The organism is Neorhizobium fuzhouense (genome assembly GCF_042611105.1).
In the GTDB taxonomy this organism is placed as follows: Bacteria; Pseudomonadota; Alphaproteobacteria; order Rhizobiales; family Rhizobiaceae; genus Neorhizobium; species Neorhizobium galegae_A.
The window spans coordinates 304,473-359,433 of the sequence record NZ_JBHFFP010000002.1; the positions used below are offsets into that span (position 1 = coordinate 304,473).

At 61.6% G+C, this 54,961-nt stretch carries 58 protein-coding genes (1 of these 58 running past the window's edge); 35 read left to right on the forward strand and 23 right to left on the reverse strand.

Translation table 11 applies throughout. The annotated features are described in order from the left end of the window. Window positions 1–168: 168 nt before the first annotated feature. Window positions 169–1,077 carry a KPN_02809 family neutral zinc metallopeptidase gene (gene ypfJ, locus ACEXP3_RS05215; RefSeq protein WP_377296318.1) on the reverse strand — a complete coding sequence of 303 codons (909 nt, stop codon included), beginning with the start codon at window positions 1,075–1,077 and terminating at the stop codon, window positions 169–171. A 349-nt stretch (window positions 1,078–1,426) separates the two neighbouring features. Between ypfJ and carB the strand changes: the two genes are divergently transcribed. Beyond that, on the forward strand, window positions 1,427–4,912 hold the full coding sequence (carB, locus tag ACEXP3_RS05220) for a carbamoyl-phosphate synthase large subunit (RefSeq protein WP_377296319.1): 3,486 nt from the start codon (window positions 1,427–1,429) through the stop codon (window positions 4,910–4,912). Window positions 4,913–5,138: 226 nt separating this feature from the next. Here the strand turns inward: carB and ACEXP3_RS05225 are convergent, their stop codons facing one another. The 3 genes from ACEXP3_RS05225 to ACEXP3_RS05235 form a co-directional block, all read right to left on the reverse strand. Beyond that, the gene (locus ACEXP3_RS05225) at window positions 5,139–5,591 is read right to left on the reverse strand and encodes a DUF1842 domain-containing protein (protein WP_210104477.1); all 453 of its coding nucleotides are present in this window, start codon (window positions 5,589–5,591) and stop codon (window positions 5,139–5,141) included. Between the two features lie 192 nt (window positions 5,592–5,783). Beyond that, window positions 5,784–7,247: a UdgX family uracil-DNA binding protein gene (locus tag ACEXP3_RS05230; RefSeq protein ID WP_377296321.1), complete on the reverse strand. Its 1,464-nt coding sequence runs from the start codon at window positions 7,245–7,247 to the stop codon at window positions 5,784–5,786. Then, window positions 7,247–8,479 (reverse strand): putative DNA modification/repair radical SAM protein, encoded by a 1,233-nt coding sequence (locus ACEXP3_RS05235; protein WP_377296594.1) that lies wholly within the window; start codon window positions 8,477–8,479, stop codon window positions 7,247–7,249. Before ACEXP3_RS05235 ends, ACEXP3_RS05230 begins: the two co-directional genes overlap by 1 nt. Before the next feature lie 227 nt (window positions 8,480–8,706). Here ACEXP3_RS05235 and greA point away from each other — a divergent pair, with 227 nt between their 5' ends. From greA to ACEXP3_RS05250, 3 genes are read left to right on the forward strand one after another with little or no spacing between them, the layout of a single operon-like run. Beyond that, the gene (gene greA / locus ACEXP3_RS05240) at window positions 8,707–9,183 is read left to right on the forward strand and encodes a transcription elongation factor GreA (protein WP_210104475.1); all 477 of its coding nucleotides are present in this window, start codon (window positions 8,707–8,709) and stop codon (window positions 9,181–9,183) included. A 23-nt stretch (window positions 9,184–9,206) separates the two neighbouring features. Next, entirely contained in the window at window positions 9,207–10,265 is a 1,059-nt protein-coding gene (locus ACEXP3_RS05245) for a glycosyltransferase family 4 protein (RefSeq protein ID WP_377296322.1), read from the forward strand. A gap of 12 nt (window positions 10,266–10,277) precedes the next feature. After that, window positions 10,278–11,087 carry a glycosyltransferase family 25 protein gene (locus ACEXP3_RS05250; RefSeq protein WP_377296323.1) on the forward strand — a complete coding sequence of 270 codons (810 nt, stop codon included), beginning with the start codon at window positions 10,278–10,280 and terminating at the stop codon, window positions 11,085–11,087. 26 nt (window positions 11,088–11,113) lie between these two features. Here the strand turns inward: ACEXP3_RS05250 and ACEXP3_RS05255 are convergent, their stop codons facing one another. Beyond that, a complete protein-coding gene (locus ACEXP3_RS05255; protein WP_210104473.1) occupies window positions 11,114–11,581 on the reverse strand; it encodes an Lrp/AsnC family transcriptional regulator in 468 nt (155 codons plus the stop codon). A gap of 248 nt (window positions 11,582–11,829) precedes the next feature. Here ACEXP3_RS05255 and trxB point away from each other — a divergent pair, with 248 nt between their 5' ends. The 4 genes from trxB (at window position 11,830) to ACEXP3_RS05275 (ending at window position 15,741) form a co-directional block, all read left to right on the forward strand. Beyond that, window positions 11,830–12,804 (forward strand): thioredoxin-disulfide reductase, encoded by a 975-nt coding sequence (gene trxB, locus ACEXP3_RS05260; protein WP_377296324.1) that lies wholly within the window; start codon window positions 11,830–11,832, stop codon window positions 12,802–12,804. 8 nt (window positions 12,805–12,812) lie between these two features. Then, window positions 12,813–13,709, forward strand: a complete 897-nt coding sequence (locus ACEXP3_RS05265) for a LysR family transcriptional regulator VtlR (RefSeq protein ID WP_377296595.1) — start codon at window positions 12,813–12,815, stop codon at window positions 13,707–13,709. A 569-nt stretch (window positions 13,710–14,278) separates the two neighbouring features. Further along, window positions 14,279–14,575 carry an ArsR/SmtB family transcription factor gene (locus tag ACEXP3_RS05270; protein ID WP_377296326.1) on the forward strand — a complete coding sequence of 99 codons (297 nt, stop codon included), beginning with the start codon at window positions 14,279–14,281 and terminating at the stop codon, window positions 14,573–14,575. Window positions 14,576–14,619: 44 nt separating this feature from the next. Continuing rightward, on the forward strand, window positions 14,620–15,741 hold the full coding sequence (locus ACEXP3_RS05275; RefSeq protein ID WP_377296327.1) for an alkene reductase: 1,122 nt from the start codon (window positions 14,620–14,622) through the stop codon (window positions 15,739–15,741). 69 nt (window positions 15,742–15,810) lie between these two features. Here ACEXP3_RS05275 and ACEXP3_RS05280 read toward each other — a convergent pair whose 3' ends face one another. Next, the gene (locus ACEXP3_RS05280) at window positions 15,811–16,881 is read right to left on the reverse strand and encodes an NAD-dependent epimerase/dehydratase family protein (RefSeq protein ID WP_377296328.1); all 1,071 of its coding nucleotides are present in this window, start codon (window positions 16,879–16,881) and stop codon (window positions 15,811–15,813) included. 88 nt (window positions 16,882–16,969) lie between these two features. On the opposite strand from ACEXP3_RS05280, the gene ACEXP3_RS05285 reads away from it, so the two are divergent. Continuing rightward, complete coding sequence (locus ACEXP3_RS05285) at window positions 16,970–17,872, forward strand: LysR family transcriptional regulator (protein WP_377296596.1); 903 nt, start codon at window positions 16,970–16,972, stop codon at window positions 17,870–17,872. A gap of 6 nt (window positions 17,873–17,878) precedes the next feature. Here the strand turns inward: ACEXP3_RS05285 and ACEXP3_RS05290 are convergent, their stop codons facing one another. After that, a complete protein-coding gene (locus ACEXP3_RS05290) occupies window positions 17,879–18,145 on the reverse strand; it encodes a DUF2188 domain-containing protein (protein WP_210104466.1) in 267 nt (88 codons plus the stop codon). Window positions 18,146–18,315: 170 nt separating this feature from the next. Between ACEXP3_RS05290 and ACEXP3_RS05295 the strand changes: the two genes are divergently transcribed. Together ACEXP3_RS05295 and ACEXP3_RS05300 are read left to right on the forward strand one after the other, a co-directional pair. After that, window positions 18,316–19,419 (forward strand): calcium:cation antiporter, encoded by a 1,104-nt coding sequence (locus ACEXP3_RS05295; protein ID WP_377296329.1) that lies wholly within the window; start codon window positions 18,316–18,318, stop codon window positions 19,417–19,419. Between the two features lie 248 nt (window positions 19,420–19,667). Continuing rightward, the gene (locus tag ACEXP3_RS05300; RefSeq protein ID WP_377296330.1) at window positions 19,668–20,882 is read left to right on the forward strand and encodes a PQQ-dependent sugar dehydrogenase; all 1,215 of its coding nucleotides are present in this window, start codon (window positions 19,668–19,670) and stop codon (window positions 20,880–20,882) included. Window positions 20,883–20,912: 30 nt separating this feature from the next. On the opposite strand, the gene ACEXP3_RS05305 is transcribed toward ACEXP3_RS05300, so the two are convergent. From ACEXP3_RS05305 to ACEXP3_RS05315, 3 genes are all read right to left on the reverse strand, one after another. Continuing rightward, complete coding sequence (locus tag ACEXP3_RS05305; RefSeq protein ID WP_377296331.1) at window positions 20,913–21,302, reverse strand: type II toxin-antitoxin system VapC family toxin; 390 nt, start codon at window positions 21,300–21,302, stop codon at window positions 20,913–20,915. Beyond that, window positions 21,302–21,562 carry a type II toxin-antitoxin system Phd/YefM family antitoxin gene (locus tag ACEXP3_RS05310; protein ID WP_377296332.1) on the reverse strand — a complete coding sequence of 87 codons (261 nt, stop codon included), beginning with the start codon at window positions 21,560–21,562 and terminating at the stop codon, window positions 21,302–21,304. The genes ACEXP3_RS05305 and ACEXP3_RS05310 overlap by 1 nt, the downstream gene beginning before the upstream one ends. Before the next feature lie 98 nt (window positions 21,563–21,660). Beyond that, on the reverse strand, window positions 21,661–22,863 hold the full coding sequence (locus tag ACEXP3_RS05315; protein ID WP_377296333.1) for a pyridoxal phosphate-dependent aminotransferase: 1,203 nt from the start codon (window positions 22,861–22,863) through the stop codon (window positions 21,661–21,663). 312 nt (window positions 22,864–23,175) lie between these two features. Between ACEXP3_RS05315 and ACEXP3_RS05320 the strand changes: the two genes are divergently transcribed. The 3 genes from ACEXP3_RS05320 to ACEXP3_RS05330 all read left to right on the forward strand — a co-directional run bounded on the left by ACEXP3_RS05320 (window position 23,176) and on the right by ACEXP3_RS05330 (window position 25,162). After that, window positions 23,176–23,508: a hypothetical protein gene (locus ACEXP3_RS05320; protein WP_210104460.1), complete on the forward strand. Its 333-nt coding sequence runs from the start codon at window positions 23,176–23,178 to the stop codon at window positions 23,506–23,508. Between the two features lie 119 nt (window positions 23,509–23,627). Continuing rightward, a complete protein-coding gene (locus tag ACEXP3_RS05325) occupies window positions 23,628–24,536 on the forward strand; it encodes a DMT family transporter (RefSeq protein ID WP_377296334.1) in 909 nt (302 codons plus the stop codon). A 410-nt stretch (window positions 24,537–24,946) separates the two neighbouring features. After that, entirely contained in the window at window positions 24,947–25,162 is a 216-nt protein-coding gene (locus ACEXP3_RS05330) for a cold-shock protein (protein ID WP_003494703.1), read from the forward strand. Between the two features lie 187 nt (window positions 25,163–25,349). On the opposite strand, the gene ACEXP3_RS05335 is transcribed toward ACEXP3_RS05330, so the two are convergent. Further along, window positions 25,350–25,997, reverse strand: a complete 648-nt coding sequence (locus tag ACEXP3_RS05335) for an MBL fold metallo-hydrolase (protein WP_377296335.1) — start codon at window positions 25,995–25,997, stop codon at window positions 25,350–25,352. Between the two features lie 72 nt (window positions 25,998–26,069). Beyond that, the gene (locus ACEXP3_RS05340; RefSeq protein ID WP_377296336.1) at window positions 26,070–26,252 is read right to left on the reverse strand and encodes a hypothetical protein; all 183 of its coding nucleotides are present in this window, start codon (window positions 26,250–26,252) and stop codon (window positions 26,070–26,072) included. Window positions 26,253–26,608: 356 nt separating this feature from the next. Between ACEXP3_RS05340 and ACEXP3_RS05345 the strand changes: the two genes are divergently transcribed. The 3 genes from ACEXP3_RS05345 (at window position 26,609) to ACEXP3_RS05355 (ending at window position 29,233) form a co-directional block, all read left to right on the forward strand. After that, window positions 26,609–27,076, forward strand: coding sequence for a MarR family winged helix-turn-helix transcriptional regulator (locus ACEXP3_RS05345; protein ID WP_210104456.1), 468 nt, complete (start codon window positions 26,609–26,611; stop codon window positions 27,074–27,076). Between the two features lie 2 nt (window positions 27,077–27,078). After that, on the forward strand, window positions 27,079–27,783 hold the full coding sequence (locus ACEXP3_RS05350) for a response regulator (protein WP_210104455.1): 705 nt from the start codon (window positions 27,079–27,081) through the stop codon (window positions 27,781–27,783). 64 nt (window positions 27,784–27,847) lie between these two features. Continuing rightward, window positions 27,848–29,233 (forward strand): ATP-binding protein, encoded by a 1,386-nt coding sequence (locus ACEXP3_RS05355; protein WP_210104454.1) that lies wholly within the window; start codon window positions 27,848–27,850, stop codon window positions 29,231–29,233. Window positions 29,234–29,278: 45 nt separating this feature from the next. On the opposite strand, the gene ACEXP3_RS05360 is transcribed toward ACEXP3_RS05355, so the two are convergent. From ACEXP3_RS05360 to ACEXP3_RS05375, 4 genes are all read right to left on the reverse strand, one after another. After that, a complete protein-coding gene (locus ACEXP3_RS05360; protein WP_377296337.1) occupies window positions 29,279–29,620 on the reverse strand; it encodes a tRNA-binding protein in 342 nt (113 codons plus the stop codon). Window positions 29,621–29,639: 19 nt separating this feature from the next. Further along, window positions 29,640–30,470, reverse strand: a complete 831-nt coding sequence (gene proC, locus ACEXP3_RS05365; protein ID WP_377296338.1) for a pyrroline-5-carboxylate reductase — start codon at window positions 30,468–30,470, stop codon at window positions 29,640–29,642. Next, window positions 30,470–30,970: a type III secretion system chaperone family protein gene (locus ACEXP3_RS05370; RefSeq protein ID WP_210104451.1), complete on the reverse strand. Its 501-nt coding sequence runs from the start codon at window positions 30,968–30,970 to the stop codon at window positions 30,470–30,472. Before ACEXP3_RS05370 ends, proC begins: the two co-directional genes overlap by 1 nt. A 533-nt stretch (window positions 30,971–31,503) precedes the next feature. Next, window positions 31,504–31,764 (reverse strand): accessory factor UbiK family protein, encoded by a 261-nt coding sequence (locus ACEXP3_RS05375; RefSeq protein ID WP_210104450.1) that lies wholly within the window; start codon window positions 31,762–31,764, stop codon window positions 31,504–31,506. 338 nt (window positions 31,765–32,102) lie between these two features. On the opposite strand from ACEXP3_RS05375, the gene lgt reads away from it, so the two are divergent. From lgt to ACEXP3_RS05445, 14 genes are all read left to right on the forward strand, one after another. Beyond that, window positions 32,103–32,945 (forward strand): prolipoprotein diacylglyceryl transferase, encoded by an 843-nt coding sequence (gene lgt / locus ACEXP3_RS05380; protein WP_377296339.1) that lies wholly within the window; start codon window positions 32,103–32,105, stop codon window positions 32,943–32,945. An 18-nt stretch (window positions 32,946–32,963) separates the two neighbouring features. Continuing rightward, window positions 32,964–34,067, forward strand: coding sequence for a class I SAM-dependent methyltransferase (locus ACEXP3_RS05385; RefSeq protein ID WP_377296340.1), 1,104 nt, complete (start codon window positions 32,964–32,966; stop codon window positions 34,065–34,067). Between the two features lie 144 nt (window positions 34,068–34,211). Then, window positions 34,212–34,997, forward strand: coding sequence for a peptidoglycan editing factor PgeF (pgeF, locus tag ACEXP3_RS05390; RefSeq protein WP_377296341.1), 786 nt, complete (start codon window positions 34,212–34,214; stop codon window positions 34,995–34,997). Window position 34,998: 1 nt separating this feature from the next. Then, window positions 34,999–36,150 carry a M24 family metallopeptidase gene (locus ACEXP3_RS05395; protein ID WP_377296342.1) on the forward strand — a complete coding sequence of 384 codons (1,152 nt, stop codon included), beginning with the start codon at window positions 34,999–35,001 and terminating at the stop codon, window positions 36,148–36,150. Window positions 36,151–36,348: 198 nt separating this feature from the next. Beyond that, on the forward strand, window positions 36,349–37,692 hold the full coding sequence (locus ACEXP3_RS05400) for a hypothetical protein (RefSeq protein WP_377296343.1): 1,344 nt from the start codon (window positions 36,349–36,351) through the stop codon (window positions 37,690–37,692). A 128-nt stretch (window positions 37,693–37,820) separates the two neighbouring features. After that, window positions 37,821–38,753 carry a ribose-phosphate pyrophosphokinase gene (locus ACEXP3_RS05405; RefSeq protein WP_210104444.1) on the forward strand — a complete coding sequence of 311 codons (933 nt, stop codon included), beginning with the start codon at window positions 37,821–37,823 and terminating at the stop codon, window positions 38,751–38,753. A gap of 262 nt (window positions 38,754–39,015) precedes the next feature. Then, a complete protein-coding gene (locus tag ACEXP3_RS05410) occupies window positions 39,016–39,615 on the forward strand; it encodes a 50S ribosomal protein L25/general stress protein Ctc (RefSeq protein WP_377296344.1) in 600 nt (199 codons plus the stop codon). Between the two features lie 235 nt (window positions 39,616–39,850). Then, on the forward strand, window positions 39,851–42,226 hold the full coding sequence (locus ACEXP3_RS05415) for an EAL domain-containing protein (protein ID WP_210104442.1): 2,376 nt from the start codon (window positions 39,851–39,853) through the stop codon (window positions 42,224–42,226). Window positions 42,227–42,269: 43 nt separating this feature from the next. Continuing rightward, entirely contained in the window at window positions 42,270–42,989 is a 720-nt protein-coding gene (locus ACEXP3_RS05420) for a substrate-binding periplasmic protein (protein WP_377296345.1), read from the forward strand. Window positions 42,990–43,126: 137 nt separating this feature from the next. Then, window positions 43,127–43,858 carry an aminoacyl-tRNA hydrolase gene (gene pth / locus ACEXP3_RS05425; protein ID WP_377296346.1) on the forward strand — a complete coding sequence of 244 codons (732 nt, stop codon included), beginning with the start codon at window positions 43,127–43,129 and terminating at the stop codon, window positions 43,856–43,858. 321 nt (window positions 43,859–44,179) lie between these two features. Beyond that, window positions 44,180–44,365: a hypothetical protein gene (locus tag ACEXP3_RS05430; RefSeq protein WP_377296347.1), complete on the forward strand. Its 186-nt coding sequence runs from the start codon at window positions 44,180–44,182 to the stop codon at window positions 44,363–44,365. Between the two features lie 74 nt (window positions 44,366–44,439). After that, window positions 44,440–44,682, forward strand: a complete 243-nt coding sequence (locus ACEXP3_RS05435) for a hypothetical protein (protein ID WP_210104439.1) — start codon at window positions 44,440–44,442, stop codon at window positions 44,680–44,682. Between the two features lie 85 nt (window positions 44,683–44,767). After that, window positions 44,768–45,664, forward strand: coding sequence for a transglutaminase family protein (locus ACEXP3_RS05440; RefSeq protein ID WP_377296348.1), 897 nt, complete (start codon window positions 44,768–44,770; stop codon window positions 45,662–45,664). A 74-nt stretch (window positions 45,665–45,738) separates the two neighbouring features. Then, complete coding sequence (locus ACEXP3_RS05445; RefSeq protein WP_377296349.1) at window positions 45,739–46,557, forward strand: transglutaminase-like domain-containing protein; 819 nt, start codon at window positions 45,739–45,741, stop codon at window positions 46,555–46,557. Between the two features lie 60 nt (window positions 46,558–46,617). On the opposite strand, the gene clpS is transcribed toward ACEXP3_RS05445, so the two are convergent. Continuing rightward, on the reverse strand, window positions 46,618–46,920 hold the full coding sequence (gene clpS / locus ACEXP3_RS05450) for an ATP-dependent Clp protease adapter ClpS (protein WP_210104436.1): 303 nt from the start codon (window positions 46,918–46,920) through the stop codon (window positions 46,618–46,620). 237 nt (window positions 46,921–47,157) lie between these two features. Between clpS and ychF the strand changes: the two genes are divergently transcribed. The 3 genes from ychF to ACEXP3_RS05465 all read left to right on the forward strand — a co-directional run bounded on the left by ychF (window position 47,158) and on the right by ACEXP3_RS05465 (window position 49,325). Beyond that, window positions 47,158–48,261 (forward strand): redox-regulated ATPase YchF, encoded by a 1,104-nt coding sequence (ychF, locus tag ACEXP3_RS05455; protein WP_377296350.1) that lies wholly within the window; start codon window positions 47,158–47,160, stop codon window positions 48,259–48,261. A gap of 129 nt (window positions 48,262–48,390) precedes the next feature. Beyond that, on the forward strand, window positions 48,391–48,861 hold the full coding sequence (locus ACEXP3_RS05460) for a MaoC family dehydratase (RefSeq protein WP_377296351.1): 471 nt from the start codon (window positions 48,391–48,393) through the stop codon (window positions 48,859–48,861). Next, the gene (locus ACEXP3_RS05465; protein ID WP_377296352.1) at window positions 48,858–49,325 is read left to right on the forward strand and encodes a MaoC family dehydratase; all 468 of its coding nucleotides are present in this window, start codon (window positions 48,858–48,860) and stop codon (window positions 49,323–49,325) included. Before ACEXP3_RS05460 ends, ACEXP3_RS05465 begins: the two co-directional genes overlap by 4 nt. Before the next feature lie 59 nt (window positions 49,326–49,384). Here the strand turns inward: ACEXP3_RS05465 and ACEXP3_RS05470 are convergent, their stop codons facing one another. The 5 genes from ACEXP3_RS05470 to petA all read right to left on the reverse strand — a co-directional run bounded on the left by ACEXP3_RS05470 (window position 49,385) and on the right by petA (window position 53,515). Continuing rightward, window positions 49,385–49,999, reverse strand: a complete 615-nt coding sequence (locus tag ACEXP3_RS05470) for a LysE family translocator (RefSeq protein WP_377296353.1) — start codon at window positions 49,997–49,999, stop codon at window positions 49,385–49,387. 75 nt (window positions 50,000–50,074) lie between these two features. Beyond that, a complete protein-coding gene (locus ACEXP3_RS05475; RefSeq protein WP_210104431.1) occupies window positions 50,075–50,617 on the reverse strand; it encodes an adenine phosphoribosyltransferase in 543 nt (180 codons plus the stop codon). Between the two features lie 149 nt (window positions 50,618–50,766). Continuing rightward, window positions 50,767–51,627, reverse strand: coding sequence for a cytochrome c1 (locus ACEXP3_RS05480; protein WP_210104430.1), 861 nt, complete (start codon window positions 51,625–51,627; stop codon window positions 50,767–50,769). A gap of 26 nt (window positions 51,628–51,653) precedes the next feature. Next, on the reverse strand, window positions 51,654–52,925 hold the full coding sequence (locus ACEXP3_RS05485) for a cytochrome b (protein ID WP_377296354.1): 1,272 nt from the start codon (window positions 52,923–52,925) through the stop codon (window positions 51,654–51,656). A gap of 11 nt (window positions 52,926–52,936) precedes the next feature. Then, window positions 52,937–53,515 carry a ubiquinol-cytochrome c reductase iron-sulfur subunit gene (gene petA / locus ACEXP3_RS05490; RefSeq protein WP_210104428.1) on the reverse strand — a complete coding sequence of 193 codons (579 nt, stop codon included), beginning with the start codon at window positions 53,513–53,515 and terminating at the stop codon, window positions 52,937–52,939. A gap of 306 nt (window positions 53,516–53,821) precedes the next feature. Between petA and ACEXP3_RS05495 the strand changes: the two genes are divergently transcribed. Then, window positions 53,822–54,790, forward strand: coding sequence for an endonuclease/exonuclease/phosphatase family protein (locus ACEXP3_RS05495; protein WP_377296355.1), 969 nt, complete (start codon window positions 53,822–53,824; stop codon window positions 54,788–54,790). A gap of 11 nt (window positions 54,791–54,801) precedes the next feature. On the opposite strand, the gene ACEXP3_RS05500 is transcribed toward ACEXP3_RS05495, so the two are convergent. Continuing rightward, window positions 54,802–54,961, reverse strand: the end of a protein-coding gene (locus ACEXP3_RS05500; protein WP_377296356.1) for an ABC transporter ATP-binding protein. It continues 1,703 nt past the right edge of the window; the window shows 160 of its 1,863 coding nt (coding positions 1,704–1,863); the start codon falls outside the window, past its right edge — the gene reads right to left on this strand; it ends in the stop codon at window positions 54,802–54,804.

A 54,961-nucleotide genomic window follows, 5' to 3' on the forward strand; every position in this document is an offset into this window, starting at 1 on the left:
TGGGAAGCGAGCAGCACCGGAGTGAGGATGTCGCACGGCAGGCCGAGGAGATCGATATGCGACGTACCGCGAGCGCAACTTTTGCCGAATAGCTGGCTCAAGACCGCACAAGGCAGGGCAGAACAACCTCCGCCCTCGCCCATTTAGACCGCGCGCAGCAAACCGCCGTTACAGCTGATCGTAGCGTGGTGCAAACGTATCGCACGCCTTTATGTCGCCGCTGACAAAGCCTTTGCGGAACCAGGTCACCCGCTGGGCGGATGTGCCGTGATTGAAGGCATCGGGCACGACATATCCCTGCGAGCGCTTTTGCAACGTATCGTCGCCGATCTGTTGTGCGGCGTTCAACGCCTCCTCCAGATCGCCCGCTTCCAGAATGCCACGTTGCTGTGTTGATTTTCCCCAGACGCCGGCAAAGCAGTCTGCCTGAAGCTCCACCCGCACCGACATGCGGTTGGCATCGACCTCGCTCATCGAACCGCGCATCTGGTTGAACTTCGGCAGCACGCCGGTCAGGTTCTGCACGTGATGACCGACCTCATGGGCAATGACATAGGCTTCGGCGAAATCGCCGGACGCACCGTACTGGCCGGACAGCTGTCGGAAAAAGCCCGTGTCGAGATAGACCTTGCGATCGTTCGGGCAGTAGAAGGGTCCCGTCGCCGAAGACGCCGACCCGCAGGCGGAGCGGACGCCGCCGGAAAACAGCACCATGGTCGGTTCCTCATAGGTCTGCCCGGCTCTCTGGAAGATCCCGTTCCATGTGTCTTCCGTCTCGGCCAGAACAGTGCGCACGAAAGCCGTCATTTCATCATTTTGCGCGGACCGGGGCTCAGCCTGCTGCCGGGTCCCCGAGGATCCGCCGTCCATGCCGATATCCCCACCGGACAGCAAGGTCAGCGGATTGATGCCGAGCATGAAGCAGACGATGACGATGAAGATGAGACCACCGATCCCGATGCCGCCGCCGCGCCCGCCACCGATGGGAATTCGGATCCCCCTCCCGCCCAGGGAACTGCCGCCCGCGCCGCGTTGATCCTCGATATTGTCCGATTGACGACGTCCCCGCCATTGCATGGCTTTGTCCCCTGCCTGTGTCTCTGCCGCCAGAACGCAATGATACGGATGCAGGTTCCTTTGCGCTGCGGACGCAACCGAGGGAGTTTTTGGATATGTCGTGAAACCGCGGCGCGCAGGGCCACCTTAAAATGTCAGACGGCCGATTTATGGAGGCTCACCAGGCTCTCCCGATGTGCCATCCTGCGCCGTTGCGGCGACTTCTGTAGATTTCAAAGATTGGGGGTTCCTTCCGCCTCAACATTTCCCTATAAGCCGCTTCTAGCCTGAAAAAACCATTCTTGTGCCCGACCGGTGATCCACTCATCCGGCCGGTTTTTCGCGCAGGAAAAATAAGCGGAAAGACGATATGCCCAAGCGCCAAGACATCAAGTCCATCCTCATCATTGGCGCGGGGCCAATCGTCATCGGCCAGGCGTGCGAATTCGACTATTCCGGCACACAGGCCGTCAAGGCGCTGAAGGAAGAGGGTTACCGGGTCATCCTGGTCAACTCCAACCCGGCAACGATCATGACCGATCCGGGCCTTGCCGACGCGACCTACGTCGAGCCGATCACCCCGGAAGTCGTTGCCAAGATCATCGCCAAGGAGCGCCCGGACGCGCTTCTGCCGACCATGGGCGGGCAGACGGCGCTCAACACGGCGTTGTCCTTGAAGCGCATGGGCGTTCTCGACCGCTACAATGTCGAGATGATCGGTGCAAAGCCGGCGGCCATCGACATGGCCGAAGACCGCGCCCTCTTCCGCGAAGCCATGGCGCGCATCGGCCTTGAAACGCCGAAATCGATGCTGGCCAATGCCACCGACATCAAGGATACCGACCGCAAGAGCCATGAGGCCGAGCGCGCCAAGCTGCGCGAGACGCTCTCGGGCGCCGAACTCGACAAGGCGCTGGACGAGCTGGAAAACCAGTGGAACCTCGGCGAAACCGACCGCAAGCAGCGTTACATGAGCCATGCCATGGCGGTTGCCGCCCAGGCGCTCGATGTCGTCGGCCTCCCCGCCATCATCCGCCCCTCCTTCACCATGGGCGGCACCGGCGGCGGCATTGCCTACAACCGTTCGGAATTCTTCGAGATCATCGGCTCGGGCCTTGATGCCTCGCCGACCACCGAAGTGCTGATCGAGGAATCGGTGCTCGGCTGGAAGGAGTATGAAATGGAGGTCGTCCGCGACAAGGCGGACAACTGCATCATCATCTGCTCCATCGAGAACATCGATCCGATGGGCGTGCACACCGGCGATTCGATCACCGTGGCCCCGGCGCTGACGCTGACGGACAAGGAATACCAGATGATGCGCAACGCCTCGATTGCGGTGCTGCGCGAGATCGGCGTTGAAACCGGCGGCTCGAACGTGCAGTTCGCCGTCAATCCGGCCGATGGCCGCCTCGTCGTCATCGAAATGAACCCGCGCGTGTCGCGCTCGTCGGCTCTTGCATCGAAGGCCACCGGCTTCCCGATTGCCAAGGTCGCCGCCAAGCTTGCCGTCGGCTATACGCTGGACGAACTGGACAACGACATTACCGGCGGCGCAACGCCCGCCTCGTTCGAACCGTCGATCGACTACGTCGTGACGAAGATCCCGCGCTTTGCCTTCGAAAAATTCCCCGGCGCCGAACCGACCCTGACCACCGCCATGAAGTCGGTCGGCGAAGTCATGGCCATCGGCCGCACCTTTGCCGAATCGCTCCAGAAGGCGCTGCGCGGCCTCGAAACCGGCCTCACCGGCCTCGACGAAATCGAGATCCCCGGCATGGAAGCCGGCGAAGGATCGAAGAACGCGATCCGTGCTGCCATCGGCACGCCGACGCCTGATCGCCTGCGCATGGTGGCCCAGGCCCTGCGTCTCGGCATGTCGGAAGCCGAAGTGCATGAAGGCTGCAAGATCGACCCCTGGTTCATCGCCCAGTTCAAGGCGATCGTCGACATGGAAGCGCGCGTGCGCGAACATGGCCTGCCGACGGATGCGGAAAACTTGCGCGCCCTGAAGGCCATGGGCTTTTCGGATGCCCGTCTCGCCTCGCTCTCCGGCAAGCGCCCGAAGGAAGTGGCCGAACTGCGCAACAGCCTGTCCGTCCGCCCGGTCTTCAAGCGCATCGATACCTGCGCGGCCGAATTCGCCTCGCCGACCGCCTACATGTATTCGACCTACGAGACGCCCTTTGTCGGCGCGCTGCGTTCGGAAGCGGAAATCTCCGACCGCAAGAAGGTCGTCATCCTCGGCGGTGGCCCGAACCGTATCGGCCAGGGCATCGAATTCGATTATTGCTGCTGCCATGCCGCCTTCGCGCTGAAGGATGCCGGCTTTGAAGCGATCATGATCAACTGCAACCCGGAAACCGTGTCCACCGACTACGACACCTCCGACCGCCTCTATTTCGAGCCGCTGACGGCCGAAGACGTGATCGAGATCCTGCGCGCGGAACAGGAAAAGGGCGAAGTGGTGGGCGTCATCGTGCAGTTCGGCGGCCAGACGCCGCTGAAGCTTGCCGAAGCGCTGGAAAAGAACGGCATCCCGATCCTCGGCACCGCGCCTGATATGATCGATCTTGCCGAAGACCGTGACCGCTTCCAGAAGCTTCTGATGAAGCTCGACCTCAACCAGCCGAACAACGGCATCGCCTACTCCGTCGAGCAGGCCCGCCTTGTCGCGTCGGAAATCGGCTTCCCGCTCGTCGTGCGCCCCTCCTATGTTCTGGGTGGCCGCGCCATGCAGATCATCCATTCGGAAGGCCAGCTCCAGAGCTACCTGCTCGATACGGTGCCGGGCCTTGTGCCGGAAGACATCAAGCAGCGCTATCCGAACGACAAGACCGGCCAGATCAACACTCTGCTCGGCAAGAACCCTCTTCTGTTCGACAGCTACCTGACGAATGCCGTGGAAGTGGACGTCGATGCCCTTTGCGACGGCGAAAACGTCTTTGTCTCGGGCATCATGGAGCATATCGAAGAAGCCGGCATCCACTCCGGCGACTCGGCCTGCTCGCTGCCGTCGCGCTCGCTGTCAAAAGAAACGCTGGACGAACTGGAGCGCCAGACGGCGGCCATGGCGCGTGCGCTCAACGTCGGCGGCCTGATGAATGTGCAGTATGCCATCAAGGACGGCGTAATCTACGTGCTCGAAGTCAACCCGCGCGCCTCACGCACGGTGCCCTTCGTCGCAAAGACCATCGGCGCGCCGATTGCCAAGATCGCAGCCCGTATCATGACCGGCGAAAAACTGGATGCGGCAATTGCGGCCTATGGCACAAAGCCCGATCCGCGCAATCTGAAGCACATCGCCGTCAAGGAAGCCGTCTTCCCGTTTGCCCGCTTCCCCGGCGTCGATACGCTGCTGGGTCCTGAAATGCGCTCGACCGGCGAAGTCATCGGCCTCGACAGCAACTTTGCGCTCGCCTTTGCCAAGAGCCAGCTCGGCGCCAGCGTCGAGTTGCCGCGCGATGGAACCGTGTTCGTCTCCGTGCGCGACGAGGACAAGGAACGTGTTCTGCCGGCCATCAAGCTGCTGGTCGAGATCGGCTTCAAGGTTCTGGCCACCGGCGGCACGGCGCGCTTCCTTGCCGAAAAGGGTATCGAGGCGACCAAGATCAACAAGGTTCTGGAGGGACGTCCGCATATCGAGGATGCCATCCGCAACCGCCAGGTTCAGCTCGTCATCAACACGACGGATAGCAACAAGGCGATCTCGGATTCCAAGTCGCTGCGCCGCGCAACGCTGATGCAGAAGGTGCCCTATTACACCACCATGGCCGGCGCCCTTGCCGCGGCAGAAGCCATCCAGGCGCTGAAGAAGGGCCAGCTGGAAGTGCGCCCGCTGCAGAGCTATTTCTGAGGACGTCACGCCTGACAGGCATCTGCAAACAAGCAGCAAATTGACGAAGGGCGGCCCTGGCCGCCCTTCCGCGTTTTCGGGATCTTTTTCCAGCACAACGGCCCGCTTCGCTCGCCTCTATCGGGCCCGTCACGTTGCGTGACGCGGACCTTCGTAATCGGCGGTCGGGATGCGCCGAAGACAAGATAGCTTTACCTCGTCATTGGTCCGCCCGGCTGATCAGCCTTCATGCTGCCTTGCTGAGCGGGTCATGGCCAGCCACCGTCTTGGAGATCGGCTGGCGCACCTGGTGCCACTCGCCGGTAAGCCCCGTGCGATACTGGTAGATGATCTCACCGCCCGAAAAATCGGGTTCGAGAAGAAGGATTGCCGAGTAGTTCTCCGGAATGACCGGTCCGATCCCGGCCTCGGGCGGCCACACGATCTCCGGCCAGCCCTTGAGGTCGATCCGGATCTTCGATCCCGGTCCCATCACGGTTTCGTAGATGAGCGGGCCGGAGACATGCGACGACACGCTGAGGGGCGGGTTGACGGCCTGCGTCACCTCCGAATGCCCCGTCACGAGGCTCTTCGGCGTGTAAACCGTCAGATTGAGCGTATTGATCGGGGCGCCCGGCGCGCCTTCCGAGCGCAGCGGCAAATAGAACAGCCCGACCTTCTGAACACTTTCGATAGCCATGAAACGTCCTCCCGTTTGCGATGATTGATGAATCCGACCATTGATCTCCTTAAAAATCAACCATCGGACGCAAACATAATGTCACCACCTGTATAGGATGCAACCGTAAGATTTCACGGACTTTCAGCAGAAAAAGTAAATATTTGCCGACGACGCCAAGAATACTAGGCTATCCGGCAATATTTTTTGCGGCTACATAAAGTATTCTATCACGCCGCGCAGATCATTCTGAAAGAGCTGCCTTTCCCGCCTCTGGACCTCCCCGTCTTGCAAGCGCAGCAGATAGGAGGGATGGACGGTGACGAGCAACCGGCGGTCTTCGCCGATGCTCATCATCTTTCCGCGCACCTCCGACAGAGGTCGCTTTTCGCCCGTCAGCGAGAAATAGGCACTAGCCCCCATCGCCACGACCAGCTTTGGCTGGACCAGGTCAACCTCCTGGCCCAGCCACCAGCGGCAGGCCTCGATCTCGCCCTGGTTCGGCTTCTGGTGGATACGCCGCTTGCCGCGCGGCTCATATTTGAAGTGCTTGACCGCATTGGTGACATAGAGCGCCTGCCGATCGATACCGATTTCAGACAGAACCCCGTCGAACAGCTTCCCGGCCGGGCCGACGAAGGCCCGACCCGCCAGATCCTCCTGATCGCCCGGCTGCTCGCCAACCACCATGATATCGGCCCGATCCGGCCCTTCCCCGAACACCGTCTGCGTTGCCTTGCAATGCAGCGGGCAGCGCGTACAGCATTCCGCCTGCCGACGAAGCCCGGCAAGCGTGGGCGCCGGCGCATTGAGTGGCAGGTCCGACAGCAAAGCCGTGGCGGCACGCTCGCGCAACCGCGCGTGAAACAGCGGCGGCTGGGAGGCGGCCTTTTCAGCCATCTCCTTCACCTTTTCCTCGGCCTGCGCGATGAGGCCGGGAATGAGCGAGGCTTCCGGCAGGTTTTTCCAGTATTTCTTCGGCATTTCCGCCGTCATCGCCTTCACCTTCAACCGGGCGGGATTGAAGATATTGGCGTAATAGACCCGCCAGAGGTCATCGGCGACATCCTGCCGGTCAAGCTTTTCTGCCGGCTGATCTGATACGACCAGGCCTTCAGCATTGAAGGCAGCCGATCCCTTCGGGGTGGCAATCAGCCAGTCCATGTCGGCAAAGCGGCGGGCAAAGAAGGGGGCCGTGCGCGCCACGATGAAATGATCCGGTTCGAACCAGGCGACGAAAGAGCGGCGCGGCCCCTTCTCTCCCGGCACTTCCTTGAAGCGAACGAAGGCCTTCATCTTGTGGCTGTCGCGGCGCACCGATTTTTCAAGCTTCAGCGCCTCGATCACATCGGCATCGGAAACGATTTCCAGAAGCTGCCGCTCATGGCGCAGTCGAAAGAGCAGGCGGTAAAGCAGCGCAAAGCGCGCCGGCTGCGTGTGACAGACGACCGATTGCGCAAGCGCCAGAAAGGCAGCCGGCACCGCAACGGCCTTCCCCGCTGCCGCAACCGATGGCGCCGGCATCGGCTGCGGTTCACCCGCCCCCTCCAGAAGCGTTGCCTCGCCTGCAAGCCGCCAGTCGACGGCCTGCGGCTCGACATCGGCCTGCAGGAGCGCGCGCGCGGCGTCCCGCCATTCGGTAAAATCGCCGCGCCCTTTCAGGAAGACCGTGCGCATCAGAACAGGGCCAGTTGCTGCGGCTGCGGCGCAAACATGCCGCGCAGATCCGTGCGGTCGATCAGCCGGTGCGGCGTCCAGCCGTCTGCAACGATGAAGGCCTGTACCTTGCGCAGCGACACCGAGAGGCGCCCGAGATCCTCCAGCCGCAACCGCCGCTGCCGGCGCGAAGACAGGATCGCGCGCACCGTCTTCGTGCCGAACCCCGGGACACGCAGCAGCATTTCCTTGGGCGCCTTGTTGACGTCGACGGGAAATTTTTCGCGGTTGCCCAAAGCCCAGGCCAGTTTCGGATCGAGATCGAGATCGAGATTGCCGTCGGGTGCCGAAGCGGTAATTTCGCTAATATCGAACCCGTAGAAACGATAGAGCCAGTCGGCCTGGTACAGCCGATGCTCGCGCATCAGCGGCGGCTTGATCAGCGGCAGTTTCGAAGAGGCGTCCGGGATGGGGCTGAAGGCGGAGTAATAGACACGCTTCAGGCCATAGCTGCCGTAAAGCCGGGCGCTGGTGCCCAATATGGTCGCATCGCTTGCGCCATCGGCCCCGACGATCATCTGCGTGCTCTGGCCGGCGGGCACGAAGGTGCGCCGACGCTTCGTCTGCAGCGTCGGCTCGGACGCCTCCTCGATCTTCAACTGCAGATCGCCCATGGCGCGCCGGATGCCGGCGGGCTTCTTTTCCGGTGCAAACTGGCCAATCCCCTGGTCGGTCGGCAATTCTATATTGATCGACAGCCGGTCCGCATAAAGCCCTGCCTCGGCAATGAGGGCCGGAGAGGCATCGGGAATGGTCTTCAGGTGAATATAGCCGCGGAACTGGTGGGTGGTGCGCAGCTCACGCGCCACCCGCACCATCTCCTCCATGGTGTGATCGGAGGAGCGGATGATGCCGGAGGAGAGAAACAGACCCTCGATATAATTGCGCCGGTAGAATTCGAGCGTCAGCCAGATCACCTCATCGGGCGTGAAGCGCGCCCGCTCGACATTGCTCGACGAGCGATTGATGCAATAGGCGCAGTCGAAGATGCAGAAATTCGTGAGCAGGATCTTGAGGAGCGAAATGCAGCGCCCATCCGGGGCATAGGCATGGCAGATGCCGGACCCTTCGGTCGAACCCAGACCGCCACTGCCGCCCGAATGCCGTTTCGTGGTACCGCTCGAGGCACAGGACGCATCGTATTTGGCAGCGTCGGAGAGAATGGCGAGACGTTCTTTCAGCGACTTCTTCATAAGAATGTTCACTATATGTTCTAATCTCTATCGTCAAGCCGGACTGTGAAAGTCTGCCCCCTGTCAAAGCCCGCCCGGCGCCCTATTTCGAATTTACTGGCAATTGACCTAGTGATTCTGCTATGGTTGCCCAAATTAGAGCTTTCACACGGTTCCGGGGACACCCTCCGGGACCTGTTTCTTTTTGTGGCCGCCCGTGGCGGCCATGAGACTGAGGGTTAAGGAAAATGGTTGATAAGGTCCCGATGACTCCGTCCGGTTTCGCCAAGCTGCAGGAAGAACTGCGCTGGCGCCAGCAGGAGGAACGTCCTCGCATCATCGAGGCCATTTCGGAAGCGCGCGCGCATGGCGACCTTTCGGAAAATGCCGAATACCACGCGGCCAAAGAAGCGCAGAGCCACAACGAAGGCCGCGTGACGGAACTGGAAGACCTGACGGCGCGCGCCGAAGTGATCGACCTCAGCAAGATGTCCGGTTCCAAGATCAAGTTCGGCGCCACGGTCAAGCTGGTGGATGAAGACACCGACGAGGAAAAGATCTACCAGATCGTCGGCGACCAGGAAGCCGACGTGAAGGAAGGCCGCATTTCGATTTCCTCGCCGATTGCCCGCGCCATGATCGGCAAGGAAGCTGGCGACAGCATCGAAGTGGTGGCACCCGGTGGCTCCAAGGCCTACGAGATCATCGCCGTCAACTGGGGCTGAAACCCGTCGAGCAGGCGTTCATCGTGCCCCCTTCCCTGCATCAGGTCGAGGTGATTGCCCCGCACTTCAAACGAAGGCTGTCGGGCGTCACCTCCACCATCATCCAGCTCGTTCCGGTCCAGAACCGTCTCGGCCAGAAGGTCGTTACCTTCGGGCCGGGCCTGCCGTCCTTCCTGCCGTCCATGACGGCAGGCGACCTCCTGCGCCTGTGGGCACCGCCCGAGGGCGGCCGTTACCGGGTCTGGCATGCGCGGCGCAATATCGAGATGCTGCCCGGCATTCTCCTGCGCGATGTCTGCCGCATGCCGCTGAAGCTCGTCTTCACCTCCGCCTCGCAGCGCAAGCATTCCGCCTGGACGAAATGGCTGATTTCGCGGATGGACCGGGTAATTTCGGTCTGCCGGAAAACCGCCTCCTATCTCGAGCGGGAGAGCACCGTCATCCTGCACGGCATCGATCTTCAGCGGTTTTCCTCGGCGCCTGACAAGGCTGCCGCCAAGGCGCAGCTCGGGCTCGATCCGCAAAAGCACCATGTCGGCTGTTTCGGCCGCGTGCGCCACCAGAAGGGCACGGATCTCTTCGTCGATGCGATGATCCGGCTCCTGCCGAACCATCCGCAGTGGACCGCCGTGGTCGCCGGGCGCGCGACGCCGAAATACGTCCCCTTCGAGGACGAGCTGAAAGCGCGCGTCAACGCCGCCGGCCTTGCCGATCGCATCCTGTTTGTCGGCGAGCATACCAATATCAACGAGTGGTATCGCGGGCTGGACCTGTTCGTCGCGCCGCAGCGCTGGGAAGGGTTCGGGCTCACCCCGCTCGAAGCCATGGCAAGCGGCATCCCGGTGGTGGCCGCCGATGTCGGCGCCTTTGCCGAACTGATCGTCGATGGAGAAACCGGGCGCATGGTGGAACGCGGGGAACTTGCCAGTTTTGCCAGCGGGATAGAACCCTACCTTGCCTCCCCGTCCCTCTGCATCGCACACGGCACCGCCGCCCATGCCCACGTCACCGAACACTTTTCCGTCGAACGCGAGGCAAAGGCCATCGGCGCCGTGTACCGGGCGCTGCTGGATGCTCGATAAGGCCCTTTTTCCATGACAATCTACGTCATCAACCTTGATCGCGCCTTAGACCGCATGGCCCGCATGCAGGCGCTGCTGACGGAGCGTGGCCTTGCCTTCGAACGCATCGAAGCGGTCGATGGCAAGACGCTTTCGCCGGAGACGCTTGAGACATGGTCGGCGAGCCACGAGGACGGGAGCCTGGTGTTGTCGGTGGGCGAGGTTGGCTGCCTGCTAAGCCACAGGCAGGTCTGGCAAAAGGTCGTTGAGAAAGGCGAACCCGGCGTCGTGCTGGAGGATGATTTGCATATTGCTCCTGCATCATCCGCACTTTTACGATCTTTGGATTGGCTTCCCGCGGAAGCAGACCTTGTGAAGCTCGAGACGACGGGAAAGACCATAGTCGTCTCACGTGCCAAGCGCCCGGTTGCATCTGCCTTCTGTCTCATGCGGCTCGTCGGCGCGCATCTTGGCACTGGCGCCTACATCGTGACACCCAAGGCTGCCAAAATACTGCTTGCCGCAGTGAACAATTCAAGTCAGGCCATTGACCATCTGATGTTCGATCCGATCTCGCCGCTGTTTTCCCGACTGGCGACTTACCAGATCAGCCCGGCCCTTTGTATTCAGGACCAGTTTCTGACGACCGAGCGCGAAGGACTTGACGGCGACATTGTCCGATCCTGGGCGATCCGGAAGCCAAGACTGAAGCCGGTTCAGAAGCTCAAGCGTGAATTGCTGCGTCTGGTCGCCCAGGCAGGGGTCGCTCTTGCAGGCTCCCGACTGAACCCGTTGAGCACGGTTCGCAATGTCAGGATCGCCTTTTCACCCACACAACCGTGATTGCCCGAAAAGGCGTTCGACGCCGCTTAAACCTCCACCAGCCCCAGCTTCTTCACCTGCCGGATGGTGAGCATGGTGCGCACGGTGTCGACATGCTCGTTGGCGGCCAGCACTTCGATGACGAAATCCTGGAAATTGGTGAGGTTTTCGGCCGTACAGCGCAAGAGGAAGTCGCTGTCGCCGGACACCATCCAGGCTTCGCGCACGATGGTCCAGCCCTGCGCGAGCGCGGCAAAGGCCTTCAGGTTGCTTTCCGACTGGTGCTTCAGCCCGACAAGGCAGAAGGCGACGAGATCGTAGCCGAGGCGCGGACCGTTGAGGATCGCCGCATAGCCTTCGATGATGCCCGCCTCTTCCAGCTTGCGTACGCGCCGCAGGCAGGGCGGCGCCGAAATGCCGACGCGCTCGGCAAGCTCGACATTGGTCATGCGACCGTCGCGCTGCAACTCGCGAAGGATTTTGATATCGATGGCATCAAGTTCGGCTTTAAGCACGGAGAACCCCTTGTTTCGGGTTGGTTTTAGCCCAAGACCCGGCGAACGCAAGGATCTGGCGCAAGATTATGTCGCAAGCGCGCATGAATAGTGTGCGTAAATGCCCGCTTGCGCCTCCTCCCGCCCTGCTGCCCTTGAATTGAGGCAGGGAACGTTCATAAATGGGAGCCAAAGGCGAATGGCCCGGGAACCCCCGCAGGGGTTGCGTTCCGCCGTTTGCCGACAGCGACCTCGAAAGGAAAACGTCCATGTCTGCCCGTCACACGCAGGTTCTCATCATCGGCTCCGGGCCTGCCGGCTATACGGCAGCCATTTATGCGGCGCGCGCCATGCTGAAGCCCGTGCTGATTGCCGGCATGGAACAGGGCGGCCAGCTGATGATCACCACGGATGTGGAAAACTATCCGGGCTTTGCCGATCCGATCCAGGGCCCGTTCCTGATGGAACAGATGCTGAAGCAGGCGCAGCATGTCGGCACCGAGATCGTCAACGATCTCGTGACCGAGGTGGACTTGTCCACCCGTCCCTTCGTGGTCAGAACCGATTCCGGCCAGGTGTGGACCGCCGATACGCTGATCATTGCAACCGGCGCCAAGGCGAAATGGCTCGGCATCGACAGCGAACAGCATTTTCAGGGGTTTGGCGTCTCGGCCTGCGCCACCTGCGATGGCTTCTTCTATCGCAACCGTGATGTGATCGTGGTCGGCGGCGGCAATTCGGCGGTCGAAGAGGCGCTCTACCTGTCGAATATCGCCAAATCCGTCACCGTCGTGCACCGCCGCGACAGTTTCCGCTCGGAAAAGATCCTGCGCGAGCGCCTCATGCAGCGCCCGAATGTCGAGGTGTTGTGGAACACGGAAGTGGCGGAAATCACCGGCGAGGCCGCAAAGCCGCCGATGCCGCCCTCGGTCACCGGCGTGAAGCTGCGCAACACGCTCACCGGCGCCATCACCGAACGGCCGATCCATGGCGTCTTCGTCGCCATTGGCCATGCGCCGGCAACGGAACTGTTCAAGGGCAAGGTCAAGCTGAAGGACAACGGCTATATGTGGACCGCGCCGGATTCGACCGCCACCGACGTTCCGGGCGTCTTTGCCGCCGGTGACGTCACGGACGACACTTTCCGGCAGGCGATTACGGCCGCCGGCATGGGCTGCATGGCAGCGCTCGAAGCCGAGCGTTATCTTGCCGGCATCCTGCCGCTTGCCGAAGCGGCGGAATAATCATGGTGGTGCCTCTCGACTGGGACAAATTGCGCATTTTTCACGCGGCAGCGGAAGCCGGATCGTTCACCCATGCCGCCGACAAGCTGCATCTGTCGCAGTCGGCGATCAGCCGGCAGGTCAGCGCCCTGGAACAGGACGTGGGAGTAAAGCTGTTTCACCGCCACGCCCGCGGCCTGATTCTCACCGAACAGGGCGAACTTCTCTACCGGACCGCTCATGACGTGCTGCTGAAGCTCGAAACGGTGAAAATGCAGCTGACGGAGACGACGGAGAAGCCGAGCGGCAAGCTGCGCGTCACCACCACGGTCGGCCTCGGCCAGGGCTGGCTCACCGACAAGGTGCAGGAATTCCTGCAGCTTTATCCGGAAATGGCCATCCAGCTCATCCTCGACAACGAGGAGCTGGACGTCAACATGCGCCATGCCGACTGCGCGATCCGCCTGCGCCAGCCGCAGCAATCCGACCTCATCCAGCGCAAGCTGTTCACCGTGCACATGCATGTCTACGCGGCCCCCTCCTACATCAACCGCTTCGGGGAGCCGCAGACGATCGAGGATCTCGACGATCACCGGATCATCACCTTCGGTGAGCCGGCGCCGAATTACCTGCTCGATGTGAACTGGCTGGAATATGCCGGGCGCAATTCCGACAATCCGCGCCTGCCGCACCTGCAGATCAACAGCCAGACCTCGATCAAGCGCGCCTGCCTGCTCGGAATCGGCATTGCGGTACTCCCCGATTACATCGTCGGGCGCGACCCGGGACTGATTCAGCTGGCGATCAACGCCGACATCCCCTCGTTCGACACCTATTTCTGCTATCCGGACGAGATGAAGAACGCCGCGAAGCTCAAGGTTTTTCGTGATTTCATCGTCGCAAAAGCGCGAAACTGGAACTTCTGACGAGGACGCGGGCAAATAAAGCCCGCTGCAACCGAATGACAAAAGCCATTTTCTTCAAGGATTTGCAGGCAGTTCCTACAATTGACGGCAGCTCGAAGCCGCACCTGTGCGGCAAGCGCATGGCTGTCCTGCACAAAAATGGATTGTTCACTGCACAATAAAGCACCATATCGCACACAGCTGATGCACATGGTGGCTTTTCCTCCCAGTTCCACCGCAGCAGCTGTTCCCCTCTGGAGGTTATTTGACCTTCACACTTTAAAGGGCCCTGGAGAAATCCGGTGGCCCTCTTTTTTTAACTGCGCATTGCCCATGGCAGCGGAAATATCCGCCGGAAACACGGCACGGCACTTGCCTGCAACAATCCTCCTCCCCATATTGATGTCAGCTGGCGCCCCTTGGTGACATCCCCTCGTTGCCCGCGCCGGCTGTTCCCCTCTGGAGGTTTTTCAACCTTCACACCTTTGGGCCTCGGAGCAATCCGGAGGCCCATTTTTTTGGCCGCAACACCTTTAAATCGGGAATGAGCGATCCATATATCGTTCATGGACGATATAAGAGATCAGGCCATGGACCGCAGCGAAATCCTCAAAGCCCTGTCACATCCGGCGCGCGTCGAATTTCTCGAATGGATGCGCGAGCCCGAAACACATTTTTCATCGCAGGCGCACCCGCTCGACATGGGCATCTGTGCCAACCAGTTCGAAAAGCGCTGCGGCCTGTCGCAGTCCACCGTATCCGCCCATCTGGCAACGCTTGAAAAGGCACGTCTCGTGAAGATCACCAAGGTCGGCCAGTGGACCTTCTATCAACGCGACGAAGACATGATCCGTGCCTTCGTCGCGCATCTTGGCGCTACGCTCTGAGCCGTAGCGCTTCCATCTTCCGCACAGTCAAAAAAGGAACGTTCATGTCGTCATTGTTTGATACCGTCACCTTCGGGGACCTCACCCTCAACAACCGCATCGTCATGGCACCGCTCACGCGCAACCGCTCGCCGAAGGCCATCCCGAACGATCTCAACGTCGTCTATTACGAGCAGCGCGCCACGGCGGGCCTCATCGTCTCCGAAGGCACGGCCGTCACCCAGCAGGGCCAGGGTTATGCCGATGTGCCCGGTCTTTACCTTCCCGAAGCGCTGGAAGGCTGGAAGAAGGTCACCGATGCCGTGCATTCGCGCGGCGGCAAGATCGTCGCCCAGCTCTGGCATGTCGGCCGCGTCTCGCATGTCTCGCTGCAGCCGGGCGGCGCCGCCCCCGTTGCACCGTCTGCCATCACCGCCAAGTCGAAGACCTATATCCTGAACGAAGATGGCAGCGGCGGTTTTGCCGAAACCTCTGCCCCGCGTGCGCTGGAACTCTCCGAACTGCCGGGCATCGCGGCTGATTTTGCAAGGGCTGCCCGTGCCGCCGTCGATGCCGGCTTCGACGGTGTGGAAATCCACGGCGCCAATGGCTACCTGCTCGACCAGTTCCTGAAGGACGGCGCCAATAAGCGCACGGACGGCTATGGCGGCTCGATCGAAAACCGCCTGCGCCTGACGCTTGAGGTGGTCGATGCCGTGGCTGCGGCCATTGGCGCCGGCAGGACCGGCATTCGCCTGTCCCCGACCACGCCCGCCAATGACGTGAGCGACAGCAACCCGCAGGCCCTGTTCAACGCGCTGGTCGCGGAACTTGCCACACGCAACCTCGCCTTCATCCATGTGATCGAAGGGGCAACCGGCGGGGCGCGCGACCATCAATACGACGGCAGCCGCTTCGACTACGCCGCCTTCAAGGCAGCCTATGTCAATGCCGGCGGCAAGGGCGCCTGGATGCTCAACAACGGCTACTCGGCCGAGACGGCAGCCGAGGCCGTCGAAAGCGGCAAGGCCGACCTGATCTCCTTCGGCAAACCGTTCATCGCCAATCCGGACCTGGTTCGCCGCATCAAGGACGGCGCTGCCTGGAACGACATCAACCCGCAGACCCTCTATGGCGGCGGCGCGGAAGGCTATACCGACTACCCGACGCTGGAAGCAGCCGAGTAATCCGATTTCCAACGAGGCCCGCACAGCTGCGGGCCTCGTCTTTTTGGAGCGCCTGAGCACGTTGGCGACCTATGGCCTGGACGACAGCGGCAAGGCGTTCTTCGCCAGCCTGTCGCCGCGAGGACCGAACGCTGGTCCGGCCGGCTGTTCAAGGCAGTTCAGCGAAACCAGCGTTTCGCGAATGGCCGTGTCGAGCGGCGTCTGTGGCTCGAACCCCAGGAACGCGCGCAGCTTGCCGTTCGACATGCGGATCGGCTCTCTCCAGAGGTATCGCATTTCCCACAGCTCCCGGAAAAGCGGCACGACGGGGCGCGCGAGCCCGACAAGCCACCAGGGGAAGCGATGCTGGCGCAGCTTGCGTTTGGTGACGCGCGCAATGGCGCCGATCATCCGTTCGCCGTCCTCGTCCCAGACACCCTCCATATGAAAGACAGCGAAGGTTGGCAGCCGGCTGGCCTGCCCCAGGAGGCGCACCATGGTTTCGGCCACATCCGGCAAATAGGCCCATTGGTGGCCAATGCCCCGCGCCGCCGGTCGCATGACACGGGTAACCGGCCGGCCGGGCCGGACCAAACCTTGCGAAAACCAGCTGTTTGCCGCACCCGGCCCGAAAAAATCTCCCGCCCGCACGATCAGCACCGGCACGCCGTCCTGCGCTGCAAGGCGCAACCGCTGCTCAAGCTCGACGCGGATCGCCCCCTTGGCGGTCAACGGGTTCTGCGGGCTGTCCTCCTCAAGAATGGGAAAGGCGTCCGGGCCGAAATTGTAGACCGTGCCGGGCAGAAGAATGCGCGCACCGCAGGCTCTCGCGGCAGAAATGGTATTGTCGATCATCGGCAAAACCAGCTTGCCCCAGTCGCGGTAGCCAGGTGGATTGACCGCATGCACAATAAGCTGCGCCCCTTCAGAGGCGTTCAGCACGTCGGAGCCGTTCATGGCATCGCCCGTCACCCATTCGAACGACGGTTCGCTCGCGGCAACGGCCAGCGCCCTGCGATGCAGGGCCCGCACATGCCATCCTTCCGCGCCCAGACGGCGGCCAACGGTTCCGCCGACGCCTCCGGTGGCGCCAAGGATAAGGGCGATGGGTTTCGTGGCAGGAGTGGTGGAGGCATTGTCTGCGGCGTGGGGAACGGTCATCGGAAACTCCTTCTGTCTGACGGACTGGAGTATCCCGCGTTCTGCCGCTATAGGAAATTCTCGGAAATCTTATGGTGTCTATTCAAAAATGAATGAGCCAGACTGGAATCTCTACCGAACGCTTTTGGCTGTTTTGGAAACCGGCTCCCTCTCGGCGGCAGCACGAACGCTCGGGCTGACGCAACCGACTGTCGGGCGCCATATCGATGAGCTGGAGCAGGCGCTGGGGCATGCGCTGTTCACGCGCTCGCAGCAGGGTTTGCTGCCGACCGATGCGGCTGAGGCCTTGCGGCCCTATACGGAAAACCTCGCCACCACGGCTGCGGCCCTGTTGCGCGAGGCATCGAGCGCCATCGGCGCTGTGGAAGGCGTGGTGCGCATCAGCGCCAGTGATGTCATCGGTGTCGAGGTCCTCCCCCCAATCCTCTCGAAATTGCAAGCGGCCCATCCGCGGCTCGACCTGGAGCTATCTCTGTCCGATACGCTGCATGATCTTTTGCGGCGCGAGGCAGATATTGCCGTGCGCATGACGAGACCCCGGCAGGATGCCTTGGTGGCGCGCCATATCGGAACGATCGAACTTGGGCTGCACGCCGCCCGAAGCTATATGGACCGGAAGGGCAGTCCGGCGGACCTGCAGGCACTGACGCTGCACCACATGGTCGGTTTCGACCGGGAAACGGCCTTCATCCGGGCAAGCATCGAAAGCATCCGGCAACAGGCACCGGGTTTCCCAAACAACCTGCATTGGACCTATCGCACCGACAGCAACCTTGCCCAACTCTCGGCAATTAAGGCCGGGGCCGGCATCGGCATCTGCCAGGTCAAGCTGGCGCAACGCGATCCGAACATGGTGCGGTTGCTGCCGGAGTTCTCCCTGTCGCTTGATACCTGGGTCGCCATGCACGAGAATCTGCGGCAATCCCCCCGCTGCAGGGCGACATTCGATGCGCTCTGCGACGGATTGATCGATTATGTGCGAAGCGCCTGACGGGCGTCAGGGCGCCTGATTTGCCTGCGGCTCGGTGTCTTCCACTTCGGCCTCCGGCCGGTCGCCGCCGTCGCTATATTCGACGTGCCATATGCCGGCTGCATCCTGCCAGCTGATTTCTTCTGCATCGCCACCCACCTGCTGCTCGGCCGCAACGATTCGTGCCGCCTGCAGCGCGTCGGCATGACTGGCAAATGTTTCGGAATAGACGTCGCCCAGCCGGTAGGCCCAGCCGCCATCATGTTGAACGACCTTGTATACGACCTTCGTCATGGCTTTCCTCCTGATGTGTTCTTTTGACGATAACCGAACAGCAAATGTCCGGGAGCTTGCGGGGTTCCCACAAAAACGTCTGAAGGCGCCCCTCCTGGCTGCGGATCTGCTTGAAGCCTGCAGCCACTGCCATAGATTGCTCCCGAGCAGCCGGGAGCACAAGCACGCGCATGACATCACTGATAAGGCAGGAAAAATTCCTTCTGGTCGCGCTTGTGGTGGCAATCGCTGCCTATCTTGGCGAACATGCGGTGCTGGAGGCGGGAAAGATCGGGTCACTGGTTGCCGCGGCAGCCCTCATCGGCGTCATCGTGCTGGTGTCCACGCGCGTGGCGCACCATGCGGAAATCCTTGCTCACAAGGTGGGCGATCCCTATGGCACGATGATCCTGACGCTGTCTGCCGTCGCCGTCGAGGTCATCATCCTCGCGATTCTGATGAACAGCAGCGCCTCGCCGACGCTGGTGCGCGACACGATCTATTCTGCCGTGATGATCGACATCAACGGCATTCTGGGGCTTGCGGCCCTGCTCGGTGGTCTGCGGCACGGCGAGCAGCCCTATAACGACAATTCGGGCAAGACCTACGGCGTGATGATCCTGACGGCCATGGGCATCTCGATGATCGTGCCGGAATTCGTGCCATCGGATCGCTGGCACTATTATTCCGCCTTCACCATCTGCGCGATGATTGCGCTCTATGGGCTGTTCCTGCGCATGCAGGTGGGGCCGCACAGCTACTTCTTCAGCTACAGCTATCCGCGCGCCAAACCCGCAGCCGGTGCCGCCCAGGCCGGCGCGGAGGAACAGGAAGGCGAAGGCTCTACTGCCGTGTCCATCGTCATCATCCTGATCGGTGTCGTCCTCATCGGGGCGCTTGCGGAGTTCATGTCGGCCTTCATCAATACCGGCCTTGAGGGAAGCGGCGCACCGCCGGCCCTGATGGCCGTGATCGTCGCCTCCATTTCGGCAGCACCGGAGATCCTGACGGCGCTTCGGGCCGCCCTTCGCAACCGCATGCAGGCGGTGGTGAATATCGCCATGGGCGCCTCGCTCTCCACCGTCATTCTCACCGTGCCGGTCATGGAGGCAATTGCGCTCTATACGGGCCAACCCTTCATCATGGCGATGACACCGGTCCAAACCGTGATGGTGACGATCACGCTGATTGCCGCGGCCATCAATCTCAACGACGGGGAAACGAACGCCATCGAGGGCATGACCCATTTCGTGCTGTTCGCCACCTTCCTGATGCTCACCATTCTCGGGCTTTGACGTTTCATATCAATCACTTGCCCGCACCACCGGACTCAACCCGGCAAGCACTTGATTCAACCTGCCAAGCGGGACTTCACCGGGTGATAAAGCAAACTTGAACGCGGCGCGTGCGGTCTTCATCACAGGCTACCCTACATGGTCTCCAGGCCCGCCGCGTCCGAACGACCACCGGCGTGCGCCTGAGACACCTAGATTTGCGACACCGAGACTTGGGACACCGAAACTTGGGAAACTGGGAGAAGACGATGAATTCCTTGAAGCTTCTGATCGCCGGAACAATCCTTGCCGGCACCGCCGCCCTCACCGCCCATGCGCAGGGAAGACCGGCCGAGACGAGCCCGCCCAACGCGCCGAACCAGCAGCCGCAGTTTGAAAACCAGACGCGCGCCCCGCAACCCGCTGCCCCGGTCAACATCAAGACCGAGGTGGTGGCAAAGGGCCTGCCGCATCTCTGGGCGATGGAATTTCTCCCCGACGGGCGCATGCTGGTAACGGCCAAAGCCGGCGCCATGCATATCGTCCGCGACGGCAAGGCCGGCCCTGCAATTAGCGGCGTGCCAAAAGTCCTGTCCGGCGGCCAGGGCGGCCTGCTCGACGTGGCGCTTGCGCCCGACTATGCCACCTCCGGCCGGATCTTCTTCTCGTTTTCCGAGGAGCGCGAGGACGGCAACGGCACCTCGGTTGCCTCCGCGCGCCTTGTGCCGAACGATCAGGGCGGTGGGCAACTGGAGGACGTCTCCGTGATCTTCCGCCAGATGCCAAGTTATGACGGCAACAAGCACTTTGGCTCCCGCCTCGCCTTCGGGCCGGCCGGCGAACTCTATGTCACCGTCGGCGAGCGCTCCGACACTGAACCGCGCGTGCAGGCGCAGGATCTAAATAGCGGTCTCGGCAAGGTGTTCCGCATCACGCAGGACGGCAAGCCCCTGCCGGACAATCCTTTCGTGGGCCAGGAGAATGCGCTTCCCGAAATCTGGTCGCTCGGACACCGCAACGTGCAATCTGCCACCGTGGATGGAGAGGGCCGCTTCTGGCTCGTCGAACACGGGCCGAAGGGCGGCGACGAGTTGAACCGACCGGAAGCGGGCAAGAATTACGGCTGGCCGGAGGTGACCTACGGCGTCGAATACAGCGGCGCGCCCGTCGGCAAGGGCCTCACGCAGATGGCTGAGACGGAGCAGCCGGTCTACTACTGGGACCCTGTCATTGCCCCCTCCGGCATGGCCTTTTACGACGCAAACGCCATTCCGGAATGGAAAGGCGCCTTTCTCGTCGGCGGGCTGGTGAGCCAGGGTGTCGTCATTCTTCACATGGAAAACGACAAGGTAAGCCACGAGGAGCGCGTGCCGCTCAATGCCCGCATCCGCGACGTCAAAGTCGGCCCCGACGGCGCCGTCTATGCCGTGATCGAACAGCGCGGCGGCGGCCAATCGACCATCATCAAGCTGACCAAGGCGTAAAAACTCAACCCTCGGCGTTTCGGCAATGGCTCAGAGCCGGAACGCCAGCGGATGACCCACAAGCGCGCGGTCGATGGTGACGAGTTGCAGCTTTTCAACCTGCGCCTGGGCAAGCAGAAGCCGATCAAAGGGATCGCGGGTGGGCGGTTCGGGATGGGCGGCGGTCAGAACGTGTTCGACCTCGATACCCATGAGAATAAAACCCGCCGCTTCGAGATAGGCCGGAATTTCGTTGAGGGGCAAGGGGGGCGCCAGTTTTCCAATCCGTGTCTTGATGGCCATTTCCCAAAGACTGGCGGTACTGACGAAAACCTCTCCGACACTGCTGACAACCGTTGCGTAAAACCGAGGGAACTTCTCGGCCATCACGCCGTCCGCTGCCGCCAGCACAAAATGTGTGTCGAGCAGCAATCTTGCCATCAGGGCAGCGGTCTAAGCAGAAAATCTTCCGGCAGGGGATCGTCGAAGTCGTCCGAGATGAAGCCCTTCGTACGAACGATGCCTTTGGACCGCAGGTAGGCTTCGCCAGCCTCCAAATCGATACCGGGTCTCCTGCGGTGCGGAACGATGTCAAACACCGGCTTTCCGTCGCGCGTTACGGTCACAGTCTCGCCCTGCTCCACATCCTGGGCAAATTCGTCGAAACGGTCCCGGACTTCGCGAATAGAAACGGTCTTCATGTCAAAAACATACGCCCGCGACATATCACCGTCAATGAAGAAGAAAAGGGCCTGCCATCACTGGCAAGCCCTTCGTTAAAAGTCCTCGGACGACGCGCTTACTTGCAGTTGTTGCAGAAGCGCTGGATGCGGCGGCAGGCTTCTTCCAGCAGGTCTTCCGAAGTGGCGTAGGAAATGCGGAAGTTGGGGCCAAGGCCGAAGGCCGAGCCGTGGACGACGGCAACACCTTCGGTTTCCAGAAGCTCGGTCACGAAATCCTCGTCCGTCTCGATGACCTTGCCCGAGGGAGCGGTCTTGCCGATCAGCCCCTTGCAGGAGGGATAGACATAGAAGGCGCCTTCCGGGTTCGGGCAGGAAATGCCCTTGGCTTGGTTGAGCATGGAGACGACGAGGTCGCGGCGGCCTTCGAAGATCGCCTTGTTCTTGGCCACGAAATCCTGCGGGCCGTTCAGGGCTTCGACAGCTGCCCACTGGGCAATCGATGAGGCACCCGACGTCTGCTGGCCCTGGATCATGTCCATCGCCTTGATCAGCTCGAGCGGGCCTGCCGCATAGCCGATACGCCAGCCGGTCATCGCATAGGCTTTCGACACGCCGTTCATGGTCAGCGTGCGGTCATAGAGCGTCGGCTCCACTTCCACCGGCGTCACGAACTTGAAATCGCCGAAGGTCAGGTGCTCGTACATGTCGTCGGTGAGAACCCAGACATGCGGATACTTGACGAGCACGTCGGTCAGCGCCTTCAGCTCGTCATGGCTATAGGCCGCACCCGACGGGTTGGACGGCGAGTTGAAGATGAACCACTTGGTCTTGTCGGTGATCGCCTTTTCGAGATCTGCCGGCTGCAGCTTGAAATTGTTCTCCTGCGTGGCAGACACGATGACCGGCGTGCCACCGCACAACGCAACCATTTCCGGATAGGACACCCAGTAAGGCGCCGGGATGATCACTTCATCGCCCGGGTTCAACGTCGCCATGAAGGCGTTGAACAGGATCTGCTTCCCGCCGGTGCCGACAATCGTCTGGGCGGCCGTGTAATCGAGATTGTTCTCGCGCTTGAACTTCTTGGCAATCGCCTCGCGCAGCTGCGGGATGCCCGAGACCGGCGTGTACTTGGTTTCGCCCCGGTTGATCGCCTCGATGGCCGCCTGCTTGACATTGTCCGGCGTGTCAAAATCCGGTTCGCCGGCACCGAGCCCGATCACGTCGCGGCCCTTGGCTTTCAGTTCGCGGGCTTTCTGCGAAACGGCAATGGTGGCGGACGGCTTTACGCGGGAAAGTGCATCGGCAAGAAAGGCCATGATGGGAATGTCCTGAAGCTGTTGAAAACGGCAGGCCGGCTCGGCTTTGCCGTCAGGTTCTATGTCGAAGAAAGCCGCCTGTTTCAAGGCCGAAAAGCCGGCACTTGCGTCTTTCTTGCAACGGTTGCCACGCGGCGAATTTACCTGTCATTTCAATGCCCGCCGGGGCAGCATGCGGCAACCATCCGCACGTCCGGCGTAACGCCTTGTTTTCGCCACAGTAATTGCCGGTGACTGCCGCAATCCTGTCGTTGTGGCGTCGCTTTCGCCGGGTCTTCTCACACCATCGACGATGCCGTGAGAGGACCACCCATGTTTCTGGACGACGAAGAGGCAACCGCCCGCATCCGGACACGCCGCCTGAGCGGCAGTTTGTGGGTTGCCGGGACGGCGCTTGCGGCCTGCATCCTGATGATGCTGGCGCTGGTCGGCACCGCGCGTGCGCAGGACATCTCCTCCCTGTCGCAGGTCGTCACGCCGCAACTTCTCCTGCAAAGCGATGCTGCCGGCGATCAGCGGCTCATTTTCGGCGCCTTGACCCTGGTCTTCTGCGTCGCCGCCGCCGGCCTCTGGCGGTTGAGCTTTCGTGGCCTCTCCACGAACCGCAGCGGCAAGAGCGATGGCCGTCGTATCCACCATTCCTAAGAACCGTCTGACGCCCCCTTACGAAAGCATTTTCGTCCACAAGCTTGAGCCTGCCCGAACCACCTGATAGGCAGCCGCTGCGGTCAAGGCCGCGCGGCTCATCTTTCACGGATCTCGACATGACGCGATTGCAGGCGAACCTTGTGCTTCTTCTTGCGGCCGCCATCTGGGGCGGCGGGTTCGTCGCGCAATCCACCGCCATGGCGACGATCGGGCCCTTCTGGTTCGTCGGTCTGCGGTTTGCCATCGCAGCCCTTGCTGTTCTGCCCTTTGCCGTGCTCGAGGCCCGCCGGATCGGCAGTCGACCGGAACGCCGGCATATGGGCGGCTTCCTCCTCGTCGGTCTGGCTCTGTTCGGCGGCGCCATCACCCAGCAGATCGGCCTGCAGACCACCACCGTCACCAATTCGAGCTTTTTGACCGGGCTCTACGTCGTCTTCGTGCCGGTCATCTCGATCGTCATCTTCCAGCGCTTTCCGCACTGGATCGTCTGGCCGGTGGCGCTGCTGGCGCTCATCGGCATTTTCCTGCTGAGTGGCGGCAATATCCAGGCCGTGTCCACCGGCGATCTCTGGAGCATTGCCTGCGCAGCCTTCTGGGGGCTGCAGATCGTGCTCGCCGGCCACTTCGTCAGCCGCTCCGAACGGCCACTGGCACTGTCTGCCACGCAGTTTGCCGTCTGCGCTATCGTATCGCTGATGATCGGTATTGCAGTGGAGCCGGTCTCCCTGGATGCTGTCGGGGGCGCACTTGCCGAAATTCTCTATGTCGGCCTGATTTCCTCGGGGCTTGCCTTCGTGCTGCAGGTCATTGGCCAGCGCCACACGACGGCGCCGCAGGCCGCCATTTTCCTGTCGTCGGAAGCTCTGTTCGGCGCGTTTTTCGGTGCCCTGCTGCTCGATGAAACCTTGCCGCCGCTTGGCTATCTCGGCTGCGGATTGATCTTTGCGGCCATGCTGATCGTCGAACTTGTGCCGGAACTCCTCAATCGGCGCCGGAACGCCCGCCTTCAATCGACGCGCAGCTGAGAATTTGAGAGCCTGCGCTTGCGGCCGGAAAACCGCGAGACGATTGAAGTTGCGGGCCTTTTTCCCTCCGAAGCAACGGATGACCCACATTTTATGCAAGTCCGAAACAGGCGTTTGGCATCACCCCTCGGTGCCAGAAAACTTTTTCTTGCCAATTTGTGTCAAACGCAGCAATCTGTGTCGGTTCGGGCAGTTTGCGAGCATGGGAAGAGCTATAATGAAGCGTTTCGGAAGCGCCAAAACTTCCGGGCGGGGGATTGGGCAAGGATCATGACGATCTTTTCTTTGTTTCCCGCGGTAAATACGGGCCCCTTTCCGCCATTTCGAAATGCCTGCCGCCTGCCCTTCATGGGCAAATATCGTGATGCTGTCCGCCGCTGAACACGGACAGAGGAAAAAGGACCTGATGCATGGCCGAAACTGGCACTGTAAAATTCTTCAATACGGACAAGGGCTTCGGCTTTATCAAGCCAGACAATGGTGGAGCAGATATCTTCGTCCATATCTCTGCGGTACAGGCTTCCGGCCTGTCCGGACTTTCGGAAAATCAGAAAGTAAGCTTCGACACGGAACCGGATCGTCGCGGCAAAGGCCCCAAGGCAGTCAATCTGCAGATTGCCGGCTAAGCCTCGTTACGGTTTTTTACTTCGAGTTGAAGCCCGGCAGGAATGCCGGGTTTTTTTGTCTTACATCTGCACTTGCGATGTTCGTCTGCGGTGCCGCAGAGGCGGCAACGCTGGACTTTTGACGCTGGCTTACAACACTCGATCTGGCCGAATGGCATCCGTGGCTCAACGCCGGGTGCGGAGGGACCTACAGGCCCTGGAGGAAGGGGTTGCTGCGGCGTTCGTCGCCGACGCGGCTTCCCGGCCCATGACCGCAGATGAAGCCCATCTCGTCGCCAAGCGGCAGAACCTTGTCGCGGATGCTGTCGAGCAGTTGCTGGTGATTGCCGCCCGGCAGGTCGGTACGGCCGATCGAGCCGTTGAACAGAACGTCACCCATGATGGTGAAATTCATGTCGCGGTTGACGAAGATCACATGACCCGGCGCATGGCCCGGGCAGTGCAGCACATCGAAGCGATGATCTCCGAGCGCCACGACGTCGCCTTCGTTCAGAAACTGGTCGGGCACCAGCTTGCGCGCCGGAACCGTATAACCGAAGGCAGCCCCGCGCGTATCGAGCACCTCCAGCAGCGGCTTGTCGTCGGCATGGGGGCCGATAACGGAGGCACCGGTCTTCTCGCGCAACTCGTCTGCACCGCCGGCGTGATCGATATGACCGTGGGTGATCCAGATTTCGGTGATCGTCACGCTTTGTTGCGCGGCAACCTCGATGATCCGGTCGACATCGCCGCCCGGATCGACCACGACACCCTGCTTCGTGTCGGCATCAAAGAGAAGCGTGCAATTCTGCTGGAAGGGAGTAACCGGAATGATACCGGCTTGAAGCATGCCCATGAAGCCTCGTCAGGTTGGTGATGAAGGATAGATCACTATACCCGCCCTGCCTGCCGCAGACAGCCGACAAAATCAATCCGAGACGGAATAACGGCTTTCGGCACTGACGGAGGGCGCAAGGCAGGCACTGGCGACCAGCAGGCTTGCAACGGCAAATTTCAGCGCGAAAACGGTGACGAGAACCGGGCGCAGCGGATGCGAGAGGGAGATCGGGCTCTTGCTCGGCACTGTCCCATCGATGGTGGATAAGCTCATGTTATACTTCCTGTTTCCCTGCGGCTCGGAACGGGGATCGGCGATAAAGGTTCCGTGTGGCCGCAGCTGATTTTGTCTTTCTGCAGCACTTGCGTCTTCTTTGTGGCCGACAAAGCGCAGCGGGCCAGCCCTGCACAATGTTTGCGTGGGATGATGCGCGTTGAGCACACATATTGATGTTGATTGTTGAGCCGCTTCGGGCTTTATCAAATCAGCATGAAACACGTCGCGGTCGGCGGTCGGTGCGGTTGGGCCAAGAGGCTGCACCTCCCCTGCCCGTCCCACCGCCACTCGAAGAGGAACGCCTGGTGCCACCGGTCTCGTCTGGGAAAGCCCTGAAAAAGGTCCAGCCGCCGATGCCTGCTGTCGATGAAAGCAAGATCGACTTCGAAACCATCGAGCTGTTTTTCTTTGCCTATCGCGACTTCATTTCCGATCCCGACGCGATTTTGGAAAAGATCGGCATGGGGCGCGCCCATCACCGCGTGGTCTATTTCGTCTGCCGGCAGCCGGGGATGATGGTGACGGATCTGCTCGATACGCTGCAGATTACCAAGCAGAGCCTGGCGCGCGTGCTGAAGCAGCTGATCGACAGCGGCTATATCCGCCAGATGGCCGGCGCCAAGGATCGCCGGCAGCGCCGGCTCTATCCCACGCTTGCCGGGCGGGAACTGGCGCTTGCCCTGTCGGAGCCGCAATCAAGCCGCATATCGGCAGCGCTTGGCGACCTGACAGCGGAGCAGCGCGAGGGCGTCATCCGGTTCCTGCGCCTGATGCGCGGCCGCGCCGAAGGGCTCAAACCTGTCGAAAACGAGGTGGATTGAAGATGGGGAACAACCCTGTAGCGTTGCTCGACGATGCGGCCCACCTTTTGGTGGTGGATGACGACACCCGCATCCGCGACCTCCTGCACCGCTATCTGCGGGAGCAGGGCTTTCGCGTGACCGGCGCAAGCGATGCGGCCGAAGCGCGGCGCAAGCTGGAGGGGCTGGATTTCGATCTCATTATCCTCGACGTGATGATGCCGGGCGAAACCGGCATCTCGCTCACCCAGTCGCTGAGGGAAAAGCGGGCGATCCCGATCATTCTGCTGACGGCACGCGCCGAAGCCGAATCGCGCATCGAGGGGCTGCAGGCCGGCGCCGACGACTATCTGCCTAAACCGTTCGATCCGCGCGAACTAGTGCTGCGCATCAACAATATCCTGCGCCGCAACAGCAATCCGGATGCGCCGAAGATCGATCAGGTGATGTTCGGCCCCTTCACCTTTTCGATTGCCAAGAAAGAACTGCGGCGGGCGGCCGAAACCATTCGCCTCACCGACCGCGAGCAGGACATCATGCTGATGTTTGCGCTGAAGGCCGGCGACACCATTCCACGCCACGAACTGATCGGCGACGATGCCGAAGTCGGCGAGCGCACCATCGACGTGCAGATCAACCGGCTGCGCCGCAAGATCGAGGACGATCCGGCAAACCCCATCTACCTTCAAACCGTGCGCGGCATCGGGTACCGTCTGAGCATCGATTGAGGTCGCAGCCTTTTTCAAGGGCTGCCCGCAACCGGCGGCGGCAGCGCTGCCCGAGAGAGACAGCATGGCGATTTTCGACAGGATCGGGCGCGATATCGGCAGGGTGAAGCCGCCGGGCTGGATCCCGCTCGGCCGCTGGCTGAAACGGCGCATGCCGAGCGGGCTTTACCTGCGCTCGGTGCTCATCGTCATCATCCCCATGCTTCTCCTGCAGACCGTGGTGGCCGCCGTCTTCATGGAGCGCCACTGGCGGCTGGTGACGGAGCGCCTGTCGCAGGCCGTCACGCGCGACATTGCCGCCATCATCGAGGTGATCCGCACCTATCCGCAGCCTGAGGACGATTACCAGCAGATCATTCGCATCGCCCGCGACACGCTGTCGCTCAACATTTCCGTCGAACCGGGTGGGCAATTGCCACCGCCGCGGCCAAAGCCGTTCTTCTCGATCCTCGACGATATCCTCGCCGACCAGATCAACCAGCAGATCCGCCTGCCCTTCTGGATCGATACGGTGGGCGACAGCCGGCTTGTGGAGATCCGCATCCAGCTGGGCGACAAGGTCTTGCGCGTCTTTACCATCCGCAACCAGACCTATGCCTCGAACACCCATATCTTCCTCGTCTGGATGTTCGGCACCGCGCTGCTCCTGATCGGCATATCGATCCTCTTCCTGCGCGGCCAGATCCGCCCGATCCTGGCGCTTGCCGATGCGGCCGAAAGTTTCGGCAAGGGCCAGAAGATGCCGACACCCTTCGTGCCGCGCGGCGCCGACGAAATCCGCCGGGCCGGCATTGCCTTCATCCAGATGCGGGAACGCATCGAGCGGCAGATGGAGCAGCGCACCGCCATGTTGACCGGCATCAGCCACGACCTGCGCACCATCCTCACCCGCTTCAAGCTGCAGCTGGCGCTTGCCGGCGACAATCCTGATCTCGCCGGCATGGGAACCGACATCGACGACATGCAGAGCATGCTGGAAGGCTATCTCGCCTTTGCCCGCAATGAAGCGGCCGAGGATTTCGGCCAGTTGAAGCTCAGCGAACTGCTGGAAAAGATGCGCGCCGATTTCGAGCTGCACGGCAAGAGCATGACCTACCGGGTCGAGGGCGAGGATCTCCTGTCGGTCCGTCCCGGCGCCTTCATGCGCCTCGTCGGCAATCTCGCCTCCAATGCCCGCCGTTATGCAGACAGCCTGCATGTGGAGGCGCGCCACAATGCCAAATGGCTGACGCTCACCTTCGACGACGATGGCCCCGGCATCCCCGAACAATCCCGCGAAGACGTGTTCAAGCCCTTCTACCGGCTGGACGAGGCGCGCAATCTCGATGCCTCCGGCACCGGCTTGGGCCTTGCCATTGCCCGCGACATCGCGCGTGCCCATGGCGGCAATGTGACACTGGGCGACAGCCCGTCAGGGGGATTGCGTGCGGTGGTGCGCGTGCCGGCATAATCCGTGAGCAGATCCGGCCGGCGCTTACAAGGCGCCGAGGCCGCCTCACATCATCTTCATGCCGTTCGGGACCGGCCGCTCGACGGCGGCAAGCACGATATCACCGTTCTCATCGGCAAAGCCGAGCGTCAGAACCTCCGAGCGCACAGGCCCGATCTGGCGGGGCGGAAAGTTGACGACGCCCAGCACCTGACGGCCGATCAGCGTCTCGGGCTTATAATGCACGGTGATCTGCGCCGATGAACGCTTGACGCCGATCTCGGCGCCGAAATCGATCTTCAGCTTGTAGGCGGGCTTTCGCGCCTCGGGAAATTCTTCCGCCTCGACAATGGTGCCGACGCGGATATCGACCTTTTCGAAATCGGCAAAGGTGATCTCGCCCGCCATCGTCATCTCCCCGGAAAAATCAGCGACCCAGTTCTTCGGCGCGGGCGCGCGCAGCTTCAAGCGCCGTGTCGAACAACGGCTGCATGCCATGCTCCGCCATCAGGACGGCAAGCGCTGCCGCCGTCGTGCCGCCCGGCGAGGTGACGTTCTGACGAAGCCGTGCGGCCGTGTCGGCAGAGCGGTTCAGCAATTCGCCGGCACCGGATACGGTTTCGCGCGCAAGCCGCATGGCCAGGTCTTCGGGCAGACCGAGCTTGCGGCCGGCCTCCGCCATGCATTCCACCAGATAGAACACATAGGCCGGTCCGCTGCCGGAAACGGCGGTCACCGCATCGATATCGCTCTCGCGCGCCACCCACTCCACTGGGCCGCTGACCTTCAGAAGGTCGTGGACGGCGGTGCGCTGCGCCTCGGACACCTTGTCATTGCCATAGGCGCCGGTCACCCCACGGCCGATCATCGCCGGCGTGTTGGGCATGGCGCGCACCATGGCACCGTCGCCGAGATAGCCTTGCAGGAAGGCGAGCGTCTTGCCGGCGGCAACCGAGACGACCACCGTCTCCGGCCCGACCAGCGCGGAAAGCTTAGGCAGAACCGCCTCCATCACCTGCGGCTTGACGGCAAGAAACAGGATGCCGGCCTTTACATCGGCAGGTGCGGCCGTTTCATGGCGGGCACCGGCGGCCTCGATCTGCGCCTTCATCGCCTCCGACGTACCCGGATCGATGACGAGCACGGACGCGCCCGGCACGCCGTTCTTCAGCCAGCCCGACAGCATGGCGCCGCCCATGTTGCCCGCACCGACCAGGACTACCCGGGACGACGAGACGTCAGAGACAGCAGCAGACATCAGCATTCACCCACGGTTTCGAACAGCACCGCATCCATGGCGGCCTTGGCTTCCATGCCGGACCAGACAACGAACTGGAAGGCCTGGTAATAGGTTTCGCAGGCTTCGAGCGCGCTCGACAGCAGAACTTCGACCTGCTGGTTGTTCGGCTCGGCACCGCCGGCCAGAAGCAGCGACTGGCGGAAGATCACCACGTCCTCCTGGCGCCAGAGATCGAAATGCCCCATCAGCACCTGACCATTGACGTGCGACAGCAGGCGGATGACCTCGTTGGTGCGCTGGTCGGACACTTTCAGATCGAAGGCGCAGGCCAGATGCAGGGCTTCGAACTCCTCCATCCAGGAGAAGGACACGTGGTAATCGGTCCAGTGACCGGCCACCGTCATGGCAATCTCGTCCTCCCCCGATCGCTCGAACGTCCAGTCATTGGAGGCTGCGACGAACTCGATCATGTCAACCGGGTTCGAATGACGTTCAATCTGCATCTCTAAGAGGCTCATACGGCACCTTCTCAACCGGAATGAAAGCGACATGCATGCTTTTCTCAAAACACGACGGATGAACGCGGACACGAACCCGGAAAACCAACTTCATCGATGTTCTTGGCGCCTGCCGCACCGGCCGGCTCATCGTCGTGAGCCTGCGGATCGTGCGGTCGTCGTTTCGAATCATCATTTAAAATCAGTGTATAGGCAGCGAGTCCCAGCACCAGCCCCCGCACCCCGTTTTTGCGGGGACGACTCACACGGACGCTTCGTTCGCGGCATCAGCCTGTGCGGTTAAGCGACTCTGCCGGCAGAGTTTTTCGGCTGTGTCCACAGGCTGTAAAAATCTCGGGACAAACTTTTTAGGAAAGCCGTCAAGCCCAAAAAGAAAACGCGGCGCCTCGTTTGCGAAGCACCGCGTGGTATTGCCGTAGACGAGAGCATGTCCGAACTAAAAGTGCGTTCGCGGCTTTGCGTCCGGACTGCGTAGAAACAATGGAGAGAATAACGTCTGATCCGGCTTTACCGGACATTCTCTCGCACCAACATCAGCTGTTGCTTGCGGAAAGCTTTGCTTCCAGCGCATCGAGACGCGCCTTCAACGCATCGTTTTCATCCCGCGCCTTGATCGCCATTTCGCGCACCACGTCGAATTCCTCACGGCGCACGAGATCCATGCTGTTGAGAAACCGTTCGGCCTGGGCCTGGAAAGCGGTTTCCACTTCGCGCCGCACGCCTTGGGCCGCGCCTGCGGCATCGGTCATCAGCCGCGCGAATTCATCCATCATGCGGTTCGTTCCGGTCGACATTGCCTTGATCTCCCGTTGATGCGCCGCAGCGCGGCGACCTGTCTCTTAGCTCCTGACGAGGTAGGATGTGGCATGCCTCCTTGCAAGGAGATTCGCGCCCGTCGCCGCAATTCGTCCCACTTCGCCGACGAAGACATGAGGGCCATCACCTTGTGCCGGGCCGCGACGGGATCATCGAAGCCTTTTGGCGGCCATGGCCCGAATTCAATCTAGTATAGTGGTTTTGTTGTGTTTTTCGAGCATATGGTTCAATCAGAAAACCAGATAGGCCTTGACCGGCTGAAGGCGGAAAGTCATGTTCCCGCTCGATACGGCACATCGGCCGAGGGACGTTAAACTTGTATTCAGCATCATCTTTCCTCGCCATCATGCCATTTCCGAACATCGATCCGATTGCTTTTTCCATCGGTCCGCTTTCGGTTCACTGGTATGGACTGGCTTATGTCGCCGGCATCTTTCTCGGCTGGTACTATGCGCGCGCGCTGGTATCGCGGCCGGATCTGTGGCCTGCGGGCGTGGCGCCGACATCGAAGGAGAAGCTCGACGACTTCCTCGTCTGGGTGGCAGCCGGCATCGTGCTGGGTGGCCGCATCGGCTATATCCTGTTCTACGACCTTCCGGCCGTTGTCGAAAATCCCATCCGCGCGCTTGAAATCTGGAACGGCGGCATGTCCTTCCATGGCGGGCTGATCGGCACGACGATCGCCATGATCCTGTTTGCCCGCCGCAACGGCATTGCCGTCTGGAGCCTGTTCGATCTGGTGGCCACCGTTGCCCCCTTCGGCCTGTTCTTCGGCCGCATCGCCAATTTCATCAATGGCGAGCTGTGGGGCCGGATCAGCGACGTGCCCTGGGCCGTTGTCTTTCCGACCGGCGGCCCGTTTGCCCGCCATCCGAGCCAGCTTTATGAAGCGCTGCTGGAAGGTGTCCTGCTGTTGATCATCCTGCGTTTGATGACGCATGGCCTGAAGGCGCTGCGCAGCCCCGGTGTCGTCTGCGGCGTCTTCGTCTGCGGATATGCGCTGTCGCGCATTTTTGTCGAATTCTTCCGCGAGCCGGATCCGCAGCTTGGCTATCTCGCCTTTGGCTGGCTGACCATGGGCATGGTACTGTCACTTCCCATGCTGCTCGTCGGCGTGGTTTCCATCTGGCGCGGTCGGCGCGCCGCCGCAAATCCCTGACGCGAGGACGAGGCTTCCATGACCACGCCACTTGCAGACAAGATCAAGAATCTCATCCGGGCCAATGGCCCGATCAGCGTGACGGATTACTTTGCCCTGTGCCTGGCAGATCCCGACCACGGCTATTACAGGACGCGCGAACCCTTCGGCCGCCATGGCGATTTCGTCACGGCACCCGAGATCAGCCAGCTGTTCGGCGAGATGCTCGGCATTTTCATGGTGCATGCCTGGCAGCAGCACGGCGCGCCCTCCCCGGTCAATCTCGTGGAAATCGGTCCCGGCCGCGGCACGATGATGCTCGACATGCTGCGCGTCATCGCAAAGCTCGCGCCCGCCCTGCACGAAGCACTCTCCGTCCATCTAGTGGAAACCAGCGACCGGCTGCGCGGCGTCCAGCGCGTCACGCTCGAAGCCTATTCCGCCAAGATCACCTGGCATGCGGCCTTCGAGGATGTGCCGGCCGGCTTCACGCTGATTGCCGCAAACGAACTGTTCGACGCCATTCCCATCCGCCAGTTCGTGAAGACCCCGACCGGCTTTCGCGAGCGGATGGTGGGGCTCGATGCGGACGATGAATTGTCCTTCGGCATCGGCGTTGCCTCGCTCGATCCCGCCCTCCTGCCCGCTTCGCACGGATCGGAGCGCAACGGCGTGATCTTCGAGGTGTCGCCGGCGCGACAGGCCGTGATGAGCACGCTGTGCGAGCGGCTGAAGAAGGAAGGCGGCACCGCCCTCATCATCGACTATGGTCATATGGTGACGAATTTCGGCGACACGCTGCAGGCCGTGCTGCGCCACGACTACGACCCGCCGCTTGCCCATCCCGGCGATGCGGACCTGACGAGCCATGTGGACTTCGAGGATCTGGCACGCGTTGCACGCGTTGCTGGCATCCGCATCAACGGTTGTCTGCATCAGGGCGACTTTCTGTACGGCCTCGGCCTTTCCGAGCGTGCGTCAGCCCTTGCCCGCAACAAGAGCGAGGCGGAACAGCGGGCGATTGCGCTTGCCGTCGACCGGCTCGCCAATGCCGGTGAAGGCCGGATGGGCGAGCTTTTCAAGGTGATGGCCGTCTCCAGCCCGACCGTGACGCTTGCGCCCTTTCGTCCGGTGCGCGACTGACGCTGCCGCTCGGCGGTTGACATCGCGCTCGCCGCCGGTCCACATTTCGCCGCGACAACGAAGCAGGCGCGTGCAAGGCGCACGTCGCCAAGCCGGCATGCCTGCCGCCTCATCCACCCTCCAGAACGGACAGACGAACAGCACATGCAGGATCCAGCGCCGATCGAAAGCCCTTTGCTGAAAAGGAACGCCGAAAGCGGCATCCGCCACGGCTTCTTCACGCGTCAGGGCGGTGTTTCCTCCGGTCTCTATGCCGGCCTCAATGTCGGGCTCGGCTCGCGTGACAGCCGCGACGACGTGATCGAGAACCGCCGGCGGGTGGCGGCCTATTTCGGCCAGCCGCCGGAGCGCCTCGCGACCGTCAACCAGGTGCACTCGCCCGATGTGGTGACGGTCGACGCCGCCTATGCCGGCGAGCGCCCGAGCGCCGATGCCCTGGTCACGGCAACGCCCGGCATCGTTTTGGGCGTGCTTGCGGCCGATTGCGGCCCCATCCTGTTTGCCGATCCGAAGAACCGGGTCGTGGGTGCCGCCCATGCCGGCTGGAAGGGCGCGCTGTTTGGTGTCGCGGACAATACCATTGCCGCGATGATTGCCCTCGGTGCCGAGCGGAAAAACATTCTCGCCTGCCTCGGCCCCTCGATTGCCAAGGCAAGCTATGAGGTCGGCCCGGATTTTTTTGCCCGTTTCGTCGATGAGGACAAGGGCTTTGTCGCTTTCTTCACTCCCTCGGGGAAAGAAGGGCATTACCAGTTCGATCTGCCGGGGTTTACCACGCGGCGCCTGCTAGAGGCCGGCATTGCGGCGGAAAACCTCGATCTGGACACCTATCCCGATTCTGAACGCTTCTTTTCCTATCGCCGCACCACCCATGCCGGCGAACCGGATTACGGACGCCAGATATCGGCCATCGCAATCATGGAGGAATGACATGGCCCTGCATTTCGAACGCAGCGAATACGCCGCCCGGCTGGAGCGCCTGCTTGCCGCCATGGAGGCGGAAAAGCTCGACGCCATGCTGCTGTTTGCCCAGGAAAGCATGTACTGGCTGACCGGCTACGACACCTTCGGCTACTGTTTCTTCCAGTGCCTGGTGGTGAAGGCAGACGGCACGATGTCGCTGATCACCCGCTCGGCGGACCTGCGCCAGGCGCGCCACACCTCGATCCTCGACAATATCAGCGTCTGGGTCGACCGCGTGAATGCCGATCCGACCGCCGACCTGAAGAACCTGCTCTCGGAAATGGACCTGCTCGGCTGCCGTATCGGCGTGGAATACGACACGCATGGCATGACCGGCCGGGTTGCCCGGCTTCTCGACAACCAGCTCTCCACCTTCGGCGACATGATCGATGCCTCCTACGTGGTCAGCCGCCTGCGCCTGGTGAAAAGCCCGGCGGAAATCGCCTATGTCGAGCGCGCAGCAGCACTTGCCGATGATGCGCTCGACGCTGCCCTGCCGCTGATTTCGGCCGGTGGCAGCGAGGCCGACATCCTGGCGGCGATGCAGGGGGCGATTTTTACCGGCGGCGGCGATTATCCGGCCAACGAATTCATCATCGGCTCCGGCGCCGACGCACTGCTTTGCCGCTACAAGGCAGGACGCCGGACGCTGGACGCGCAGGATCAGCTGACGCTCGAATGGGCCGGTACCAGCGCCCATTACCATGCCGCCATGATGCGCACGGTGCTGATCGGCGAACCGACCACCCGCCACCGCGAACTCTACAATGCCTGCCGCGAGACCATTCTTGCCATCGAGGAGGTGCTGCGCCCGGGCCATACCTTCGGCGACGTGTTCGATACACACGCCCGCATCATCGATGACCGCGGCCTCACCCGCCATCGCCTCAACGCCTGCGGCTATTCGCTCGGCGCGCGTTTCTCGCCCTCCTGGATGGAGCACCAGATGTTCCATGTCGGAAATCCGCAGGAAATCCTGCCCGACATGTCGCTCTTCGTGCACATGATCATCATGGATTCCGACAGTGGCGCGGCCATGTCACTTGGCCATACTTATCTCACCACGCAAGAAGCACCACGCACACTTTCCAGGCACAATCTGGACCTGCTTGTAAAATAGACAAAGACTCAGATCTACTTGAGTAATACAAAAGCTAAATATCGAAAATATTGACTCCCCCCAAATAATTCCCCTAAAGATAAAGGGGCAGTACATTCGAGGGGGAGTGATATCATGAGGAATTTGCAACGGTTTGGACCGCGCACCATCGCGGTTTCCATGGCGTTGCTATGTATAGGCTGCAGCGATTCTCGCCGTATGGTGCCCCGGGCGGATGTCGGGCATTCCTCCTACGGGCGCTATGCTTACACGCGCGATGGCGATACTGTGCGGCGCAACACCGCCTATCGCGCTGGCTCCCGGCAAACCTATGCCAGCCAGCCCTATCGCGATCCACGCCTGTATGGCCGCTACGACGACGTCGCCACCGGCGGCGTTCCAGGCTATTACGGCGCTGCGCCCAACTGGAATGCGCCCGGCAATCCCGCCCCCTATGGCGCGCCCGCCGGTTACGGCCCCCGTCCGACTTATGGCGGCTATGACGGAAGAGCTTACGGGCAGCCGGCAAACTATCCGAACGGCTGGAACGCGGCCCCGAACCAATATTACCCGCAGCCGCAGCCCTATCCCCCGCAAGCCTATCCGGCCCAGGCCTATCCCGGATCGGGCTACCCCGCCGAGATCTACCAGCCCTACCCGCCAGCGCAGCCCTATCCGGCCTATCGGCCGCAACCTTACACGGCTCCGGCCTATCCGGCCCAGGCCTACCCGTATCCGCCACAGTCCAATACCTATGGCAGCCCAAGCGACGGCGGCGGTGGCGCCTATGATGGCCGGTCAAGCTCTGCGTATAGCAGCTACAGCAATCCCGATCCCGTCGGCACCAGTCGCCGGACGAACACGACGCTCTCGACGGCCAGCACACCCGCCCTCAGTCCGCCAACCGGCCGCTTGACGTCCGGAACGGTGCAGAGTGCGCCTCTGCCGCCACCGGCGCAGAGGAACGCCTATACGTCACAAACCCACGCGCCGATTGCGCCGAACACGCTCGACGCGCAAGCCAAGGCTGTTGATCAGGGGCGGCGCTCGCCGGTTGCCTCTGCGCCCCTGCCTGAAAAACGTGCGTCACCCGTGGCCGCAGGCCGCCAGGCATCCGCCGCAAAGCCGACGCGTCCAGCGACCCGGCAAACGGCGACCCGGACGGGGACTGACACGGCATCGCTGGGTGAGCCCTCGCGCAACACGATCCGCTTCCTGCCGATCATCGGGGCACCGACGACGATCGTCACGCCCCTGTCGCGTCATCTTGCCAATGCGGCGCGTGCCGGCGGCATCGTCATCAAGGCGTCCAGTGCAAACAATGGCGGCCACTTCCTGAAAGGCTATCTGGCAGCCTTTCGAAACGGCGACGGCGTGACCATCTCCTATGTCTGGGATGTGCTGGACGGGACGGGCGAGCGCCTGCACCGCATCCAGGGGAAACAGGATATCGCCTATGCCGGCGGCGACCTCTGGGCTGCCGTTCCCGGCAAAACCCTGCAGACGATCGCACAGGACACCATCGCCGCCTACCGGCAATGGCAGGGGACACGAACCACCTGAATGGAACAGGATGCGGCAGCAACTGCACACACCGTTCACAAAAAGTGCTTGATGGCGGTCGTTCAGTCTTGCATTCGGGTGTGGCAACGGTAAAAGGCCGCATCCAGCGTGACAACAGGCGGACCCCAATGAAGGTTTTCGCAGGGAATTCGAACCGGCACCTCGCCGACGCGATCTGTTCCTATCTTAATGTGCCTCTTGGCAAAGCCACCGTCAAACGGTTCGCAGACCAGGAAATTTTCGTCGAGATCCAGGAGAACGTGCGTGGCGAAGATGTCTTCGTCGTGCAGTCCACCTCGTTCCCGGCCAATGACCATCTGATGGAACTGCTGATCATGATCGATGCCTTCCGCCGCTCGTCGGCGCGGCGCATCACGGCCGTTCTTCCCTACTTCGGCTACGCCCGCCAGGACCGCAAGGCCGGCCCCCGGACACCGATCTCGGCCAAGCTGGTGGCCAATCTGATCACCGAAGCCGGTGCCGACCGTGTTCTCACCCTCGACCTGCATGCCGGCCAGATCCAGGGCTTCTTCGATATTCCCACAGACAACCTCTATGCGGTGCCGATCCTCGCCCGCGACGTGCGCGAACATTACGACCTGAAGAACGTCATGGTCGTGTCGCCCGATGTCGGCGGCGTGGTGCGCGCCCGCTCGCTTGCCAAGCGCCTCGACACGCAGCTTGCCATCGTCGACAAGCGGCGCGAACGGGCCGGCGAATCCGAGGTGATGAACGTCATCGGGGATGTGACCGGCAAGGACTGTCTGCTGATCGATGACATCGTCGATTCCGGCGGAACGCTCTGCAATGCCGCCGAGGCGCTTTTGAAGAACGGCGCGACCAGCGTGACGGCCTATATCACCCATGGCGTTCTGTCGGGCGGCGCGGTTGCGCGCGTATCCTCCTCGAAGCTGCGCGAACTCGTCATCACCGACTCGATCCAGCCGACGACGGCCGTCCAGTCGGCTCCCAATATCCGTGTCGTCTCCACCGCCGGCCTCCTCGGCGAGGCCATCAACCGCACGGCGCTCGAGGAATCGGTCTCCAGTCTGTTCGACTGACCCGACGCTTCCCAATGCATTCAGAAAGACGCCGCCGCCTGAGGCGGCGTTTTCATTTGAAGGGCATGGTCAAAGGGTGGAAATAGCCCGTTTGCAAGGCTTTTGCTTGCCAGCCCGCGCCACTTGGTCTATAGGCCCCCTCGTCCGCGTAGACACCCTTGGAGGCAACGCGGATGAAGCGCATCGGACGATGCCCTTCCGACCCGCTGTATGGCCAAAGCGCCGTCGACGGGTTCTCCAAATAACCTCGAAAGGAATAGCCATGAGCCACGCATCTTACGAGCTCAAGGCCGAGGCGCGCGAACGGGTTGGTAAGGGGTCCTCCCGTGAACTTCGCCGCAACGGTTTCATCCCCGCTGTCATCTATGGTGACAAGCAGGCCCCGATTTCCATCGCTCTGTCGACCAACGAGGTCACGAAGCGCATCCACGCCGGCGGTTTCATGACCACCGTCGCCACCATCGTGTACAACGGCGAAAAGATCTCCGTTCTGCCGAAGGATTACCAGCTCGATCCCGTCCGCGACTTCACCATGCACGTCGATTTCCTGCGCGTCTCCGCAGACAGCCAGGTCACGGTTGACGTTCCGGTTCACTTCATCAATGAAGAAAAGTCCGGCATCAAGATCGGCGGCGTTCTGAACATCGTTCGCCACGAAGTCGAAATGACCTGCCCGGCCAACGACATTCCGGAATTCATCACGGTCGACCTCGACGGCTTCAAGATCGGCGACAGCATCCACATTTCGGCTGTCAAGCTGCCGAAGGACGCAACGCCGACGATCACCGATCGCGATTTCACCATCGCCACGATCGTTGCTCCGGCTGGCGGCACGTCCGAAGAAGAAGGCGCTGCCGAGTAAGCCTCGCGCTTCACCGGCATTCGTTCGAACCCGCCTTCTCACGAGGGCGGGTTTTTACGTTGAAGCAGGTCTGTTACTCTCCTCGATCAGCATCCCGACAGTAGACAAATCTCGCAACACCCTGTCGGTTTCTGCTAGTCTCGCTTCAAGATTGCTTAATCAATGAATGGAAGCATGGCCGCTCGGCAGGTATAAGCCGACATTCGAGAAAGAAACGGGAGCGCCAGTCAGATCGATGCGCCATTCGGTCGAAAGTCGTTTTATTGCGATTATTTCCGGCGCTCTTCTGATCGTCGTCGCGCCGCTCTTTACGCTCTTTCTCGTCCTGTCTTCACAGCAGGCGACACAGAGCCTGAGGGAGCGCGTCGATATTCGCCTGAACGTCAATGCGCAGGCGCTCAGCAAACCACTCTGGGATCTCGATCTCGACAGCATTCGCCTGGTGACCTCACAACTGATCGGCGAACCGGGCATTCGGGTTGTTCAGGTCAGCGATACGCTCGGCAAACTGGACGTGACGGAGAGCAACCTTAAAGACGGCGACGAGCCGTTGACCAAGGCGATGCAGACGATCCAGTACCGTTCGGCCGATGGACTGCAAGAGGTCGGCACGCTCACCATCTACTATACCAAGCTCGGGCTGTTTTCTTCGCTGAGCGCCATGGAAATCGCGTTCATTTCCATTTTCACGGTCGCCATTATCACGGTTTTCGTCACAGCCATTCTCGGCAACCGCATCATGGTGATCCGGCCGCTGATGCGGCTGACGGCCGCCATCGAGGCCACCCGCCGGCTCGGCTCGCGCCATCATGTCGATTGGCGTTCCACCGACGAGATAGGACGGCTGGCGCAAAGCTTCAACGAGATGCAGATCGAGCTGGAGCGCGAGGAGCACGAACTGAAGCGCGCCCACCAGCAGACGACGGAAACCTACAACCTGACACCGGCCATGCTGTTTTCGCTGAACGGTGACGACATGATCTGGGCGGTCAGCGATTACTGGCTGCTGGCCACCGGCTATGCGCGCGCGGACGTGCTCGGCACCCCGTTCATCGATCTGATCGTGGCTGCCGACCGCGCGCGCTACCGGGCACGCAAGCAGCAGATGCGCCCGAGCAGTGCCGCCTGCGAAGTGACCGTCGGGTTTCGCTGTGCCGACGGGCGCGTGATGGACGTGCTGATCCTCGAGACGGAGCTGCGCTCGTCCGGCAGCGACATGCCGACCTCGCTCAGCGTGATGACCGACGTCACTGAACTGAAGCAGTCCGAACAGCGCAACCGGCGCCAGGCCATCTCCGATCACTTGACCGGTCTTTTGAACCGCCAGGGTTTCGAGGCGGTGCTGGACGAAAAGATCGTCGAAGCCGACGCGACGCGATCGGAAATCGCCTGCCTGTTCATCGATCTCGACCGGTTCAAGTCCATCAACGACACGCTCGGCCATGCGGTGGGTGATGGCGTGCTGTGCCAGTTTGCAGAGCGCATCGCCCCGCTGATCAAGGCGCATGACGTGGCGGCGCGTCTCGGAGGCGATGAATTCGCCTTGCTGATCACAGGCATCGGCGCCGAAGAGCGGGCACGCGACATCTGCCAGAAGATCGTCGATCTGTTCGACATGCCGTTTCAGGCGGATGGAACGGCCGTGCGCCTCAGCGCCAGCATCGGCCTTGCCTTTTATCCCCGCCATGCCCGCTTTGCCGCCGAACTGCTTCAGAAATCCGACATGGCCATGTACACCCGCAAGCGCGAGGGCAAGAACGGCGCCGTCGTCTATAACGAAGCCATTCTGGACAGGGCGCGCGAACGGGCGGAAATCGAAAGCGACATTGCGGTTGCCCTCTCGGCCAACTGGTTTGAATCGCATTTCCAGCCGATCGTTGACGTGACGACGCGCCAGATCGTCGGCTTCGAAGCCTTGATGCGTCTGCGCCATCCGCGCAAGGGCCTGCTATCTCCCTCCAGCATTATTGAGGTGGCGGAGGAAACTGGATCCATCAACCAGATCGGCAGTCTGATCCTTGAGGATGCGCTGTCCAATCTGGCGCGACTTTCCGCCATGCCCGGCATGGACGAGGCCTATGTGGCGGTGAATTTCTCGCCACTGCAGTTCGAGCCCAGCCTGCCTGCGCGCCTGGCGGCGCTCATTGCCCGCCATGCCATCCTGCCGCATCGGCTGGTGCTGGAAATCACCGAAGCCGTGCTGATGCATGATGATCCGGAGGTGCGAAAGGTCCTGGACGAGATCCACGCCTTTGGCTGCCGCATCGCGCTCGATGATTTCGGCACGGGCTATTCGTCCTTGAGCTACATGAGCCGTTTTCCGGTCGACATCGTCAAGATCGACCAATCCTTTATCCGCTCCATCGGCAAGGAGGCCTCCGAAATCGGGCAAAAGAACCGCATGCTCATCGAAGGGATCAGCGCCATATCGCACAAGATGAACTGCACGGTGATTGCCGAAGGCGTTGAAACACGTCGCCAGCACGAGCTTTTGAAACAGATCGGCGTCGATTGCGCGCAGGGCTTTCTCTTCTCTTTACCGCGCAGTATCGACGACCTGATGACGGATCTTTCCCGCTCTGCAGCGCCACTGGAAAGCCTGACGGGATGAGGTCATACTGAGGACGCGCGAGAGGCACTCCGGGGGACGCGGCATGAGGTTTCTGATCGCAATCATCTGCATGGTGGGCAGTCCGGCTTGTGCTGCAAGCATTGCCTTCACCACGGAATCCTACCCGCCCTTCAGTTTTCTCAAGGACGGCGTGCCCGCCGGCGCCGGCGTCGAGCAGGTCAGCCGGATGATGATGGAAGCCGGGTCGGACATGCACTTCACCATTGAAGTGCTGCCCTGGGCACGCGCGCTGGCGCTTGCCGAGACACAGGCGGATCACTGCGTCTTTGCAACGGCGAGAACCCCGGAGCGCGAGAACCGCTTCAAATGGGTGGGCCCCATGCAGATGGACCGCAACAGCCTCGTGCGCCGCGCCGGAAGCGCTGTCCATGTGCCAAATCTTGCTGCGGCCAAATCCTACCGGATCGGAACCCAACGGGACGACTACACGGAAGCCCTTCTCCAGCAGAAGGGATTTACCGGGATTGATCTCAGCGCCAGCTTCGATCTCACCCTTGCCAAGCTCCTGGGCGGACGCATAGACCTCATGCCGATGTCCCAGCCTGTCATCCAGAAACTCCTCAAAGAACAGCAGCCGATCGAGCCGGTGGTGGAACTGTCACAGCAGGAACTGGCCATCGCCTGCAACAAATCGGTCGCCAACGCGCTGATCGTCCGTATGCAGACCGCCCTCGACCGGCTGAAGGCCAATGGCACGGTCGACAGGATCTACCGCGCCTACGGTGTCGAATTGGTGCACTGATGCCAAGTGTCGGTGATCCTGCCAAAAAGGCTTGACTTCATGCCCGTTTCGCGGTCCCAAACGTCCGCGCAGTCGGTCGGCGACCAGAGCCACCGGCACCGTGTTCAAACGGACAGCGCGTCGAGGAGAAGTCTCAGATGCTCATCATCGCTGGCCTTGGCAATCCAGGCTCCAAATATTCCGGCAACCGCCACAATATCGGTTTCATGGCCGTGGATGCCATCCAGCGCCGGCCCGGCTTTTCGCCCTGGTCGAAAAAGTTCAAGGCGGAGATTTCAGAAGGGGAACTGGCTTCCGAAAAGGTGCTGCTGATCAAGCCGCAAACCTTCATGAACCTGTCCGGCGAAGCCGTCGGCGAAGCCATGCGCTTCTACAAGCTCGGGCCGCAGCAGATCATCGCCATCTATGACGAGCTGGATCTTGTGCCGGGCAAGGCGCGCATCAAGACCGGCGGCGGCCATGGCGGCCATAATGGCGTGAAATCGCTCGATGCCCATTGCGGGCGCGAGTACCGCCGCCTGCGGCTCGGCATCGGCCATCCGGGCTCCAAGGAACAGGTGCAGAACCATGTGCTCGGCGATTTCGCCAAGTCAGACCGCGTCTGGCTCGATCCGCTGCTCGACACACTTGCCGACAATGCCGAGATGCTGGTGAGGGCCGAGGATTCGCAGCTGATGAACAAGCTGGCGCTCGCCGTCGGCGCCAAGCCGGACGAGGAGCCGAAGACGGCAAAGAAGCCGGAAAAGCCGGGTGGCGGCCAATCGCATATCCGCGCCGCCCGCAATTTTGCCCAGCCGAAGGCCCTGCCGACAACCGGCCCCATGGCCGACATGTTGAAGAAGATGTTCGGCGCCAAGGACAAGGAATGACGCTGCACGCCGCGAACTTGGCCGCGCTGCGCGGCAACCGGTGCCGGTCGGACGCCCTGTAGCGCGGTCTCTGCGCAGACCTCCGGCGTATAAATCGCGGCAATGCAGTATCAGCGCGCAATTTTCCTTGAAGTCTCGCCAATAGAGCTTATGTTGAAGCCATACGTTTACAGCCTTTTCGGCTACCTGATCATCCTTGCCTTCTAGGCTGCTTGGCGACCCCCAGATTTTGCGAACGTTTTTCAGAACTTCAGCCCGACCGGCTGGAGCGCGCCAGCAAATCCGTTTCTTGCGCCATCGACCCAGATTTCAAGGACGACCATGTTTCACACCCCCCGTACCGCCGCAGCACTTTTGTTTGCGAGGCCAGAGCCGCAAGCCGGCTCCAATGCCGCCAAGCTGCAGGCCTTGCGCAACAGCCAGGCGCTTCGACTGCGCGAACGCAAGATGATCGAAAAGCAGGAGCGCCTCTCCAAACGGGCGTCGCATCTGCAACCCGCCGGCTGATCCTCTCCGCCGACACCCAAGAAGACGACCCAACCCCGATTGAAGGCCGTTTGACGGCCGCAGGACAGTTTGACGTGACAACCATCGACTACAACGCAAGCGCCGGACTTTATCCGTGCAAGACCAACAAGCGCACCACCCGCGTGCGCTATCGGCGGTTCGACACCGTTGCCGAAGCGGTACGCTTTGCCATTGAGGACATGCCCGACGTGCAGTTACGCGGTTGCGTGCTGGAGGTGGACGAGACCCGCTTCGACGGCAACGGCATCCGCCGTCTTTATGACGCGCAGGACTACCCGCTGCTGCGTCGGGCTTGACGGCCTTTGTCGCGGATGCGGGCTTTCATCGACGCATCCGCCCGGCGCCGCACGCGACCGCGGATGACCGGAAGGCGATAATCGCATGACGATATTTTCCGTTCGCCACATCACCGAATATGTCTACAAGCGGCCGGTCGCCTTCGGGCAGCACCGCCTGATGTTTCGGCCGCGCGACAGCTTTGACCAGACGCTCCTCAGTTCCGATCTCGCCATCCATCCGCCGCCGCAATCGGTGCGCTGGATCCATGACGTGTTCGGCAATTGCGTGGCGCTCATCGAGTTTTCCGGTCGGGCCAAAAAGCTTCGGTTCGAAACCAACATCCGTCTTGAGCATTCAGAGCAGGTTGCGCTCGATCTGCAGATCGACGAAGAGGCCCTCACCTATCCTTTTGCCTATGATCTGGAAGAAGCGCCGGACCTGGAGCGCACTATCGCGCGCCAGTTTCCCGACCCGGAGGATCAGCTCGGACGCTGGACGCGACAGTTCGTGCGCCAGGGCCAGCCGACAGAGACCGGCCGGCTGCTGATGACGCTTTGTTATGGCATCCATGAAAGCTTCACCTACCAGCGGCGGCTGGAGCACGGCACGCAGACGCCGCTTCAGACGCTCTCGCTGCGCCGCGGCACCTGCCGCGATTTCGCCCTCCTGATGATGGAGGCGGCGCGCATGCTCGGCATGGCCGCGCGTTTCGTCACCGGCTATATCTATGTGCCAGACCGCGACGGTTCCACCACGCTTGGCGGCGGCTCGACCCATGCCTGGTGCCAGGTCTACCTGCCCGGCGCCGGATGGGTGGAGTTCGACCCGACCAATGGCATCGTCGGCAACCGGGATCTCATCCGTGTCGGCGTGGCGCGCGATCCCCGCCAGGCCGTGCCGCTCTCCGGCAGCTATGGCGGCAAGGCTTCCGATTTCGACGACATGACCGTGCAGATCAACGTGACGACGGACGAAAACGGCACAACCCATACAGGATGAGCGGAACAACCACCACCGAAAGCCGTTCCACGCATGAAGTCGCCACTCCCTTTTTCGATCAAGGACAAACATCCATGAAAATCCGCGCGGGCTTTCGCCTGAGCTACGAATGCCCGCAGGACACGGCCATGCTGCTGGTTCTCAACATCCACCCCTCGCGCCGGGCAGACCTCCTTGGCGAGCAGACGCTGAGTTTCGACCGCCCGATCGAGGCACGTGGTTATCTCGACGGTTTCGGCAATGCCTGCAGCCGCATTGTGGCTCCGGCAGGCCTCACCACGATCACCACAGATTTTGAAATCTATGACGGCGGCCTTGCCGATCCAGTGCCGGAGAATGCCTACCAGCACGAGATCAAGGATCTGCCGGACGAGGTTCTGGTGTTTCTGCTCGGCAGCCGCTACTGCGACACGGATCGTCTGGCCGATTTTGCCTGGAAGACCTTTTCCGACACGCCGCTCGGCTGGCCGCGTGTTAAGGCCATTCTGGATTTCACCCACAACCACATCGCCTTCGATTACCAGAAGGCCGATCCGCTGCGCACCGCCTTTGGCGGCTTCACAGACCGCACCGGCGTGTGCCGCGACTTTGCCCATCTCGCCATCACGCTCTGCCGCTGCATGAACATCCCGGCGCGCTACTGCACCGGCTATCTCGGCGATATCGGTGTGCCCGTGGACGTCAATCCGATGGATTTCAGTGCCTGGTTCCAGGTCTATCTCGGCGGAAGCTGGCACACGGTGGATGCGCGCCACAACAAGCCGCGCATCGGCCGCATCCTGATGGCCACCGGCCGCGACGCCACGGATGTTGCGCTGACGACTGCCTTTGGCCCTGCAATCCTCAAGCATTTTGAGGTGATCACTGAGGAAATCCCGACCCTGGCGATGTGACCGCGGCACCTTGGGCAGCGTCGCAGGCGGGATCCTGGAAGCCTGCGACGGCCGGCAGGATCATTCTTCCGGCTCGGCCTTGAACATCAGCGGAAAGCCCGCTTCCTTGGCCAGATCCATGGCCTCGGAGACTTTTGTCTCGGCAATATCCTTGGCGCAGACGACGACGACGCAGGAGCCGAGCTTGTGTGCCGTCATCATCACCCGATAGCCAGCATCCTCCCCGATGCGGAAAACAACCTTCAGCACCAGCGTGACGAATTCGCGCGGCGTATAATCGTCGTTGAACAGAATGACCTTGTAGAGCTTCGGGCGCTCCAGCTTCGTCGTGCTCTTCGGCTTGAGTGTAGTTCCGTTCGCCATGGCGGCGGGCCTCCTGTGTCACCTGAGGCGGTGCAGCCGGGATTTCATGGATCATTCGCGCGCGGACAACAGCGTTTCCACGCATCTTCATGAAAATAGGAAGAGTCTTCGTCCACAGCAAGGCGGCAAGTGCTTTCGGCGGCCGGAAACGCGGCGGAATGGGCCGTTGCCCTTGACCCCATGGCGTGTTTCCCCCATAGCCACGGTCAATCTAAATCAAGGACGGGTGGAACCCTTATGGGCTTCAAATGCGGTATCGTCGGTCTGCCGAATGTCGGCAAGTCGACCCTCTTCAACGCGCTGACCAAGACGGCGGCGGCACAGGCGGCAAACTATCCCTTCTGCACCATCGAGCCGAACACTGGCGAAGTGGCCGTGCCCGATCCGCGCATGCAAAAACTCGCCTCCGTGGCCGGCTCCAAGGAAATCATCCCGACCCGCATCTCCTTTGTGGACATTGCGGGCCTGGTGCGTGGCGCCTCCAAGGGCGAAGGGCTTGGCAACAAGTTCCTGGCCAACATCCGCGAAGTGGATGCCGTGGTGCATGTGCTGCGCTGCTTCGAGGATGACGACATCACCCATGTCGAAGGCCGCATCAATCCGGTCGGCGATGCCGAGACGATCGAGACCGAGCTGATGCTCGCCGATCTGGAAAGCCTGGAACGCCGTGTCGAGCAGACCCGCAAGCGCGCCGCATCCAAGGACAAGGATTCGCTCGCCCAGCTGCCGATCATGGAAGCGGTGGTGAAGCTCCTGAACGAGGGCAAGCCCGCCCGCCTTCTCCTGACCACCCTTGCCGCCGACGAAATCGAGATCCTGAAGGGTTTGAACCTTCTGACCTCCCACCCGGTTCTCTACGTCTGCAACGTGGCGGAAGCCGATGCGGTGGACGGCAATGCCCATACCAAGGCTGTCGCCGAAATGGCAAAGGCGCAAGGGGCCGAATGCGTGATCATTTCAGCCGCCATCGAATCGGAAGTGGCGCAGCTGCCGGAAGAGGAAGCCAAGGAATTCCTCTCGGCGCTCGGCCTTGAGGAAGCTGGTCTCGACCGCCTGATCCGCGCCGGCTACAACCTGCTCGACCTCATCACCTATTTCACCGTGGGCCCCAAGGAAACCCGCGCCTGGACCATCCGGCGCGGCACCAAGGCGCCGGCTGCGGCCGGTGTCATCCACACGGATTTCGAGCGCGGCTTCATTCGTGCCTTCACCATCGCCTATGACGACTACATTGCCTACAAGGGCGAAGTGGGCGCCAAGGAAGCTGGCAAGGGCCGCGACGAAGGCAAGGAATATGTCGTGCAGGATGGCGACGTCATTCACTTCCGCTTCAACACCTGAGCCTCTCCAGGCTTTTGTCGATTGCGCTGCCGCCCCTTGCCCGGGCGGCAGTTTTCGTTTGGGGCCGGCCGTTTCCGCAAACAGCTTGGAATGACCGGAACATCCGCTATGGTTGTCTGATCAGCGTGAATGGGAAGAGCAATGCTGCATTTTGAGGATTTTCACGAGGGGCGCAGTTTTCCGCTCGGGCCTCGCACGGTCACGGCCGAAGAGATCATCGAGTTCGCCCGCGAATTCGATCCGCAGCCGATGCATCTGTCGGAAGAGGCCGGAAGAGCGAGTATTCTGGGCGGCCTTGCCGCCTCCGGCTGGCACACCGCCGCCTTGCAGATGCGCATGATCGTCGACAGCTATATCGGCAATTCCACCTGCCAGGGCGCCCCCGGCGTCGATGTGATGGATTGGAAGAAACCGGTTCTTGCCGGCGACTCGCTGTCGGGCGAGGGTCTTGTGCTGGAAGCGCGTCCGCTCAAGTCCCGCCCGGGCATCGGGCTGGTGCGCATGCGCACTGAACTGCAGAACCAGCGCGGAGACACCGTCTGCGTCGCGGAACAGGTCATCATGTTTTCGATGCGCAGCGCCAAGGAGACCGCCGCATGAGGCTGGCAGAGCTTTATCCCATCGGCACCCGCATTGAGACCGGCACACTGGAATTTCTGGCCGAAGACATCATCCGCTACGCCGAAAAATTCGATCCGCAACCATTCCACATGGATGCGGAAGCGGCCAAATCCTACGTGTTCGGGGGGCTCTGCGCCTCCGGCTGGCACACCTGCGCCGGCTGGATGAAGATGCTGCTTGCCCATTTTGCCGAGGAATTCCCACGCCTCAAACAGCAGGGGATAACGCCGCCGAAACTTGGCCCCTCGCCCGGTTTTCGCAAGCTGCAATGGCTGCGCCCCGTCTATGCGGGTGACCGCATCACCTATTCGGTGACTCTCACCGACACGCGCGAGCTTGCCTCGCGCCCCGGCACCTGGCTGAATTCGACCCTCAACGAAGGCATCAACCAGAATGGCGAGATGGTGCTGCGGTTTGAAAGCAGCGTGCTGGATTTTGCCTGATAAATCCGGTCGTAGAAGCCAATGCGGCCGGATGCTGATCGCCGGCCGAAACCGTTTCCTCAGCGCGTGGCGATGACCGCAACGCCCGCGCCGACCATGGCGGCCCCGGCGCCCCGGTTGATCCGCTTGACCACGCGCGGGCTGCGCATCAGGCCACGCGCGCGCCTTGCCAAGAGCACATGGCCGCCAATCACCACCACCTCGACAAGCAGGATCACCAGAGCAAGGCTTGCGGCCTGCAGCAGCGTGAGGTTGGGGCCGATGACATTCGGCAACAGGGCGACATAAAACAGCGGCATTTTCGGATTGCCGAGATTGAGCACGACGCCCGCGAGAAACCCGCGTCTCAGATCACCTGGTTCGGCCACCGCCTTCTCCTCTGGCACATGCGCCGGCGATGTCCACAGGCGCAGGCCCATCCAGACGAGATAGGCAGCACCCGCATAACGCAGCACGGTCATGCCAAAACCCATCTCGCCGGCCACAGCCGACAGGCCGAAGGCGGCGAGAAACAGGAAGATCAGGATGCCGGTGACGGTGCCCAGCCCATAGGCGATGCCGGAGGCAGCACCGCCCTGCACGGTGCGGGCAAGGATGGTCATGTTGTCGGGGCCGGGACTTGCGGCAAAGACGAAAAACGTCGCCGCAAAGGCGATCAGCGTGTGAAGATCCATATCCGTTCCCTCAAGGCTTGTTATGCCTTGAGGCTATGCCCGCGCGACCTGCCGCACAAGTCCCGCAAGGCGGGATCAGTGCCCCTCGAAGGACACCAGTGTGCGCACTTCAACGCCGAGCGCCTCGAGCTTCTGTCGCCCGCCAAGCTCCGGCAGGTCGATGACGAAGCAGGCGGACACGACATCGGCACCCAGCTGGCGCAGCAGCTTGACGGCGCCTTCGGCCGTGCCACCGGTGGCAATCAGGTCGTCGCAGAGGATGACCTTGTCGCCGGGGCGCACCGCATCCACATGCATCTCCATCTCGTCGGTGCCGTATTCGAGGCTATAGGCCATCCGCACCGTCTGATGCGGCAGCTTGCCCTTCTTGCGGATCGGCACGAATCCGGAAGAGAGCTGATGCGCCATGGCACCGCCGAGGATGAAGCCGCGTGCCTCGATCCCCGCCACCTGATCGATGGCAAGGCCGTTATAGGGCCGCACCAGTTCATCGACCGCCTGACGGAAAGCGCCGGCATTGCCGAGCAAGGTCGTGATGTCACGAAAGATGATCCCCGGCTTGGGATAATCGTGAATGGCGCGGATGGCGGTGGCGAGCGTCGTTGCAATATCGGACATCGGATCTTCCAGTGAAGGGCTGCTAGGGGGCGGGCAAGGCGCCTTGCACGCGAAAGGCGGCCGAAGCCGCCTCTCTACAGGATCAATGGGAAAACCGAAATGGTTTTCCCGAAACAGGGTGGAGGCTCCGTCAACACGACGGCAGCGCCTCAATGCTCCTTGCGGGCGTAAACCGACTTCTTCGTCAGATAGATGAGGATGCTGAAGATGGCGAGGAACACCATCACCATGAAGCCGGTGCGCTTGCGCTCTTCCAGATGCGGCTCGGCAGCCCACATCAGGAAGGCGGCGACGTCCTTGGAATACTGGTCAAGCGTCTGCGGCGTGCCGTCGTCATAGGTCACCTGACCATCCGAGAGCGGCGGCGCCATGGCAAGGGCGGGTGCCGCGATGAAATACGGATTGTAATGCGTGCCCGGGGCCACTTCGACGCCGGCCGGTGGCTCCTGGTATCCGGTCAGCAGGGCGTGGATATAGTCCGGCCCGCCTTCCTGGTACTGGGTGAAGATATCGAAGATGAACTGCGGAAAGCCGCGCGTCACGCCACGGGCCTTGGCGAGCAGCGACATGTCCGGCGGGGCAGCGCCGCCATTGGCGGCAGCCGCCGCCTGATCATTCGGGAAGGGTGACGGGAAATGATCCGACGGCACGGCCTTGCGGGTGAACATCTCGCCCGCGTCGTTGGGGCCATCCTGCACTTCGTGCGTGGCGGCAAAAGCCTTTACCTGGGCGTCCGAATAACCGAGCCCTTCCAGCGTGCGGAAGGAGACGAGCTTCATCGAATGGCAGGCGGAACAGACTTCCGTATAGATCTTCAGGCCGCGCTGCAGCTGGCCCTTGTCGTAATGGCCGAAGGGGCCGGCAAAGCTCCAGTCCACCGGCTGCGGATGGTGGATCGGATAGTGCGGCGTGCCACCTTCCGCATGGGCGGCCTCCTCCGCGGCTGCCGCGCCGGAGGCAAGACCGGCGACGAGAGCCAGGGACAGGAAGCCTTTGACAAGCATTTTCATCGTTTTCGTCCTCTCGGTCACTGGCTTCAGGCGCGCATGTCGGCGTTCACGGTGCCGTTCTTCTGAAGAACTGCCTCCGTAATCGAGTTGGGGATGCGCCGCGGCGTCTCGAAGAGGCCGAGAAGCGGCATGATGACGAGGAAGAAGCCGAAGTAATACAGCGTGCCGGCCTGCGACAGCGCGACATAGATGCCTTCCGCCGGCATCGCACCCAGCCAGCCGAGAAGGATGGCATTGACGACGAAGAGCCAGAAGAACAGCTTGTACCAGGGGCGATAGACCGCCGAGCGAACCTTGGACGTATCGAGCCAGGGCAGGAAGAACAGGACGATGATCGCACCGAACATCACCAGAACGCCGCCGAGCTTGGAATCGATCGGGCCGACATTGAAGGTGATGGCGCGCAGCATGGCGTAGAACGGCAGATAATACCATTCCGGCACGATATGGGCCGGCGTCTTCAGGGCGTTCGCCATGATGTAGTTATCCGGGTGACCCAGATAGTTCGGCATGTAGAAGACGAACCAGGCATAGGCCATCAGGAAGATCGAGACGCCGAATGCATCCTTCAGCGTCGCATAGGGCGTGAAGGGCACCGTATCGGTCTTGGTCTTGATCTCGACGCCGGTCGGGTTGGTCTGGCCCGTCACATGCAGCGCCCAGATGTGCAGGATCACCACGCCGGCGATCATGAAGGGCAGGAGATAATGCAGCGAGAAGAAGCGGTTGAGCGTCGGCTGATCAACGGCAAAGCCGCCGAGCAGGAACTGCTGGATCCACTCTCCGACCAGCGGGAATGCCGAGAAGAAGCCGGTGATGACGGTCGCGCCCCAGAAGGACATCTGACCCCAGGGCAACACATAGCCCATGAAGCCGGTTGCCATCATCAGCAGGTAGATGACGACGCCGAGGATCCAGAGGATTTCGCGCGGCGCCTTGTAGGAGCCGTAATAGAGACCGCGGGCGATGTGCAGGTAAACGGCGATGAAGAAGAAGGAGGCGCCGTTGGCATGCATGTAGCGCAGGAGCCAACCATGGTTGACGTCGCGCATGATCTTTTCGACAGAGTTGAAGGCAACCGTCGTTTCGGCCGCATAGTGCATGGCCAGCACGACGCCGGTCAGGATCTGCACGACCAGCATGACGGCGAGCATGGCGCCGAACGTATAGGCGTAGTTGAGATTGCGCGGCACCGGAAAGGCGATGAAGCTGTCATACACCAAGCGCGGCAGGGGTAGCCGCGAATCGATCCACTTTTCGATGCCTGTGGAAGGCTGGTAACTGGAATGCCCACTCATGCTGTGTCCCCTCACCCGATCCGGATCACGGTATCGGTCGCAAATGTAAACGTCGGAATGGCCAGGTTCTGAGGCGCCGGGCCCTTTCGAATGCGGCCCGCCGTATCGTAGTGCGAGCCATGGCAGGGACAGAACCACCCGCCGAAATCCCCGGACTGCCCCAGCGGCACGCAGCCGAGATGGGTGCAGGAACCGATCATGACGATCCAGTTTTCCTTGCCGGCGCCCGCCGAGCGGTCGACATCGGTCGCCTGCGCATCCGGGGCGATATTGGCGTTGCGGGCCACCGGATCCTTCAAGTCACCCAGAGCCACGGCCTTGCCTTCGGCAATTTCCTGCTCCGTGCGGTTGCGGATGAAGACCGGCTTGCCGCGCCACTTGACGGTGAGCGACATGCCCGGTTCGACGCTCGACACGTCCACTTCTATGGAGGCCATGGCCAAGGTGGATGCGTCCGGGCGCATCTGGTCGATGAAAGGCCAGGCCACAGCCACGGCACCCACGGCACCCGCCATGCCGGTCGTCAGATAAAGGAAATCACGGCGAGTGGGCTCGCCCACGCTGCCGCTATTCGTGTCGTGCTCGCTCACGGTCAAACCATCCTCTGCGCAGAAATGTCGTAAAATTGCATGGCCCCTCGCCCCGTCTCAATCCAATTCGGACACAATTGGACTCTATGCTCCCCAAGGGATTTCTATGCGTGATCGTAAGATAAGTCCAGTCTCGGCAACAGGATATGGGCACATTGTCGCGGGCCTGACATGCGACAAGAACGCCCGTGCCGCCAGCGTGCCACAGCTGTCCGTTGCGCGCCTGCCGCGCCACCCGGCAGGGGCCGTCTAAAAACCTGCGCCCTGGTGGTTCAGTGTTTGTTGCGGCGCACAAAGGCGCATGTTATGGCAGTTCACCCTGCCGCGACGCAATGGAACGCCATGCGCCATCACCTGTCCTTCAGTATTTCCTTGATCAGCGCGCTGGTTTTGCTGCTAGTTTCCAGCCGATTCGTCGTCGATTTCTTTCTGGTCACGATTTTTCAGAACCTTCACTTTCATCTCGCTCTCATTGCAGTTGTTGCGGTGTCAATTGCACTTGTCATCCGCTTCAACATTTTCGGCGTGATCGTCCTGATGGCGGCAATCGGCCTGAGCATCCACGGCTACCTGCTGTCGCAACGCTATGCGGTCGCCACGGTCGATACCCCCGGCCCGGCGTTCCGGCTGATCTCCTTCAATGTGCTCGGCACCAATACGGAAAATGCGAACGCCATCGCCGACGAGATCCTCGGATCGCGGGCCGACGTCGTAAACATCATGGAAGCGCGCGGCGTGGTGCCCGCACTTCCCCGGCTGTTTGCCGCTTATCCCTACCGAATCGGATGCGGAGAGCAGACGAAAAGCTGCGACCTGATGATGCTGTCGCGTTATCCGCTGAAGAACGGTACGATCCAGAGTCTGAGCCAGTTCGCCTATCACCGCTTCATCACCGCCCGTGTCCAGCTGCCGGCGGGAGAGGTCAATGTGGCGGCGATCCACCTGACAAAACCCTATTTCGATGCCTACCACGATGAGGAATTGCAGGGTGCGGCGCGGATGCTCGGCCGCCTCAATGGCCCGCTCGTCCTTTCGGGCGATTTCAATGCGTCGAGCATTTCCCCCGACATGCTCGAATTCCTGCGCCAGACAGGGCTGAAGGCGGCCAAACGCCAGCCCGCCACTTGGCCGATCATGGCCGGCTCGCTCGGTGTGCCGATCGACCATATCTACATCCGTGAGCCGCTTGCCTTTCGCCATATCCAGCGCATTGCCGACAACCACGGCTCCAACCATTACGGGCTGGTGGCGGATCTGGGGCTGCCCCTGCCCTGACCCGGCGGGTTTCAGACGTCTGACCCGAGATCGAGAAAGCCGCCGGACTGGCGCGACCAGAGTTCGGCGTAAAGCCCGCCGGAGGCAACAAGGGCGGAATGCGTGCCCTCTTCCACGATGCGCCCCTTGTCCATGACGATCAGACGGTCCAGCGCTGCGATGGTGGAGAGC

What these genes read in the sequence shown, in the direction of transcription:
- ypfJ (WP_377296318.1), bottom strand. Translation starts at nt 1,077, where the DNA reads ATGCAATGGCGGGGACGTCGTCAATCGGACAATATCGAGGATCAACGC.
- carB (WP_377296319.1), top strand. Translation starts at nt 1,427, where the DNA reads ATGCCCAAGCGCCAAGACATCAAGTCCATCCTCATCATTGGCGCGGGG.
- ACEXP3_RS05225 (WP_210104477.1), bottom strand. Translation starts at nt 5,591, where the DNA reads ATGGCTATCGAAAGTGTTCAGAAGGTCGGGCTGTTCTATTTGCCGCTG.
- ACEXP3_RS05230 (WP_377296321.1), bottom strand. Translation starts at nt 7,247, where the DNA reads ATGCGCACGGTCTTCCTGAAAGGGCGCGGCGATTTTACCGAATGGCGG.
- ACEXP3_RS05235 (WP_377296594.1), bottom strand. Translation starts at nt 8,479, where the DNA reads ATGAAGAAGTCGCTGAAAGAACGTCTCGCCATTCTCTCCGACGCTGCC.
- greA (WP_210104475.1), top strand. Translation starts at nt 8,707, where the DNA reads ATGGTTGATAAGGTCCCGATGACTCCGTCCGGTTTCGCCAAGCTGCAG.
- ACEXP3_RS05250 (WP_377296323.1), top strand. Translation starts at nt 10,278, where the DNA reads ATGACAATCTACGTCATCAACCTTGATCGCGCCTTAGACCGCATGGCC.
- trxB (WP_377296324.1), top strand. Translation starts at nt 11,830, where the DNA reads ATGTCTGCCCGTCACACGCAGGTTCTCATCATCGGCTCCGGGCCTGCC.
- ACEXP3_RS05270 (WP_377296326.1), top strand. Translation starts at nt 14,279, where the DNA reads ATGGACCGCAGCGAAATCCTCAAAGCCCTGTCACATCCGGCGCGCGTC.
- ACEXP3_RS05275 (WP_377296327.1), top strand. Translation starts at nt 14,620, where the DNA reads ATGTCGTCATTGTTTGATACCGTCACCTTCGGGGACCTCACCCTCAAC.
- ACEXP3_RS05280 (WP_377296328.1), bottom strand. Translation starts at nt 16,881, where the DNA reads ATGACCGTTCCCCACGCCGCAGACAATGCCTCCACCACTCCTGCCACG.
- ACEXP3_RS05285 (WP_377296596.1), top strand. Translation starts at nt 16,970, where the DNA reads ATGAATGAGCCAGACTGGAATCTCTACCGAACGCTTTTGGCTGTTTTG.
- ACEXP3_RS05290 (WP_210104466.1), bottom strand. Translation starts at nt 18,145, where the DNA reads ATGACGAAGGTCGTATACAAGGTCGTTCAACATGATGGCGGCTGGGCC.
- ACEXP3_RS05295 (WP_377296329.1), top strand. Translation starts at nt 18,316, where the DNA reads ATGACATCACTGATAAGGCAGGAAAAATTCCTTCTGGTCGCGCTTGTG.
- ACEXP3_RS05300 (WP_377296330.1), top strand. Translation starts at nt 19,668, where the DNA reads ATGAATTCCTTGAAGCTTCTGATCGCCGGAACAATCCTTGCCGGCACC.
- ACEXP3_RS05305 (WP_377296331.1), bottom strand. Translation starts at nt 21,302, where the DNA reads ATGGCAAGATTGCTGCTCGACACACATTTTGTGCTGGCGGCAGCGGAC.
- ACEXP3_RS05310 (WP_377296332.1), bottom strand. Translation starts at nt 21,562, where the DNA reads ATGAAGACCGTTTCTATTCGCGAAGTCCGGGACCGTTTCGACGAATTT.
- ACEXP3_RS05315 (WP_377296333.1), bottom strand. Translation starts at nt 22,863, where the DNA reads ATGGCCTTTCTTGCCGATGCACTTTCCCGCGTAAAGCCGTCCGCCACC.
- ACEXP3_RS05320 (WP_210104460.1), top strand. Translation starts at nt 23,176, where the DNA reads ATGTTTCTGGACGACGAAGAGGCAACCGCCCGCATCCGGACACGCCGC.
- ACEXP3_RS05325 (WP_377296334.1), top strand. Translation starts at nt 23,628, where the DNA reads ATGACGCGATTGCAGGCGAACCTTGTGCTTCTTCTTGCGGCCGCCATC.
- ACEXP3_RS05330 (WP_003494703.1), top strand. Translation starts at nt 24,947, where the DNA reads ATGGCCGAAACTGGCACTGTAAAATTCTTCAATACGGACAAGGGCTTC.
- ACEXP3_RS05335 (WP_377296335.1), bottom strand. Translation starts at nt 25,997, where the DNA reads ATGGGCATGCTTCAAGCCGGTATCATTCCGGTTACTCCCTTCCAGCAG.
- ACEXP3_RS05340 (WP_377296336.1), bottom strand. Translation starts at nt 26,252, where the DNA reads ATGAGCTTATCCACCATCGATGGGACAGTGCCGAGCAAGAGCCCGATC.
- ACEXP3_RS05345 (WP_210104456.1), top strand. Translation starts at nt 26,609, where the DNA reads ATGCCTGCTGTCGATGAAAGCAAGATCGACTTCGAAACCATCGAGCTG.
- ACEXP3_RS05350 (WP_210104455.1), top strand. Translation starts at nt 27,079, where the DNA reads ATGGGGAACAACCCTGTAGCGTTGCTCGACGATGCGGCCCACCTTTTG.
- ACEXP3_RS05355 (WP_210104454.1), top strand. Translation starts at nt 27,848, where the DNA reads ATGGCGATTTTCGACAGGATCGGGCGCGATATCGGCAGGGTGAAGCCG.
- ACEXP3_RS05360 (WP_377296337.1), bottom strand. Translation starts at nt 29,620, where the DNA reads ATGGCGGGCGAGATCACCTTTGCCGATTTCGAAAAGGTCGATATCCGC.
- proC (WP_377296338.1), bottom strand. Translation starts at nt 30,470, where the DNA reads ATGTCTGCTGCTGTCTCTGACGTCTCGTCGTCCCGGGTAGTCCTGGTC.
- ACEXP3_RS05370 (WP_210104451.1), bottom strand. Translation starts at nt 30,970, where the DNA reads ATGAGCCTCTTAGAGATGCAGATTGAACGTCATTCGAACCCGGTTGAC.
- ACEXP3_RS05375 (WP_210104450.1), bottom strand. Translation starts at nt 31,764, where the DNA reads ATGTCGACCGGAACGAACCGCATGATGGATGAATTCGCGCGGCTGATG.
- ACEXP3_RS05385 (WP_377296340.1), top strand. Translation starts at nt 32,964, where the DNA reads ATGACCACGCCACTTGCAGACAAGATCAAGAATCTCATCCGGGCCAAT.
- pgeF (WP_377296341.1), top strand. Translation starts at nt 34,212, where the DNA reads ATGCAGGATCCAGCGCCGATCGAAAGCCCTTTGCTGAAAAGGAACGCC.
- ACEXP3_RS05395 (WP_377296342.1), top strand. Translation starts at nt 34,999, where the DNA reads ATGGCCCTGCATTTCGAACGCAGCGAATACGCCGCCCGGCTGGAGCGC.
- ACEXP3_RS05400 (WP_377296343.1), top strand. Translation starts at nt 36,349, where the DNA reads ATGGTGCCCCGGGCGGATGTCGGGCATTCCTCCTACGGGCGCTATGCT.
- ACEXP3_RS05405 (WP_210104444.1), top strand. Translation starts at nt 37,821, where the DNA reads ATGAAGGTTTTCGCAGGGAATTCGAACCGGCACCTCGCCGACGCGATC.
- ACEXP3_RS05410 (WP_377296344.1), top strand. Translation starts at nt 39,016, where the DNA reads ATGAGCCACGCATCTTACGAGCTCAAGGCCGAGGCGCGCGAACGGGTT.
- ACEXP3_RS05415 (WP_210104442.1), top strand. Translation starts at nt 39,851, where the DNA reads ATGCGCCATTCGGTCGAAAGTCGTTTTATTGCGATTATTTCCGGCGCT.
- ACEXP3_RS05420 (WP_377296345.1), top strand. Translation starts at nt 42,270, where the DNA reads ATGAGGTTTCTGATCGCAATCATCTGCATGGTGGGCAGTCCGGCTTGT.
- pth (WP_377296346.1), top strand. Translation starts at nt 43,127, where the DNA reads ATGCTCATCATCGCTGGCCTTGGCAATCCAGGCTCCAAATATTCCGGC.
- ACEXP3_RS05430 (WP_377296347.1), top strand. Translation starts at nt 44,180, where the DNA reads ATGTTTCACACCCCCCGTACCGCCGCAGCACTTTTGTTTGCGAGGCCA.
- ACEXP3_RS05440 (WP_377296348.1), top strand. Translation starts at nt 44,768, where the DNA reads ATGACGATATTTTCCGTTCGCCACATCACCGAATATGTCTACAAGCGG.
- ACEXP3_RS05445 (WP_377296349.1), top strand. Translation starts at nt 45,739, where the DNA reads ATGAAAATCCGCGCGGGCTTTCGCCTGAGCTACGAATGCCCGCAGGAC.
- clpS (WP_210104436.1), bottom strand. Translation starts at nt 46,920, where the DNA reads ATGGCGAACGGAACTACACTCAAGCCGAAGAGCACGACGAAGCTGGAG.
- ychF (WP_377296350.1), top strand. Translation starts at nt 47,158, where the DNA reads ATGGGCTTCAAATGCGGTATCGTCGGTCTGCCGAATGTCGGCAAGTCG.
- ACEXP3_RS05460 (WP_377296351.1), top strand. Translation starts at nt 48,391, where the DNA reads ATGGGAAGAGCAATGCTGCATTTTGAGGATTTTCACGAGGGGCGCAGT.
- ACEXP3_RS05465 (WP_377296352.1), top strand. Translation starts at nt 48,858, where the DNA reads ATGAGGCTGGCAGAGCTTTATCCCATCGGCACCCGCATTGAGACCGGC.
- ACEXP3_RS05470 (WP_377296353.1), bottom strand. Translation starts at nt 49,999, where the DNA reads ATGGATCTTCACACGCTGATCGCCTTTGCGGCGACGTTTTTCGTCTTT.
- ACEXP3_RS05475 (WP_210104431.1), bottom strand. Translation starts at nt 50,617, where the DNA reads ATGTCCGATATTGCAACGACGCTCGCCACCGCCATCCGCGCCATTCAC.
- ACEXP3_RS05480 (WP_210104430.1), bottom strand. Translation starts at nt 51,627, where the DNA reads ATGAAAATGCTTGTCAAAGGCTTCCTGTCCCTGGCTCTCGTCGCCGGT.
- ACEXP3_RS05485 (WP_377296354.1), bottom strand. Translation starts at nt 52,925, where the DNA reads ATGAGTGGGCATTCCAGTTACCAGCCTTCCACAGGCATCGAAAAGTGG.
- ACEXP3_RS05495 (WP_377296355.1), top strand. Translation starts at nt 53,822, where the DNA reads ATGGCAGTTCACCCTGCCGCGACGCAATGGAACGCCATGCGCCATCAC.